This window comes from Chitinophaga qingshengii, assembly GCF_014529935.1.
In the GTDB taxonomy this organism is placed as follows: Bacteria; Bacteroidota; Bacteroidia; order Chitinophagales; family Chitinophagaceae; genus Chitinophaga; species Chitinophaga qingshengii.
The window spans coordinates 346,029-403,506 of the sequence record NZ_JACVFC010000003.1 but is presented as its reverse complement, the minus strand read 5'-3'; the positions used below and the strand labels follow the sequence as shown (position 1 = coordinate 403,506).

Genomic DNA, 57,478 nt, shown 5'->3' with positions numbered 1-57,478 from the left:
GGACTGGAAACCTGGAAATTCAACGGTATTCCAAACAACCCGGAAGCATGGCAGTACCGCGTAGCGAAGAACAAAGCCATTGATATTATCCGTAGAAAAAAGCACCAGCACCATATTGACTTTTCCAGTGTTGAATCACTCCCTATTGAGCCTGCTACTCTCGATCAGTACTGGCAGGAAGAAAGTATACAGGATGATTTCCTGGGGATGATGTTTGCCTGTTGTCACCCGGATATTTCTCCCGAAAACCAGGTCACCTTTATCCTCAAATCCTTGTGTGGTTTCAGTACCCGGGAAGTAGCCCGTGCCTTCCTCACTTCCGAAGACACTATTTCCAAAAGAATATACCGCACCAAAGAATTTTTCAGGGCGCATCATATCCGGCCGCAGATTCCGCCGCCAGCGCAACTTCCTATCCGGCTGGACGCCGTGCTCAACAGTCTTTATCTTTTATTCAACGAAGGTTACAGCGCTACGCAGCACGAACAACTGATACGGCAGGACATCATCGACCAGGCCATGTACCTGTGCCAGTCGCTGCTCAACCACGAACATACCCGGCAGCCGCGCACAGCGGCACTCATGGCATTGTTCTGTTTTCATGCCGCACGTATTCACAGCAGGTTGCACCGGGATGGTACCATTATTCCGCTATCGCAGCAGGACCGCCAACAGTGGAACACCGCCATGATAGCCGTGGGCAATAACTGGCTCAACAAAGCCGCTGACGGCGCCAGTTTCTCGTCCTTTCACCTGGAGGCCGCCATTGCCTATGAACATTGCATAGCCCCTTCCTATGCGGCCACCAACTGGAAAAGGATACTTGCTTACTACAACGCCCTGCTGCAACTCACCAAAGATCCGGTGATACTGCTCAACCGCAGCGTGGCGCTGCTGGAATATGCCGGCCCGCCGGCGGCATTGCAATCGTTACAGGTGCTGGAGAACCACCGGCAGCTCAACCGCTACTACCTCTACCATGCCGTAGTCGGGGAAATCTACAAACGGATGGGGCAAAAAGATAAGGCAGTAGCCTGTTTTGAGCAGGCCCGGCAGCTTACCACCGCACAGCAGGAACAGGCATTCCTCAGCGCTAAAATCGCCGATACCTGATCCAGGTCACCGTCAGCAGCCGCCAATTCGTTAACTTGCCATATGACGTTGACGGAAGCTATGATCACGGCATGCCGCCGCTATTGTAAGACACATTACACCCGGTGGATAAGTCGCTACACGAAAGAGCGTACCGGCGCCGGTTATCCCGTATACGCCTATACGGAACAGGATTACAATTTATTTCCCCGCTACCAGCTGCTGGCCGCCATTTTGGGAGAAGTAGAAAAACAGGTAGGCCAACCGTTTTCCTCCCTGGATGCCTGCCGGGATACGCTTATACAAATTGGCCGCACTGCCCAGTCCCTGTTCACCGCTATCGATCACCCGGTCGCCATCGCCGCTATGCAAGAGGAAAGAACACAATTCATACAATACCTGCAAAGCCTGACGCCGGAAATATTGATGCAGGTGGTGCCGCTGCCTTATCGCAGACGGCTAAACGAAGAAGAAAGCCGGAGGGTCCGGCAGCAGTTACAAACACGTTGGCATTACGACGGCGGTTATTGGGACCCTATCACGAACAGCAGTCCCTGGAACACCTTATTCATTGCACAATCTGCATTAACAGAAACAGACCGCCACGCTATCTGTGACTATATCTGTCAACACGCAACGCCCCATCTTTTTGAGATCACGGAAGAAAATATTGATGCGGAGATTAGCTGCAAAGAAGTGGATACACTGTGTTATGAAACCGTGTATTGCGATGAGCACTATAACTGGTTGTTATACGGTTCGCACGAATCTACGCTCACCTTTGCGGGAGACCAGCTGCTGGCGTTTGTGCGCCGGTTATTTACAGGAAGAGAAGCATTATTAAACCAATGGCCCTAACCATTTGGTTATTTTTTTATTTTGATATTTTTTTATTGAGAGGATACCCTTCCAATAAAAAAATATCAAAATAAAAAAATATCAAAATTAATTCAGTCCGCCGGGTTGTTGCCGCAGGCTTTTAGCGATAGCCAGTTCGGTCGCATAACCGCTGGCCATAGCTGCCGGGAGTTGTATGCCTTTGGGCGCCGGCCAGGGCAACTTAGCCATCGGCCAGTTACAGTTCTGTACGAACTGCTCGTAAGCTACCGTTCTTTCGTTGGACACTTCATAGGCATTGCTCCAGAAAGCGTTACCCAGGCGGTAGTTATGATTAAAGTCTTCGAAGTTGTCAAATAATTCAAACACATAACTGGCCGCCTGCAGCATATCTTTCCAGGCTTCGTCTGCCGTGATATGTCCGGCCATATAGGCATCACGGGCGATCACGATTACGCGCCAGCATTCATATCCCCAGATCAGTTTAGGCGGGCGTCCGTTGGGCCGGTGTTCAAGGCAGGATAACACATAAGATTCCGGTAAACCGGTTAGTGCCGCCAGGCGCTGACTGACCGCATTGTCTCCATTTTGCACGGACAGCACCGTAGCGAAAGATTCCGCATGATATCCTTTCGTCAGCAGTTGCTGAATGACTTTCCGGTAGTTTTCCGGCGTGAGAATGCCCCAGCTCTGGTCCAGTCCTTTTTTATAGACGTTGGCATCCATCAGTCTCAGCGAATGATATTTTCCGGTGCCCTGAAAAGCCGCCAGTGGGTAATATTCCAGCGTTTCGTTCCAGAAACCGGACTGGTAGATGTCTACCAGGTGCAGGCGCAGCGCCTGTCTTTTATCTTCGCTTAGCCAGGTAGCGCCGCTGGTCTGATAATAGCGGCGTTGTTCACGGATAGGCAAGCGGCAGATGTATCGTGCCAGCAGAGCAAAAATACCCAGCAATGCCACGAAACCGAGTACCAGGTTCCACTGTGCAGCAGTAGGCGCCGTTTGTTCACGCAGCAATTTTTGGATCAATACCACCAGGAAAAAAACACCGATGAGTGCAAAGGAGGCGGTAAGAACGGCGAGGCCGTACGCCAGTGGCAGGGAGTGCTTAAATTTTTCAAAATATTTCCATTTGGCACGAACGGGAAAATTCAGCTCATTCGGGTGATTCTGTAACAACGGGTTCATTATATACGACTATTTCAAGCTACGAAAGTACAACAACTTTTAGGCATTTAAATACGGCGCTATCGTCCCTGGTTAAATTCCTTTCATTGCCATGAGAACCCGCAAGGCCCTCTCCAACGCACCTGGCGGGTAGACAGCCCCCAAATAAAAAGCCGCTTTCCTGTAAGAAAACGGCTTTTTGTGCAACTAATAAATAAGCTATCAATGCATCGGCGTGTCACCCACAGGAGCAGCACCTTTGATTACACTGGCCAATTCAGGGTTCTCTCTTTTTTCACGGGTCAGCACTTTGTATGTGATGATAACGCTCAGCATCATGCATACCGCTCCGATAAGGAAGTGCATGCCCGGGAAATAAACCGGTGCTTTGGCGGAGGTGAAGTATGCAAAGGTGCCATTCATAATCAGCGGTCCTACTACGGTGGTAAGGCTCATCAGACTGGTGAGGGCTCCTTGCAGTTCCCCTTGCTGGTTAGGTGGTACATGACCGGAAATCACAGACTGCAGGGAGGGTCCGCAGATACCGCCCAGGCAGTAAGGAATCAGGAAGGCGAACATCATCCAACCCTGTGTAGCGAAGGCAAAAAGTGCCAGGCCGAGGGCGTAAAGCGATAAGCCCAGGTAGATGCTTTTTTCATTCCCGATTTTTGGGTTGATAACCCTGGTTAACCCGGCCTGTACGCCGCCTACCAGTACGCCCACCACGGCGAGGGAAATACCCACCATTTTCTCGCTCCAGCCGAAACGGTAAATGGTAAAGAAGTTCCAGTTACCATTTACGGCCTGGCTACCCAGATAAATCAGGAAAAAGCTCAGTGCCAATCCGCCGATTTCAGGGTGACGGGTCAGGAATTTCAGGGAGCCGAATGGGTTGGCCCGTTTCCAGTCAAACGGCCGCCGGTTGTCTTTGCTCAGCGATTCAGGGAGCAGGAAATAACCGTACAGGCAGTTCAGCAGGCAGAGCACTGCTGCGGCATAAAACGGCGCCCGGATACCCCAGGTGGCCAACAGGCCGCCCAGCGCAGGACCCAGCACGAAACCGAGACCAAAGGCAGCACCAATCAAACCGAAATTCTTGGCCTTGCTGGTTTCGTCCGTGCTCACATCTGCGATGTAAGCAGTGGCGGTGGTAAAGCTGGCGCCGGTAATACCGGCAATCACACGTCCCACAAACAACCAGCCATAAGCCGGCGCCAGGGCCAGGATGATATAGTCGATACCGAAGCCCAGCAGGGAAAGCAACAGCACCGGCCGTCGGCCAAAACGGTCGCTCAGATTGCCCACTACCGGAGCAAATAAAAACTGTGTAATGGCAAAAACAGATAATAACAACGCGCCGTAGGTACTGGCTTCATTGACAGGGATGTGCTTCAGCTGGGCAATCAGATCAGCCATCACCGGAATGATCAGCCCCCAACCCATCACATCAATCAATAAAGTGATAAAAATAAAGCTGATGGCAGCTTTTTTGGAAGTGGTATGCATAGTAGTAGTCAATTGCTAAATCAGGACGTTTTCAAAAAAAACGGGGAACAAAAATACATAGTGGATACGGAAAAAGACGATACATTAACTCATTCCGCGGTTTGATGTGTTATGCTTTTTTCATGGCTTCTTTTGTTTAATCAGGTTGTTAAAGGTACAACCATTCCCCTTGCCCGAAAGCAGATTCCGGCTAAAATACCCGCACCTGCCGGTAAAAACCCTTATTTAGCCGGTGAAAACTGCTGACAGTGTTTTATCAGCCTGTTAGCCGTTGTAACATACAAACTTTAACAATTCAATGATTAATCATTAATGACTAATCATTAAATTTGATAAAAATTGACAGACTATGAAACGTTTTGAGAACAAAGTAGTGCTGATCACCGGTGGCAACTCCGGCATCGGCAAGGCATCCGCCATACTGGCGGCCCGTGAAGGCGCTAACGTCATGATTGCCGACCTGCGGCTCAATCAACAAACACTGGACGAAATACAACAGGAAGGCACGCAGGCAGCCTTCGTACAATGTGATGTATCCAAAGCGGAAGACATGGAAAAAGCAGTAACTGCTACGGTGGAGAAATTTGGTCGACTCGATGTGGCACTTAACAACGCCGGTATCGTAGACGCCTCCCCCATCCATGAGAAAAGTATCGAAGAATGGCTGAAAGTCACCAGCGTAAACCTGAATGGTGTTTTCTACGGTATGAAATATGAAATTGCACAAATGCGCAAACAAGGCGCCGGCGGCGCTATCGTTAACATCGGCTCTATCATGAGCCAGGTGGGCGAAATCGGCATCGCGGCATATGCCGCTTCCAAACACGGCCTCGTAGGAATGACTAAAGTAGCCGCCTTGGAAAACGGCACGGCTAATATCCGCATCAACACCATCGGACCCGGCTATATCGAAACACCGCTCCTGATGGACAATGCATCTTCAGAAAGCCGCACCTACATGGAAGCTAAACACGCCATGAAACGCCTCGGCAAACCGGAAGAAATAGCAAAAGCATTCCTCTTCCTCGCCTCCGACGACGCCAGCTTCTGCACCGGCGCCTACCTGCCGGTAGATGGCGGATATCTCTGCCAATAAACAACTTTTTGTAGTTTTAGGCTATGAAAAACATGGAAATACCTGTCCGGAGAAAACTGGGACTCAACCTTCTCCGGACTTTCAACTGGTCGTACGACCAGTCACAGCTGTTTTTTGCCAACTATGAGCTGACTTCCCAGCAATACAACGTGCTCAAAATACTCCACAACGCTGCGCATCCCCTCTCTACCTCTGAAATACTGGAACAGATGGAAGAAAAAAACGCCGGCGTATCCCGGCTGGTAGACAGGCTCGTACTTAAAGGTTTCGTGCATAAAAAAGCCCATACGGAAGATAAACGCCTGGTGGCGATCAGCATCACCGCAACAGGACTGGAACGCGTGAAAAAAGTAGACCGCAACCTCGATAAGCTGGACAACGTATATGCCGCACTCTCCGATCAGGAAGTAACACAACTGAATAAACTCCTGGAAAAAATACGCACTACCGCACCATAGGCCGGCCGGCGCTGCAAATACGGTTACCATCCACCAGCACCCGCGGCGCTACCGCATCAGAATGCGGGTCAATGGTCACGGTCTGACCCGGAACATCCATCACCCGTACTTCTTTACAGTTACCACTCCAGTCCAGGGTAAAAAACACCTGCTTTCCATCTGCCGACCAGCTGGGGTACCACTCCTTCACGTCGCTGCTGGTCAGCTGCCTGATACCGCTGCCGTCCATATTCATCGCCCAGATATGGTAGTTGCTGGTAAATAGTACCGCAGCGCCGTCAGGACTCACGTCCAGCTGGCCGGGTACATCGGGGAACTGGTTGACCGCCGCCAAACGGGAAGCACTGCTTAACTGCTGATTGCTCAGGTAAAAACCTCCGGGTGCGGTCAGGATCATCCGGCCGTCCGGTAGCCAGGCATAGTCTGACACATCTTCAAAACCAGCCACCTGCTGCCCGTTACGGGTAAATACAGCCATAAACTTCCGGGGATACGTACTGGCTGGCTGCCAGATAACAGCGATCTTACTTTTGTCCGGCGAAAAACGCGGAATACCATTCACATACTGGCGTACCTGGAAGGAACCGGTCACCTGCCCGCTGGTATTGTATAATTTAAACGTCACCTGGTCGGAGGACAGGCTTTCTTCATAAGCCACAATTTCACTGCCGTCCCGGCTTACGTCGAACCGCTCCTGGTGCGACATGCTGCCGATGTCAATCAATCGTTGCTGCTGTCCGCCGCGCAGATCCAGCTTCATAAAACCGGTGAAAGATGCGTAATAAAGCGTCCCCTGGGCTTTTCCTCCGGCAGCGCCGCCGTTTTTGTCTTTGGAACAGGCCATTAGTGAAACCAGTACACACAGTCTGATCAATGAAAGAATGGTCGTTTTCATGATGGTAATATTTGAAGGGTTAACAGCCGAAAGGAGCTGCTTCACAAAGGTCTGCTACCAAACATCGCGGGGCAATTCACAGATGTACGGATTTTCATCTCCCTGATTTTATGGAATTCTTTCGCCGTATATCCACCCTCCCCGGTATATTTGTATTATTGCCCTCAATCTCCCGGTCATGAAAAACGTCCTACTTCCGGCGATACTGTTTTTATGGTTAACCAATCCTGTCTACAGCCAGGGCAGCGACAGTTCACTACGCAGCCGTACTGATACCGGTCGTACCAGCATTCTTTTACAACTGGCGGAAACCAGTTCCCGCGCGGGAGCCGGTGACAGCGCCCTGCACTATGCCAAAGAAGCGGTAACCGTCAGCCGGCGGAGCGGCAACCGCCTGTACCAGTCCAGGGCCAACGCCATGCAAGGCACTATTTTTATGCGTGCCAACCACCTGGATGATGCCATTCGTAGTTTTGAAACCGCCCGGCAACTTCTGGAAAATGATACCAGTCTACCTGCCCGAAAAGCCAGGGCCAAAGCCACCGGCAACCTTTCCGTCGCCCTGGGCAGAAAAGGGCTGCCCGACCGGGAACTATCCCTGCTCACTTCCCTGGTACCGGAGTTTGAAGCATTGCACGACTCCGCCGCCCTGGCGGTCTGCCTGCACAATATCTCCTCCAAACTGATCAACATCGGGCGTTACGAACAGGGCTACCGTTATATGTTGCGTAACATCGCCGTAGCGGAAAAAAGCAATGCCCCGGAAAATACCGCCGGCTCCTACATTGATATGACTTCCCTCCTGTACAAGATGGATAGCATTGCAGCCATGCCGGCCTATCTTCATAAGGCTCGGCAGCTGCTCGATCAGCTTCCCAACGCAAAACAATGGGGAACCTACTACATTTATGCAGCCATGCACGCCAGCGCCACCGGGCATTACAGCATGGCGGATTCATTGCTGGCACAGGCACGCCAGGTCATCGACAAGTTCAACGACCGGCCCAACCTGTTTAATTATTACACCGCCCTGTTACAACAACAGAAAACGCAACAACAATGGAAAGCCGCGCTGACTACCGCTGCTACGCTCAGGCATATGGGAGAAGAAGATCATCTGCCCTATTTTCAGCTCAGCGGACTAAAAGACATGGCCGAACTGGAAGACAAGCTGGGACATGCTGTGCAGGCCCTGACCCTGTATAAACAGTACCAGCCGCTGAAGGACAGTCTGCGCCAGCAGGAAATGGATCTGCGTATCAACGACCTGGAAATTCAACACCGCACCCTGGAACAGGAGAAAAAAATTCTGGCCTTGCAGGCTACGGGAGCGGCACAGGAAAAAACGCTGCAACAGGCCCGCAACAGGCAGCTGCTGCTCGGCAGCATGGCCGGCCTCGTGTTACTGGCTATCCTCTTTGTCATTTTTTATTATCGCAATAAAAGAAAAATCATCCGGCAGGAACTGGAGCAGATACGGCAACAGCAAAGGATTACGTCCTATAGCGCCATGCTGGAAGGACAGGAACAGGAAAGATTACGCCTCGCGCGGGACCTGCACGATGGACTGGGCGGCATGCTCACCGCCTTAAAAATTCAACTGGACCAGATCACTACCCGCCCATCGGCAGCAGCAGTGGCTACTTCAGCCAGGCGGCTGGAAACTGCCATTGCAGACCTGCGGCAGATTTCCAGGAACATGATGCCGGAAACCCTTTTACGTTATGGTCTCACCGAAGCGCTGCGCGACTTCTTTGAAACCGTGCGCCATTCCGGCTGCCAGGTCAGGTTTCATCAGGATGGACTGGAACACATCTCCCATCCTACTACCCAACTGATGATATACCGGATCATCCAGGAGTTGGCTACCAACGTGGTACGGCATGCACATGCAACGGAAATGCTGGTACAGCTGACATTGGAAAATGGACTCCTGCTGATGACAGTGGAAGACAACGGCGCCGGTTTCGATACCGCCGCAGGATACAACGGGGCAGGACTCACCAATGTACGGGCCCGCGTGGATTATCTCAATGGTAAAACAGAAATCATCTCCCGGAAAGGCGCCGGAACGGTGATCAACATAGAATGCAGACCATGATCGATATACTGATTGCAGACGACCATCCGCTGATTACGGAAGGATTACGTTCTTTCCTGCGCAGCAGGGAAGATTTTTGTATTGCCGGCACCGCCGCCAATGCAGCACAAACCATGACCATGATACAGGAAATACCCGCTACTGTACTGCTACTGGATGTAAACCTCCCGGATGGAAACGGCGTAGATTTATGCAGCCGTATCCGGAAAGCAGCGCCGGACCTGCGTATTCTCGGACTGAGCAACTACAGCGAAAGAAGTGTGATACTGCGCATGTTGAACAACGGCGCATCTGGTTACCTGCTGAAAAGCGCGCCCATGGAGGAACTGGAGAAAGCCATCCAGGTAGTGGCAGCAGGAGGTATCTACTTCGGCGAAGGCGTGCAACAGGTCATTACCGGGCTGGCAGCCGATGCTCTGACAGCCATCCCTCCCATTACCCGCCGCGAAAAAGAGGTGCTGCAATGGCTTGCACAGGGACTTTCATCGCCGCAGATCGGAGAAAAGATTTTTATCAGTGCAGTAACCGTAGACAGTCATCGCCGCAGCCTGATGCAGAAACTGAAAGTCAACAATACCGTATCCCTGCTCAACAAAGCCAGGGAATGGGGACTGATATAAGTCCCCTATTCTCTTTTACCGGTGAAATAGGCGTAGATAGACATCGCATGACCATGCCCCAGCTCATATTCCTCTTTGAGCCAGGCCACAATATCGCCCGCTTTTACACCAGCCTTTAATTTACCCTTTTCTACCAGCCCTTTCTTTTCGGCCAGTTTTTGAAGGTCCTCCGGTGATTTACCGGTTTTCTTCTGCACATTGTCCAGATAAGCTTGAAATGACATGCTCTAGTTATTTTGCGGGTAAGTGTAATTCAACATCCATTTAATACCGAATCTGTCTTCGCACATGCCAAACAGCGCTCCGAAGAAGGTTTTGTTTACAGGCGCCTCTACTTTGCCTCCGGCAGATAATACCTCGAACAACTGCTCCACTTCCTGTTCTGAATCCGCATTGATCACCAGGTGAATATTGTTACCCAAATGCAGCTGATGTTCCATCGATTCCAGGAAATCGGTAGCCATCAATATGTTGCCGCTTTTGGTCGTTAAGGCCATGTGCATGATTTTGTTTTGTTCATGGGCAGGCATCTTTTCGTTGCCAGGCAGGTCGCTAAAACGGGTACAGGCCGTAATTTCACCGCCAAATACGGATTTATAAAAATTCATGGCTTCTTCCGTATTGCCCATGAAATTAAAGTAGGTGGTAATTGCTTGCATGATTTTCTTTTTAGAATGATGTAAAGGTAATAACAACGGCCCTTTCATGTAAAGGGCGAATACGGCAACTTTAGGTGGGTAAATGCGTCATTTGTTCGTATTATCTTTGGGCATGGTCCGTATTTACATTCTCACCGTTCGCAACGCCCTGGTGGCGTCCATTGCAGATTGCCAGCATTTGTTCAGCATGGTTAATGATTTTCTGGCCGAAAAGGGCCAGGCGCCGGCATTTGAGATAAAGCTGGCAGGCATCACCCAAGAGGTACGTTACCAGAACGGCATGATCAACATCCGGCCGGACGTTCTACTACCAGACGTTACAGATGCTGATCTGATTATTATCCCCGCACTCACCGGCGATCTGAATACGGCGGTGATGCTGAACCGCGAATACACATTATGGGCGGCCGCCCAATACAAGGAAGGCGCTGAAGTAGCCAGTCTGGGCTCCGGCGTATTCCTGCTGGCCTTTTCGGGACTACTGAAAGGCCGGCAATGCACTACGCACTGGCATTGTGCCAATGAACTGAAATTTTATTACCCAGCCATTGAAGTGGTAGATGAACGGATGATCACCGATCAACAGGGACTATATTCCAGCGGAGGAGGTAATGCCTATTGGAACCTGCTGCTGCACCTGGTAGAAAAATATACCAGCAGGGAGATGGCCATTTATACAGCGAAATATTTTGCGGTGGACCTGGATAAAAACATTCAATCTCCCTTTATCGTTTTCCATGGGCTGAAAGACCATGATGATGAGACCATCAAAGAGGCACAAGGTTATATAGAAAAACAATTCAGGGAAAAATTAACAGTCGATGAACTGGCCCGCCGGTTTAATATGAGTCGCCGTACCTTTGAAAGACGTTTTAAAAAAGCGACCCGTCATACGGTGGCAGAGTACATGCAGCATGTAAAGATTGAAGGCGCTAAAACCCAACTGGAGATTGGCCGCCGCTCTATCCAGGAAGTGATGACCTACACCGGTTATACCGATACACAAACCTTCCGGGAAGTGTTCCGGCGTATTACCGGTATGACGCCGGTAGAGTATAGAAATAAATATTCCCGGCAATTACCGGACTAAAAAAAAGCTGTCCCTAAAAGGAACAGCTTCTCTCTATTTGAAGGCAAGTTAGGAAGATTAGTACAAAGTAAATTCTACTCTTCTGTTTTGCTGACGGCCTTCAGCAGTTTTGTTGTCTGCGATAGGCTGCGTAGAGCCGTAACCGGTAGCTTCGATACGGGAAGCGTTAGCGCCTTTGGATACCAGGTAAGATCTGATAGCTTCTGCGCGGGCTTTGGACAAACGCATGTTGGTAGCGGCAGAACCGGTATTGTCGGTATGACCGGCCAGTTTCAGGCTGAAGTTTTTCTCAACCAGCAGGTTGGCAACTTTATCGAGGCTGGAGAAGGAAGTAGGACGGATAGTAGATTTACCCAGGTCAAATTCCAGGTTGTCGATCGCGTCTTTTACTACTTTTCTATCTGCTTCAGTAACGATTACTTTTTCTTTTACTACCTGTACTGGTTTAGGCAGCGGGCAACCAGCACCGTCTACCGGTGTATTGGCAGGTGTGTTCGGGCATTTGTCCAGGTAATCCGGAACGCCGTCGCCGTCAGAATCTTTTTTCATATCAGCGATTTCACCTTTCAGCTCACTGATAGCAGACTGATTACGGGCATCGCTTTCAGCCAGTGAATTCTTCAGTGCAGCGTTTTTACTCCACAGATCTTCTGCCAGTACAGCAGCAGGATTTACAACTGCCAGCTGTGGTTTTCTTTTCTTGCCGAGGGCAAATTCAAGACCCAGTTTCGCAGTGGAGAATTTATCCTTGTTACCGCTATTAACACCGTCAAACACTTTACTGTCAACGAAGTTCACGTTGTAGGCCAGGTCGATGTTTACACCGGGAGCTACTACAAATTTAGCACCCACTCCTACCGGGATATACAGCTCGTGGTGAGTGGCTTTTCCACTTTTATTCATCACTGCAGTTTCAGTACCATCTGCTGCAGTCACTGTTGGCTTGAAGGCAATAGCACCCGCACCGGCAGACACGTAAGGAATCACATAGCTTTGTTTGTTGATCCAGTTGATAGATCCCAGGCTCAGTACACCACTCAGGGATGTTGACCATTCGATATCCGTTTTGAAAGACTTGATACCACCCGGTGTTGCTACACCGTTTATATCCGTCAACGTTTGCGCCGCTTTGGTAGCGCCTTTCACCTGTCCGCGCATGAAGTCTGCCTGCAGGCCAAAGTTGTGGAAGATTTGTTTTTTCACATACGCACCATATACAACACCAACATTCTTAAAGTCGAAATTATTGAAGTAATAAGGGCCACCAAACGGACCTAATGCTGCAGAACCACCGCCCCACGCACCAATAGACCAGGTGCGATAATCTTTTACGCCAGTAAAGGGAACAACTCGATTTGTTTTCAGGGTATCCTGGTTCTGTGCAAAAGCGGCAGTTCCAGTCAATGCGAGTACAGATGAAGTCACCATGAGAGACTTCCCAAGTTTGGTAAACATGTTCATAAAACCTTTGATTTGGGTTAAATTAAATTTCTATTCTATCTATAACATACTATCGTTGTGTCTATACTGTTATATTTGATAGAACTGGCTGGCTATTTGCAAAGCCTGTGCCAAAAGTTTTAACAAGGGTTTACCAAACTAACTCAAACGCTTTACTGTAGCGGGTTAAAAATTATTCTTCGGGAAAACTGATACCATAGTATAACTGTATCTGTTCCTTGTAAAGTGCGCCGGTATTGCGTAGCAGTGCGCGTTCCCACCAAAATTCCCCTACCCTGCCTTCCCTTGTCAGCGCGCGAAAATCCGTATCCGTTTCATACACGGCCTCAACAAAGGCTTTAAATTCAGGATAGATCGCCATTTCAGCGTTCGTTAATATTTTTTCTATTGTACTTCTGAACAAAACTCCCTGATCAAAATCAAAAACAGAACCAGTATAAACACCCTCGCAACCTTGCACGAAACTTTTCCAGTGATCCGCGATGGCCTCCGGTGTAACCTCTCCTGAATATTCCCAGCCGGTTTGTTGCCATATCTTTTTAAACTGATGGAGATAAATATCGTTCATACGTTGCATTTAGTATTTTTATCAGGTAAAGGTACATGAATAAACGACAACAGAAAGCCCTTTACATCCGTGGATGTAAAGGGCTTTTAATTCATTTCAGGCAAAAAACTTATTTAAGGTTTACCAGGCTTTTCACCACCTTACCTTTTTCATCCAGCACGTTAATAACCGGGTTACCTTGTTTGTCTACCAGGATTTTGATCCTTGGTTTTTCATCCGGGCCGTTAATCACAAGACCGGCATTGCCGTCTTCCGTAGTAAGTGCGATCCTGGAAATATTCATGCCCGGTTTGCCACTGGTATCTTTATCGTTGATCAAAAGACCAGCGGTGTAGGTATTGGAAGTTTTTCCATCTTTTACGATCATACCTAAAGCATCAGCATTACTGTAGTCGAAGGCCAATGCCCGTATATTAGCTTCCTTCATATCCGTAATGGCTAATCCGCCGCATTCGTCGCCTTTTTCATCCAGAAACAACAGGCCAGCCGGGCTGATGGCACGTTTGTAGGTTTTTCCGTTGATGACAGGCGGCGGCATTTTGTCTTTGTTGGAGATGATCAGCACGGGCTTGCCCTTCTCATCGACAATGTTGATTTTTTTAACATCAATTTCCTCGAACGATTCTTTCATGTTTTTAAATGCCATGAGCATCATGGCGAGTGCGACGGTAGTAATGCTGGAATAAACCAGCAGAAACTTACTGGAAACACGAGATTTCATAACTTGTAAACTTTGTGAGATAATGGTGAACTGAAATTCAGAATATTGGCATTAATAACGTACGGGCATATACGAACCTACATCTTTTTGGGGTATAAAACAAAAAAGGCCTGTGCAATGCACAGGCCTTTTAATGCTTCTTTTATGTTCAGGCTTCCGTGGTACAGGAAGTCATTTCTTTTTTGTTGGGCATGGGTTGCAGACCGAGATTTTGCAGCATCTGCATATCTTCCGATACACCGGGATTAGGCGTTACCAGCAAGGTTTGCCTTTCTCCGGTGAAGATAGAATTGGCGCCCGCCATAAAACACCAGGCTTGTTCAGATTCTGTCATTTCAATACGGCCGGCTGTCAAACGCACGGTGGATGCCGGCATCACAATTCTGGCGGTAGCAATCATACGAACCATATCCCAGGCATCTACTTTCGGATTGTTTTCCAGTGGGGTACCTTTTACCCGAGCCAGTGCATTGATAGGCACAGACTCCGGATGTTTGGGCATGGTAGCCAGTGTCAGCAACATAGACATGCGGTCGCGGTGGGTTTCACCCAGACCGATGATACCGCCGGAGCACACGGTGATACCCGCTTTACGGACGTTATTGATGGTATTGATACGGTTGTCGAAATTGCGGGTGGAGATAATCTCTTTATAGTATTGTTCTGATGTATCGAGGTTGTGGTTATAGGCATGTAAACCGGCTTCCTGCAAGCGTATGGCCTGTTCTTCCGTGAGCATGCCCAGGGTGCAGCACACTTCCAGTCCTAGGTCGTTGACGCCTTTCACCATGTCAATTACACGATCAAAGTCGCGGTTGTCTCTTACTTCTCTCCAGGCGGCCGCCATACAGAAACGGGTAGAGCCGTTATCTTTCGCTTTCTGTGCGTGCGCAATCACCGTTTCGGTGGGTAACAGGGCCTGTACTTTGATATCGGTATGATACCGGGCTGCTTGTCCGCAGTAGGAACAATCTTCCGGGCATCCGCCTGTTTTGATGGATAAAAGGGTACACACCTGTACTTCCCGGGGAGAGTGGTACTGACGGTGAATGGTAGCTGCCTGAAAAACCAGGTCCAGTACCGGCTGGTCGTAGATGGCCTGGATCTCTTCCAGTGTCCAGTTGTTTCTGATAGCTGTTGATGTCATGCTTCCTGATTAAATTTAAGTACGTTATAGTAAGTGTCTTTATGCGGCGTATTGTGCCAGTTCCTGCCCGATGGCTGCCAGCCAGGTATCGAACAGTTGTTGTTCCAGTGTTTGAACATGTTGGGCATGTGTTTCCCAATCAGGGGCAAAACCTTTCAGTTGGTTGATCATTTCTTCCAGGTGCCCTTCTTCTTCCAGGATAATGGAGCGTACCATTACCTTGCTGCCGGCTTTGTCCAGCTCCGACTGGTATACCGGATACAGCGCGTCTGCCCGTACTTCAATGGCATAGGTCACAAAGAGGTAGGCCGCATATTTAAGCTGACTGCCTTCGAGTCCAAAAGTATTTTTCAGGTAGCGGCAGGTCTGTGTATCCAGCTGGTGCAGGTAATGCCGTGTGTGGTGCGGCGCCAGCAGTTCGTGCAGCTGGTAGGTTTTACAGGTATCTGCGCTTACTTTCGCAATTTGTTTTTTCAGGTAATAGGCGTGGCGATGTTCTTCCGCCGCGTGTTTCAACTGTATAAAATCCACCAGGGAAGGGTGTTCACAGGCAGATATCTTCCTGGCGCCGGCATTCTCCATGAAAGAGAGCGTGTTAAGCCATTTGGCATGCAGGTCGTTGTGCCCGACGATATGTTGTAGTAATGCTTGCATATGTCATTGGTTTCCGGTCAAAAGTAACCGCTTACCGGATGATTCAACTGGGCCAGTTTTCACATAAAAGCTAGTCCGGCTAACCGGACACTCTGGCAAACAAGACTCACAGTCCGCTTCAACATCTGCTTAAAACTATATATCACCTATATAAATATTATAAAAATATTACTATAACTTATTCAGGGAGAAATAAAATAACTTGCCGGACCATTTCAATAAAATAATTTCAAATAAATGAGTAGTCCGGTTCCGTTTAAAAGTTTTGTACAGATAGATCGCCAGTCGGCCACCGCTATTTACCTGCAGATCGCCCATCAGCTAATCAATGCTATCCAGCGGGGCTACCTGGTAACCGGCACCAAACTACCCGGCACCCGGCAATTCAGCGAATTACTGGAGGTGAACCGGAACACCATCGTGGCCGTATACGAAGAACTGGATGCGCAGGGATGGATCGAAACCCGGCCTAATAAAGGCACCTTTATTATCGGGAAAATAGACGGCCGCCCGCAGAAAATACGGACCGCTCCTGATACCCTGCTGGCGCCATATCCGAAAGAGACCGGCTTCTCTTTCCGCAAATCCAGTCTGCTCGATAACCCGTTTGAACACTCCTCCTGCGATTATGTGTTTAACGACGGCACGCCCGATATCCGCCTCACCCAGGTAAGCCACTTGTCCAGCCTGTATAGCGGGCATCTGAAACGTAAAAGCAACCATCGCCGGCTGGGCTACTATAACCAGGATGGCAGCGAGTTTTTCAAAAAACACCTGTCCAATTACCTGAACCAGTCCCGCGGACTGCATATATCCAAAGACAATATTCTCATCACCCGCAGTACTGAGATGAGTGTATACATCACCTCCGAAATTCTGCTGTCCCCTGGAGATACTGTACTGGTAGGGTCGCTGAGCTACTTCTCCGTCAATATGATTTTCCAGAAATCAGGCGCCCGCATCCTGTCTGTCCCCATAGACGATGAAGGCATTGATGTAGACGCGGTACGCCGTATCTGTGAACGGCAGCGTATCCGTATGCTGTATATCACACCACATCACCACTACCCCACTACCGTTACCCTTAGCGCCGAGCGTCGTATAGCCCTGCTGCACCTGGCATCGGAATTTGGGTTTATTATCCTCGAAGATGATTACGACTACGATTTCCATTATGACAACAGCCCGGTACTCCCGCTCGCCAGCGCCGATACCAACGGCATGGTCGTGTATACCGGCGCCTTCGGCAAATCCCTGGCACCCGGCTTCCGTACCGGCTTTATCATTGCACCCGAAAACCTGATGGTGGAAATGCGCAAACACCTCGGTATCATCGACCGGCAGGGCGATGTACTCATGGAACAGGTACTCGGCGAAATGATTGAATCCGGAGAAATTCACCGGTATCTGAAAAAATCGTTGAAAGTATACCGCGAACGCCGCGATCATATAGTAGACGTGATGCACCAGGAACTACAGGATTTTATCGACCTGCGTAAACCCGCCGGTGGCCTGGCGGTATGGACCCGCTGGAAACAACCCATCAACCTGATGCAGCTGGGGAAAGCCTGCGCACGCAACAACCTGTTTATTCCTAAAACATTGTTGTATCAGCATAAAGCGCTGACCGCTATGCGGCTGGGGTTTGGACATTTTACACAGGAAGAGGCGGCGGAGAGTGTAAGGATATTGAAACAGGGAGTACTGGAGGTCATGGGCAAACGTTGACGGATATACGTTATGTTATATCCATTTTTTTAATAGAGAAAAGACGGCAATAATACTCTCCGGCATTCCATGTTGCCAACAATATATCATCAGGAAAATAACGATCAAAATCAATAAAGCCCATCGAAGCCACAGATCCCATAAGGCATACCTGGCCACGTCTTTCGGCGCTCCGTCAAAACTCCGGCGCCCCGACCGGTAGCTGCTTTTCCGTTGCCGTCTTACAGAACCCGGCTCATTTGGAATATTGTCTTCCATAATCACTGCTTTTTAGTGTGATGATGTTTCGTCTAAATACTCGTCCCATAGTTCTGCAATGCTTTGTCCTTTACTTGTGATAAAGAAAACAGGTCCACGCACAAAATCATTATTATGCCCCAGTTCTTTCAACAGCAGCCGCGCCAGACCACTCATGGAATAACGGCCACTTTGCCATTTCAACTCTCCTTTTGACAACGTAATTTCATATTTAGGATATTGATTCCCCCGGTAATCCCGGAAAATCAGCTTCTCACCTTCCTTTAATTTACCAGAACGGATCAATTGAGGGAGATTAGTTTTTTTCTTTTTAGACTTTTCAGTCAGATAATCAGGATTAGTTTCCGCTATCATTAGCCCTTCCCCTTTCTCATCGCTACCAGTTAATCCCAGTAATCGTTTTAACGTATCGCATGGTGTCTCTACATATGCTATCGCATTTACCTGAAGGTACCGATAAAGTTCCTGATCAATTTGTATACTTACCATATCAATAATTTTCACCAAAGTTAATTATTATTCCAATAAGAATAACAATTCTTCATTAATTAGTGTAATTATTTTCAAAGACGACAAATAAAATATTGATAATCAATAACTCTAACATTATAATTAGAGTGATAAATATAAAGAAGCGTGGGTTTTAAAACCACAGTCATAAGCTACCACGAGAATATTAACCGGCAGCCCATTATCCAGCGGCACAAAGGACACGGTATTCATTTATATACTGACAGAAAGATTTGTGCGCGTAAGCATTGAGCGTTTCAGAGACGTGATATTTATTGACCTGCACTGCCGTCTAAAAACAGGGCGGGGTTTTGCCAAAGCCTATTTTCAGTTACCACTTTATTTTTTTATATTTAAGTATCAATCAGATACTTATGTCACGCATCATTCCCATCTTCCGCGTTTTCGATTATATAAAAGCCATACAATTCTACATTGACTGGCTGGAGTTTGAAATTCTCTGGGAACATAAGCCCGAGGGCGCGCCGATATACATGCGCATTGCCAAAGGCGATATACACCTGGACCTTTCAGAGCATCATGGCGATGGTACACCCGGCTCCCGGATCAGCATCACGGAGTTTAAAGGGTTGAAGGCGTTTCACAACAGGCTGGGCGAGAAGGGGTATAAATATATGAATCCGGGCCTGGAACGGGCAGATTGGGACCCGGAAGTATTATTAATGACTGTCATCGACCCGTTCCAGAACACGATTATTTTTGAAGAATCGGCCAGTTAAACGATCTCTTTTCCAAATGGTGCAAAAGTAAGGCTCATCAGCTTGAAGTGCTGCCGTCCCCAGGGCGCGCCGATAATAGTGATCGTCAGCAGAATGCCGAAGAAAAAATGGCAGATGGCCACCCACAGGCCGCCGGTAAATATCCAAATGATGTTGAACAAAGTAGCCAGGCAGCCCGTAGAACCCACACCATCCCGTATCTCCCTCCCAAAGGGCATGAGCGTAAACAGGCCTATTTTCAGGCACTGTATGCCGAAAGGGATACCGATAATGGTGAGACAAAAAAGCACCCCTGATACCAGATAGCCCATCGCGGCGGCAAAGCCGCCGAAAATCAGCCAGATAATATTTCCGATTAAATTCATATCTGTAATATTACAGAAAAGTAAATACTTTTTACTGCAGTCGCACCGCTACCTGTTTACGATGGCGATAATGTGCAATCAGGACCTCTATGAGCGGTACCGCCAGGATCAGCAGGAAGGTATAGAGAATGCCCCGCTGCAGCCCTTTCAGGAACTGGTCTACCTGGATAACAGCGATATTTACGAACAGGTTACCATTCAGCAGTGTGCCCAGCTCTGTGCGCAGCAGCTCATTACTGGCGCCTTCCGTTAGCTTCAACTTATCATGCAACAGGTTATAGACAGCCTTACGCATGATGGCGGCCACACTTTTACTTTTGGTCATGTTCAGCGCCGCGGATGCCAGCTTGCCGGCCACGCCCCGGGTAGACACCTGTTGCTCCAGCGTACGGCCGTATACGTTATAGATCGCTTCAGCGGCAACATTCATCACCTCATCGGGCGATTTGCCGGAGAGCGCGTTATTGCCTCCCAGCAAGCTATCCACGGCTTTCAGCGCCTGCTCATTAAAAAGGGTAGGCACATGTTTGGCATATACATCCGTGTGCGCTTTGATATCCTTACGCAGACTATGGAAGAAGCCCCACTTCATGCCAAAGAAGCCTGCCAGCAGTGGCAAGGCCACAAAATAGGCGTAAGCCAGCATTTTCAGTAATTTGTTGGAACGGGGCACCAGGATGTATTTACGTAACAACAATACAAGTATCAGGGCTACGGCAAAAGCTGTCAGTCCGCTGATAATGGCGCCGGTAACAAATTTCCAGGGGTTGGTAAACTCGCTTGCGAGTTGGTAGTAGGTAACAATGGTTTGCATATAGGTAAACAGTGAATATAGGTAATATAGTCGCCGCCGGGCGACTATGTTGGTGAAAAATACTTATTTGGAGGATGGTTTGGTTAAATGCGGCAGTAATGCTTTACGCCATATGGCGTAGCCTTTGGCGTTCATGTGCAGCATATCTGCAAGAAACAGCTCTGGCCGGGGTTGTCCCTGTTTATCAAGCATCAGCGGAAATACGTCGATGAAATGGGTATTGGGTTCCTTAGCCAGGAATGCCTTGATCAGCGCATTCGCTTCCGCGGCTGTTTTCATATACTGTACCCGGGAAGGGCTTGGCTTCAGGGAAATGTATTCGATCGGCACCCTGGGCAACTGTGCACGGACCAGGCTATACAACTGCTGGAAACGGCTAAATACCGTATCGGCGGAGGCGCCTTCCGGCAGGTCGTTTTCGCCGACATAAATCACCACCTGGCGGGGTTGATAATCGAAGATAAGTTCCTTTGCAAAATGAATAATATCCGTGGTAACAGCACCACCCACCCCCCTGTTCATTGCCACATAACTGGCGAAAGTACGTTCCAGATCGTCCCATTTACGGATAGAAGAACTACCCACAAAAACGATGGGGTTAGCCGGAGGCGCAAACATTTTGTCGTACTTCTTAATGGTCTGCACATCGTCCTGATAGCGAACTTTCTCCTGTGCCAGCAGACTATTGGCTGATATCAGCAGGGTTAATAAAAAAGGAAAAAACAACTTCTTCATCTGCACAAAATAAGGAAGAATTATGAATCAGGAAACCCTGACGCATAATTCTTCCGCTGACTTATTGTTTGGTGACCACTTTAGTATAGACTTTCCCGTTATGGGTGAGTTTGACGATATAAGCGCCGGCAGGCAGATTTTTGGTATCCAGTGCCGTGCGGTGATTACCTGGCTGCAACTGGCTGTTGAGTAACAGCCCTACCCTTTTCTGTTGCGTATCAAACACCTCCAGCATAGTGTTGCCGGCCTCTTTCACGTCCAGGTCGATATAGGCGATCTGGGGAAAGGGATTGGGAAATACCTGGAAAGAAACGCCTGCATGCGCGTCGGTGGCGGTCGTCACCGGCGGGGTTTCAGCAGTAGCCAGCATGGGGCTGCCGCAGGTAGCGCTGCCTTCCGCAATACAGAAATCGGCGAAACGAACGGCCTCGTCGCGGATGCCCGTAGCCAGTTTGCGGTAGATGCCCCATTTCGGCCGGCAGAACGTTGTCCCATCGCGCCACATATCGATGTTGTTATTGCTGTAGTTTAGCAAGGTAGTGCCGTCACTGACTTTTTTGATGATCACCTTATAGGAACCGGTGGTAGAGAAGGTAATTTTTTCTTCTACCTCCACCCAGGCGCCCTTAAAATCTGATAATGGCGCACTGGCCTTTTCGCCGCCACCGGAGCCGCCGCTACCCGGTGTATAGATCACCTGTAACTTTTGCGGAGAGCCGGCACGGGGTGTTAGGGTGATCAGCGGCGCACCGTCGTCTCCGTCCCCGGCTTTGATCTGGTGCAGGTGGCAGAAACTGGTCGTAGGAATGAAGCCCGCATCTATCTTAAATTTCCAACGATAAGTAACCGTTTCCCCATAGGTAGCTTTTACGTTTGCCGGCGAAGGACCAAAGGTCTTGATTTCATTACGTTGCCGGTCGGTGTTGGGACCACAACGGTCATTGTCGGGTGTGGCATGCAGGAAAAATACGAAGACGTTTTTGTTCAGGTCTGCGTCAAATTCCTCCGTAATATGGCGTCCAAACGAAGGATGGGCGCAATCCGGCACTTCGCCGGTTGTGCCGCTGCCTAATACGCTTTCAATCAGTTCATACGTGTTACCGGGGCCGTTGGCAGATAGGGTAACCTGGGCATGACCAGCCGCGCTGCACAGGGCGCCGGCCATTGTCAGGAAAGCGGGTTTCCAAAATTGATGCAAAGGTTTGCGGATAACTAACTTCATAAGTGATACGTGTTTTGAGGGTTTTGGATTCAGATTCTTGGTTTGAAAACTGCAATCGATTTCATTGCATATATAATTTAATACTTTTATTTGACATGAGGTGTTTTTGGGAGAAAAATGTTGGGATTGGGGGATATATGTCGTAACGCGTCCAGGAACCCAGGGCTGGGCTAAGATGTTATTCAGGAGCCATTTGATGGCATTGCGTCTAACATATATTTATGTCGTCAAAATGTGAACGCATCTAAAAACTGAACTTAGTTAAAGAAAATGTTTCCTTAAACTAAGCAAAGGGTTTCTTTAAAATACTTGAAAAAGCTCTTAGCCCCAGGTTTTCCGGGGGTCGTGTGGATTTACGGGCTTACCAAACGCACCGTCTTCCCGGTGCGGGCAGATTCTTTCGCCGCTTCGAGGATACGCAGCACCAGCACATTATTGGCCAATGCGTATACTCCATAGGGCGGCACCGTTTCTTTTCCCTGTATGACGGCTGCCAGGTAGCGGAACGGATCTTCGTAAACCGGTATATCCATGGCTGTTATATGCCTGGCAGTTGCAGGCGCCGATTCTCTGTTACGCAGCAACAGGGTATTTTTATCGGCCGCCATGATATAACCTTTGTCACCGTACACTTCCATGTCTTTACGGCTGAAAGGCCAGTTCCAGGAGGCCTGGATAATACATTGGGCATTGGGGTAGTCAACGATAATGGTGGCATCGTCGTCTACTTTGGGGTACCGGTCTGGTTTATAATGCCGGGTGACCGCAGTAACGGCAAGGGGCATACGGTTTTTCATCAGCCGGGTCATGAGGTTGGCGCCGTAGCAGCCGAAGTCCATGAGCGCACCGCCGCCATTGAGGACAGGATCTGTTAGCCAGGACAGGAACGCGGGACTGCAGCCTATTTCCTGTGGTCCCTGATGTCCGTCATGGATCACCACTTTACGAATCTGACAGGTAAAGCTGCTGTCTTCCACCAGCTGGAATGTTTTGGCTACCGTAGGATACCAGCTGGTTTCGTAGTTGGTCAGCAGATGAATACCAAAGCGCCGGGCCAGCGAATCCATGACCAGCGCATCCGGTAAATTGGCAGCCAGCGGTTTTTCTACCATCACATGAATCCCCCGGGGCGCACAGGCTTCCACCACCTCGCGGTGACTATATACCGATCCGAAAGCGAGTACCGCCTGCGGCTTAACCGCATCCAGCATCTGACCCAGGTCGTGGTACAGCTGTCGCCGTGGGAAATGATACTGTCGCGCTACCTTGCCGGCCAGCGCGGTATCCTTTTCGTATATTCCTACCAGTTGTATATCGTTTTTATTGGCACGGCCCAGTATCCAGCCGGAATGGCCGTGCGATACACCGGCCACGGCTACACGCAGCGCCTGCGCCGAAGCGCAGGCCTGTACCAATACCAATAGCAGCAGAAGGTTAATTCGTTTCATTACATGGTAAATACTTTGCCGCCCACCATTACTTCCTGGGTAGCTTCGTCAAAAGTAGCTTTCATCCCCGTGCGATAAGCAGCATTGCCCATGATCAGCGCAATGGAATGGGAGTACGCCGCTTCAATAGGTGCATTGGGCTGCTTACGGTCCCGCACACTGGTCATCCAGTTACGGACGTGCGCGCTGGTGAGTGCATCGCCGCCGGTGTTGGCGCTGGTCTCCACTTTTTCCTGGCTCTTCAGCGACATCTCCTGCAGCAGGTTAGCGTGCATGCCCATCTCGCTGGCTTCCCTTTCCGTCAGGCCGCCGGTGCTGCTGATTTTGTTGGTGGACATATCGATGGTGCCGCCATTGGAATAATAAATTTCTTTCGTACCCCCGGCGGAGTTATGAAAGCGGCTGCTATACATCACCTGGAAACCTTTATCCGGGTTGTCAGCCGGACCGTAGTCAAATACCGCTGTCAGCGTATCAGGATTTTTACGGCCATCATGCCACATATAGATGCCCCCGTTGGCTACCGCGCTACGCGGGTGTTTCAGACCGCTGAACCAATGCACCGTATCAATCTGGTGTGTCATCCACTGGCCGAAGATACCGGAAGAATAAGGCCAGAACAGGCGATACTCCAGGTACTTGCGCGGGTCCCAGGTATCATTGGGGCGGCCGGCCAGGAAACGTTTCCAGTCCGTATCCGATTCCCGGATACTTTTCACGAGATCTGGCCGGCGCCAGCGTCCCGGCTGGTTGACGTTCCAGGTCATTTCCACCATGGTAATGTCGCCGAACTTGCCGTCCTGTATGAATTTGGCTGCGGTGTGGTAACTGGTGCCGCTGCGGCGCTGGGTGCCTACCTGCATGATCCTGCCAGAGTCCTTCACCGCCTTCAGCGCCCTGCGGGCGTCTTCCATGGTTTCTGCAAACGGTTTCTCACTGTATACGTCGCATTTGTTTTTCACCGCTTCAATAGTATGATAGGCATGCTGAAAATCGGCGGAGGCAATAAATACCGCGTCCAGGTTTTTAATCCGGTACAGTTCATCATTATTGACGCAGGCCTGCACTTTATGTCCTGTTTTATCTTCCAGGAAAGCCTTGCCTTCCTCGCGGCGGCGGTTCCAGATATCAGATACCGCAATGAGATCGAAGTTCAGTTCCTTATTGTGACTGAAGAAAGAAGGTAGCAGCGCCTGCCGGGCACGATCGGAAAAACCTACCAGTCCAACGTTCACACGGTCGTTAGCCCCCATGATACGGGCATAACTGCTGGCCGGCATACCCATAGCCGTAATCGTTAGTCCCGCTCCTGCCATCAGGGATTGCTGCAAAAATTCCCGCCTTGTTTTTTTAGTGGTTGTCATTGTACAATAATTTATTTTTTTCCGGAGATGAGATATACTTCTTTGATTTGTTTTTCCAGGTACGCAATGGCGGACGCATATTCCGCAGCCGGGTCTGTCCATTTACACTCCATCATAATCCGGCCCTGGTAACCGATATTATGCAGCGCCGCCAGGTAAGGACGGAAGTCCTGTTGCTCCACTCCCGGAGCAGAACGTTTTTCCCGCTCCGCAATATGACAATGCACCAATATCTCTTTCGCCTGTTCAATATTGGCAGCTGGTTCATTTTCGCGGAGCATATGATAGATGTCGGCCGTCAGCCGGAAATTAGGATGGTTGATCGTCTTCACGATGCGGGCGCCTTCCGCTACCGTGTTTACAAAGTTGGTTTCAGTAGTATTCAAATTTTCCATGGCAATCAGGCAGTTATGTTTTTTCGCTATATCTGCCATCTGGCGGGCCAACCGGATAAAACGCGCTTCCGCAGCCGCTCTGTCCGTTCCGTCGGGGATCTTTCTCGCTTCGCCGCTACCGAGCACAATCAACCGGATGCCAGCTTTTTCAGCACGTTGCATCACGGTATCTACGTAACCCAGCACCCAGGTTTCATTCACCTCCGGGCCCATTAATTTCAGGTAACCGGGTATAAAAACGTTGCAGCTTGTTACCCTGCAGCGGGTACGTTTGAGTTTAGCTACATTCGCGTTGAAGGTCTCTTCATTCACGGCAGGCGATAACATTCGTTTCACCGTTTCCTCCAGGTATTGGAACCCGGCGGCATGAGCGAGACTGTCGTTGTCAAGGGAAGCAGCAATGCCAATCACTGGCTGGTTTTTATCATTCCCGGCAGTCGACTGCCTGTTCGATTGTGCATTCGATTGCATAAAACCAGGAAATACCAGGAGAAATAAACCGATCAGCGTGTTTTTCATAATTGTGGAATACCCCGGGAATAGGAGGCGATGGAAAAAATAATCATTATCCGGGAGAAATCAAAGTCCGGGGAGATTTTTGTGATGGTAGAAGTTAAGTCCTTCCAATATGATATGTTGCTCAAACATAGCTGCCACCAGCATTATCTGTCTTGTATCTTTGCATTAAACAAGACTTTTTTTCGTAAATTCGTTTAATGAAAAGAAAACAGGCAATTCACTTGGATTTTGAGATTGATAAGCTTACAAATTCAATTCAAAATGTTATTACGGAAGATAGCTTTCCTACTGATGTATTGCCTGTTACTAAGGAAGATCTAAAGACAATAACCAAAAAGAACGGATGGCAATTTGATTGGAAGAACGAATTCAAACAACCTGCTCGAGAAATATACAAATTAACAATCGTAAATAATATTACGATCATTCAAGGGTTGGTTAGTTTGGAAGTAAAAAGTGATCATATTTACATGCATTTGATAGAAAGTGCACCGTTTAACAAAGGAAAAACCAAAGTTTATGCAGGTGTTCCTGGAAATCTTGTTGCCTTCGTTTGTCGTGTAGCATTTAGAAGGGGCTTTGAAGGGACTGTTTCCTTTCTGTCAAAGACACAATTAATTGAGCATTATATTGAAAGTTTGGATGCTGTTCATATCGGAGGTCAACGTATGATTATCGAAACTAAAGCTGCATTAAAACTGATTGATAAGTATTTTAAAAACTAAAAAAATGAAACATCGTAAGGTAGAATTAGATGTTGACTTTATTGGTGGGTTGGGGCCCTTAACAAAAGATGATGAAAAAGCAATCAGCGATTTTATCAAGGCCAGAAAACATTCAAAAGAGAAACGTCCGTCTTCTACATCAGCTAAAAAGGACCATAAAGTCACTGCAGGAAAGCGCTAAGGGGTAATTGCCCACTTTTGCCTGACATTCCGAAGATAAATAATACTCCCAATAGAAAACATCAAAGCCGCATAAGTCATCGGATTTACGCGGCTTTGCTTTTATTAATTCGGGACACACTCTTTCCCACATCAGTACATAGCCCAACGACAAAACTCAATCATTAGAAAAGACAGTTCCCTCCTGATCACGACTTCAGCAACTCCAGCAATGGCTCTACCTGGCGGCGGTAATCATGTTGCAGGTCCTCATGCAGTCCTACAATTGCCTTGACAATCTTTTTCAGCTGTGCCGCATAAAGGTTATGCAATACGGTACTGTTATGCCGCAGGAGTCCGGACTCCACCAGCTGTTCGCAGAAATAAATCAGCAGCTCTACCTCTGCCGGTTTGGAACCTATATAGCGGATATGTTTGTTAGCCAGCCGCAAAATTTTACGCAAACGTTTTTTGGCGTTATGCAGATTACTGCCTGTCATCTCTTCAAACCCATTGTCCATCTCTGTTTTCACGGCATTGATGTAACCTTGCTCATCATCAGCTTCAAACAACAGGTAAGTGAGCAGTTCTTTATTTTCTTTTTTATACTTGGCCAGCCGCAGGCATAATGCCGCCAATTGCGCCGGAGGCACGGCAGCCAGCTCTTTCTTCAATTCGGTAATAGAGGCTGTTTTCATCTTTATGGTTCATTCCGGTCGCAAAATACAATTAAATAGCATGGTACAACATGCATGTCTGCACCACATGGTATAATTAGTTAAATTGCACTTCTTCGGGAACCCCATTACTTCACTTCTAAACAGCCTCAGACTATGAAAACACTGTACGTGTTGGCTACCGCTATTGGTTGCCTGTTAACAGCGAACATTGCCGCTGCCCAAATGGATTCCGCCGCTCACAAAGCCTGGATGACCTACATGACACCTGGCCCTGAACACCAGCAAATGGCCCAAACGGAAGGTGACTGGACCACCGACATGACTTTCTGGAAAGGTCCCGGCGCCCAGCCGGAGAAAGCGACCGGCAGCTGCACCAACAAAATGATCATGGGTGGCCGCTACCAGGAAAGCCGCTTTACGTCCAACATGATGGACATGCCCTTTGAAGGCCTCGGTACCACTGCCTATGATAACGCCAGGAAAATGTATCTCAATACCTGGATCGACAACATGGGCACCGGTATGATGATGATGGAAGGCAAGTGGGACCCGGTTATCAATGGTATCGTTTACCATGGAAAATCCTGGGACCCTGTCACTCAAAAAATGATGGACCTGCGCCAGGTCATTAAATTCAAAGATGCGAACAACTACAACCTGGAAATGTACCGCATGCACAATGGTAAAGAATTTAAGGAGATGGAAATTGCCTTCAAACGTAAATAAGTCGCCTTAATAACCGATGTGCTTTAGTGCCGCTTGTCCCAGTCGCTCCGCCAACTGGGACAGGTACAGGCTCTGCGGTTGCACCGGCTTTCCATGGGAACTATATATCCCTTCCGGTACCAGCGGCCCCTGCTCAAATGGCATGGGCCGTTGTTGTTTTTCGCCCGTGCTGCCAATCACCCAGTTGGCTGCGCCCGGCGGACGCTGGTTCAGGAAAGAACGCGCCTGGCAATTCCAGGCTACCGCCCAACCTATAGCCCAGCCATGTCCCGATCCCATCTCTCCCCTGTTCATAAAATCGATGCCGCCGTCGGGCACCGTGCAGTTGTCTGCCAGCAATCCTGTAGCCCAGCGTTGATGCGGTTGTATCCAGCCTTTACCGTTGAAAGTGCAGTGCAGCAATACAATAGGGCCGGTTACTTTAGCGCCGGTAGCCAGGAAAAAAACGTTGTCGCCTGTAATGGAACAACGATCAAACAGCAGTTGGGTACCGCTGCCGTTAAGATCCGCCGGTTTAGCAGCGCCGATAGTGGACAGTTCATGAAAGATACTCACTGCCTGCAAGGTGATTCGTTTACCCGTTACGTTTATACTGTTCACCGTGTTGTATATGCTGATATCCCGTGCCCAGGCATCTGTAACACCGCTCATAGAAAAAGCCTGGTGATGCCTTTCATTGATGGTACCTGACTGTCCGGGGGAGACAATGCGCAGCTGTTCGATACCACACTGCCGGATAGTGCCGGCAGTGGTGATTTTATTGACCGTCACCCCGCCCGGTTTCGTATAGGCGGCATCGTAAGCATCCGGCAGTGGTACGTCAAGCGTTATGGAATGCCCGCTGATGGTGGTAATAACGCGCTCTGTTGTTATATCACCGGTTATCCAGGTTTGTTTTTTACCATCCCGCACCAGGCTGTCCATGCCCATGAAGCGTACCCATTCCGGGGTAACGGGCCGGGTTATACGAATGGTATCGCCGGGGTTAAAACCGGTAGCGTCTGTCACGGTGAAGGACAGGGAGCCTGCAGGCACATAGGAGCTGCTTATTACTGTGCCTGGCCCTGCCGTCCTGGTAATGGATTCGCCTCTAACGGTAACGCCCATATGCGGTTTACCGGATAACTGCAGAATACTGCCGTTTTCACCACTACCACTACCGCGCAGTACTACACCGCCGGCACGAATGACTAATGGCTCGCTGCAAACGTAAGCACCCGGCGCCAGCAGTACCGCTCCCCTGAAACCGTTGACCAGCGGCAGTGCGGCCACCTGGTCCAACGCCGCCTGGATAGCAGCGGTATTATCGCCCGGCAGGGGCTGTAACCGCACCTGCACGGGTACCTCCGGCAGGGCCACTCCCCCGCCTCCATAACCGGCATAGGAGAAGTCCATGATGCGATCGCCCCGCTCCAGGGTGCGATACGACAGTTTACCCATGGCATCCAGGGATACCCAGGGCGCTTCCCCGCATTCCTGAGCTTGGGAAATGGAAATATTGAACAGCAGTAGCAAGGCCAGACAACAGGAAAAACGCGACAGATAATGCATAGCGGTGGTATCAGGTATGGATATAGTCCCTAAAACTAATATTTAATCTCCCTAAAACAAATACCTGTATCTCAAACACATTATTAGCAAAACGAATATAAACAAAACCGGTACGGATATTAAATCAGCTGCAATCGCATAGCAGCCGGCGGTTATCTTTGGGCGTCCGCTATTTATCCGCCATTGAACTGAAGTCCATATGAAAATCAGCAACTCTGCCTCTAAAAGTGCGGAACAGATCTTTTCAGAAATAGAGCGACGTTTTCCCGGCGCCCGGTTATGTAAACCATGGGGGGGTATGCCCATTATTATGGTAGACCATCAGGGTTTCCGGTTTCTGTTACGTTACAAAAAAGACCATCTGCGGCTGGATTTCCTTCCGCCTGTCCGATGGTTGGCAACAGGTGTGCTGACGGGCTTCATGGTATGTACAGCGGTCATGAGCATATTTTATCGGCAGCTGACGATCAACATCAGCGGTATCGTTCCGGTAATAGCAGGATTCCTGCTGATCCGGGCACTGTTCAAATTCACCCGCAGGGAAACATTTGAGCAGTTTCAAAGCGAAATAAACGTGCTGATAAATACCCGTAGTCTCAACATTGTTCAGTCATAGAGAGTTTGTTTCTCCGGGAGACCCTATTCTGTTTTAAGCTGTTTGGTCGGCCTTTTATTCTTTGTTGAGATACCCTTGCAGGTATTACCCCCCGGGTAATACCTGATTTTTTTGCTACTTTTAACATCATGAGTCATAACCCATATCCGAATACATGATCCGCACCCTGATTATAGACGATGAACCAGCCATCCGAAAAGACCTGGAATGGCTGATGAAACGCTACCCCGATTTTGTTGTGCTGGGCAGCTGTGGCAGTGTTGCAGAGGCCAGGATCATCATCCCCAATACGGAACCCGAGCTACTGCTGCTGGATATTGAACTCGCCGACGGCACCGGATTTGACCTCCTGGAGGAATTTCCCGACAGAAATTTTCGGATCGTCTTCATCACCGCTTATAATGAACATGCCATTAAAGCCATCAAATTCGGGGCTTTCGATTACCTGCTGAAACCGGTGGATGAAGAAGAACTGACCATCACCCTGAAACGGTTATTGTCGGAGAATAACGTCAACACCCGTACGCAAATGGATATCACCAGCAGCCACCTGCAACCCAAAAAAACGGGGCTGCAGAACCGTATCGTGCTCCGCTCCTCCCAATACCTGCAGGTAGTGCCTTTTGAAGAAATCCTGTATTGCCAGAGCGACGGTAGTTATACCACCTTCCATCTGTCCGACAAAAGGAAGGTGATGGTGTCCCGGCCTATCAAAGAATATGAAGAGCTGCTACCCGAAAGCTGGTTTATCCGCATACATCAATCGTATATCGTTAATCATCATTTCATAGACCGTTTTCTGAAAGATGGCATGCTGATTCTGAAAGACGGCTCGGAGATCCCTGTTTCCGCACGTAAACGGGAGTATGTCCGTCAATTCCTGATGGGTGATCATTAAATAACGTACATGCATATCCGTTTATCTGCTGCTTTACTGATCATGTGTTTATGTGGTGGTCTCTTTGGGTGCCAGTCGGGCCCCCAGGCCCCCTCCGGATCAGACACCATTACTACCGTTTCCCCGGTGGTGACGGAATTGCAGCACCTGATAGATTCCAGCGCCCGCTGGGACGGACCGGAAGCCAGTACCCGGCTGGAACAGCTGAAAAACAGCGCCCTGCATGCCGGCCCCCTGGCCAGCGGCTATTACTACTACCTGGAAGGATTACACCATTGGTATGCCGACAGTAACCAGGCTGCCCTCAACAGCTTCGCACAGATGCTGCCCGGCAAACTGTCCGATACCAGTCAGTTTGCCGATCTGATGATCCTCCAGCAACTGGGACAGCTACAGGTAAGGCTGGCCAGCAAAATAGATGACAGTACTTTCACCCGCCTGTTTAACCTGATTGCCCTGGCAGAACAATACCAGTATTCCGGAAGCTGGCGGGTATACGACCTGGCGGCAGAAATATACTTCCGTTTTGGTGACAACGACAAAGCGGAGACCTACGCCTCCATGGCCCGCGATTCCTACCCCTACCCCGACGATTATTTCCGGCTCTCGCTTTTTATGGAAGAGCGCTCCCGTATTTTTGAACGCCGCCATCAGTTTAAAGAAGCACTCCTGTACCAGGACAGCGCCCTGCAATATGCATCGCGGCAACCCGATACCATCCGGCTGGCCAGCGTATACAGCGCTTTGGGCGTGCTCTACGAAAAAACGGGCCGGCAGCAACCAGGGCATGCACTGATGGAAAAAGCTTTCCGTATCAAAGAAAGGCACCATAAAGTCAGCTTCCAGGAATATGTCAACTACGGACAGCTGTTCCAGGAAAAAAAGGATTACACCACTGCCCTGCAATACCTGGGCAACGCCCTGGAAAAGGCCCGGCAAGCCCATAACAGTGGCAACCTGAGTACCGCTTACCATGCCATCTACCAGGTATATTACGAAAAAGGCGATTACAAAACCGCCATCCATTACCTGGATTCCGCCGCCAATATGGCACTGACCGAACAGGAGGAAAGGCAGCTCCGGAAAATCGTGGAAATACAGGCGCTGAATGAACTCAAAGCACAGCAACAGAAAACACTGGGACTGAGCCGGCAGTATAACAACCAGGCTACCATTGTCCGGCAGCAACAGGTGATACTGCTGATTGTCGGCATCCTGGTGATACTGGGACTGCTGATTACTTTCCTGCTCATACGGCAGCGTAAACTGGTGAACCAGAAAATGAGCATTGAGCTGGAACAGCGCCTGCTGCGCAGCCAGATGGAACCACATTTTATTTTTAATACCCTGTCGGTATTGCAGAGTTTTATCCGCCGTGACGAAAAAGAAAAGTCCGTTAAATATCTTAACAAGTTCGCCCGTCTGTTGCGTCTCAACCTCGAAAACTCCCGCCACAACCTGGTGAGGATACAACAGGAAACCGAAGCGCTGGAAAACTATCTCAGTTTGCAGGCAGTCCGGTTCGATAACCTCTTCGCCTATACGATAAACGACATCCCTTCCGAAGAAAGCAGCGGGGTTTGTATTCCGCCCATGCTGCTACAGCCTTTCGTGGAAAACGCCATCCAGCATGGTATGCGTAACATTGCCCATCGCGGGCATATAGCCATTACGCTGCAGCTGCAGGGCGACCTGTTACACTGTGTCATAGAAGACAACGGTCAGGGCCTGCAACCTGCCAGGAACAAGGAAAAAGATTCCCTGTCCAGCACTATTACCCAGGAACGGCTGAAGATACTGAGCATACAAACCGGGAAACTCGCATCGCTGACCATCACCGACAAAGCCAGCGAAGGACGTACAGGCGTTCGCGTTACCCTTATTATTCCGACCCAACGTTGTTAAACAATGGTGTCAAAAACCAGTCCCGCAGGGCCATTTCTGCCATAGAAACTTTTAAAAAAAGACTATTTTTGACGAGTGTGAACCAAATGCCGGTTTCACCGCTTATCTTATTATGCGTAATCCCTAAGACAAACATCTACCCATGGGCAACAGGACTTATTTAACCATCAGGACCGCGCCTGCGCAACGCGAAGTATTGTTTGAAGGCAATAACAGCCTTGCCTGTTTCTGGTTGTTGTTATTGAACCGCAAAGACATAGAGCAGGTAAGGCCGGCTTTCCTGAGTTTATATGCCGCCGGTGCAGACGATGCCGATGACGTCATGGAAGATACCTATGTAGATACCGATATCCGGATCCCGCTGACCGAAGCATTGAACAATGCGGCAGCGCACCGGTCCTACGTAGAACGCGTGTATCCGGCATTGCTCCCGTTGTATGATGACTGGCGGGCTTACCTGGCCACTATTCCTTCTCATGATAAGATGTTGTACATAGACCTGGAAGAATTCAGTAGTTTTTTTTCCGATGCCAACCAGTTCATAGATGAGCTGCTGGACTTTTATAACCATGTGTCACAGCACAAAGCGTATTTTAAACCTGCCATATCCGATACCACCGGCTGGGAAGCCGTTGGCCGGAAAACGTTCTACGATTATTCCGGCAGTTACCGGAATACACCGGAAATTGTAGCCTATGAGAAAGGCACCCACCCTACCCGGCCATTATCCCTTGGTTACAAGATACTGCTGGGCTGCTGGGTGGTTTTCAGTCTCGCGTTGCTGGCCGGTAGTTTTTATATTCTTGGTCATTTTCACTCCGTGTGGGCGCAGGCCGGAATGGCCGTTGTGTTACTGCTGCCTGTTTTGACCGTTGCAGTGGTGGGTCTGGGTTATATCTATAACAAAGGCACGGCGGCATAAAGCCGTAAGTCGTACCTTGCAGCCCGATAATATATAAGACCATGCAATTACCGCTTTACCAGATAGATGCCTTCACCGATCATATTTTCGGGGGGAACCCCGCTTGTGTGATGCCATTGACCGAATGGCTGCCGGACGAAGTGATGTTACAGATAGCCCGTGAGAATGCAGTCGCCGAGACCGCCTTTTTTATGCCCCAGGGAGATGGATTTGCCTTACGCTGGTTTACCCCCGAGATAGAAATGGACCTTTGCGGCCATGCCACGCTGGCTACCGCCCATGCCATCCGCACCCTGCATGCCTATAGCAGCAGCTCCCTGCAGTTTTATTCCCGCAGTGGTTTGTTGACCGTAGATTTTGAAGAAGACCGTTACACGTTGACCTTTCCCGCCCGCAAGCCCCTGCCGGCCGCGCTGCCAACCGCCATACAGGAATCGCTGGACCGTATGCCCGTAGCCGTATTACAGGCGCGTGACTATGTACTGGTATATGAAACGGAGGCGGATGTACGGAATATACAGATCAACCGGCAGTTGCTGGACCGTATCAATCTTGATCCGGGCGGGGTGGTGATTACTGCCCCCGGGGAGGATTGTGATTTTGTATCCCGTTATTTTACGCCCCAGGCATCTATTTTTGAAGATCCCGTGACGGGCTCCGCACATTGTTCCCTGATTCCTTATTGGAGTGAGCGGCTGCAGCAAACTACCTTACTCGCCAGGCAGCTGTCCGATCGTGGCGGAACCTTGTATTGCACCCATGAGGGTGACACCGTGAAGATGGCCGGTTATGCACGGACCTATTTCACCGGTATCTGTCAGCTACCGGCGTAAGCTTGGAAAGCAGGTAAAGGATTTTAACCGGCAGTTGCATCAACTGATTACCGCCACTACAGCGTTGTAACACTTCGGTATTTCCCCTTTGGATGGTGTAAAACACCCCCTTTAAAAATAGTGAAGCAGTCTTTATGACTGCTTTTTTATTGCCCCACTGTAAAATAAAAATTTGGTTTTCAGTTTATTACAATAACATATTGTATTTTTACATCAGATTATTCTGGCAGGCAGCTGCATTTCACAGGCACCATTTGTTAATCTTTAAATATGTTGAAATATTTATCATTTATATAAACGGTTTTTGTTAAATTTAGCTCAATAGAGGATGGAAGATTAGATTATCAGCTCCAGTCCACGCCGCCCAGGCTAACCATTACAGACATCTCGAGAGTAACCTCACCATGAAAAATTTGCAATCCAGATGAAAGCTATCACTGTATTTCCCAGATCGCTCACTCATTTAGGCACGAGTAATTTTAACGAAAAAGAACTGAATTTCAGGGTCATCAAGATCAATATTGTTGCATGGATCCTGATTATACTCGGTACGGGTTTCGGTATGACATACTGGTATTATTCCCGCTACCCGGGTATCCTGGTGGCGACATTGCTTGGTTCCGTATTGTTTGGCGGGGTGTTGTATCTGAATAAAAAGCGGAAGTATCAGGCTGCCGGCGTTACATTACAGAGCACCATCAACTTATCGACGTTGTATTTCGGCAGTATTTTGTCGGCCGCCGTGGACCCGATCTGGCTGGCGCTTTTCCTGCTGATATCCTGTCTTTCCTTTGTGAAGGTAGGACGTGCGCAGATCTGGTGCCTGGGCGTATCCGCTGCTACCCTGCTTTTCCTGGAGATCAACCGGGCCTTGCATATTTTCCCACCCATGCCTTTCAGTCCGGAAATGCTGAACCTCATCTATTATTGCACGGCTTTTACGGTACTAACGTTAACGTCTATATCACTGGTGACCCTGGTTCACTACAATGCCAAGTTATTTCACACCATCAATTTGCGTAACCAGCAGTTGACCGCACTGAATAAAGAATTGCATGCCAGTAACACAAGATTGGAACATCAGGTAAAAGAAAGAACGGCGAACCTGGAGAAAGCGGTGACCGCTAAAAACATCTATGTACGGGAGCTCACCCATGAGTTAAGAACCCCGCTGAATGCAATTTATAGCATTGCACAACTGAAATTGTTGTCTAACCGGGACAAGGCCCAGGCCGATAAAAAAGTGGATGAAGACCTGTTCATTGCCTGCCGTAACCTGCAAACACTGATTAATAATACACAGGATAAATGCAAGCTGGATACCGGCAATGTGGATGAAGTCAAAAAAGAGTCTGTGTTGTTGTATAGCTGGATTACCAATATTGTCAACATCTACCAGTATTTTGCCAATGAAAAAAGAGTAAAAATAGAGCTGGAAGTACAGGATTCTTTTCCGACAGCTATTGTGGAGGACAGTATCAAACTGACAAAAATCGTCAACAATATCCTCGTTAACGCCATCAAATTCACCCGTAATCATACTTCCATCTTCCTGCGTATTTACCGGGACGATACCCACTGGTACATTGCCGTGAGGGACCAGGGCAATGGCATTTCTCCGGACAGGATTGCCACCCTGTTTAAGGAGTTTACCCGTACCACCATCAATTTTGCGGAGGGCAGTGGCCTGGGCCTTAACATTACCCACCACCTGGTGCGTATATTGGGCGGTACCATACAGGTGCGCAGCGAAATAGACGAAGGAACTGAATTCGTAGTATCGCTCCCGTTAGTACCCTTTACCGGTGAAATTAAATCAGCCACTATTGAATTACGGGAAAACAACCTGATCTCCTTTGAAGGGAAAAAAATACTCGTGGTGGAAGACGACATCATGACCCAACGTTATTTGTCGCTCCTGCTGAGCAAACGCGGCTTTTCCATTATGCATGCCGACAATGGCCAGGAAGCGCTTCTCAAGGCGCATAATCATCCGGATGCCATTATCCTGGATATGAGCCTGCCGGGCAAGTCTGGCAAAGATGTGCTGATGGAACTGAAGTCCAATCCTGCTTTAAGGCATATCCCGGTGATTGCCGCGTCTGCAGATACTGATGAAACCAATATTGAAGAAATTATGCTGGAAGGGGCCAGCGCGTACATGATTAAGCCCATCGATTTCCATATCCTGATTGATGTGCTGGTCAAAAATCTTCTTACAGGAACACTCGTTAGAAATTAGTTTTTAGCAGATATCAACCGTTTGTTTTTTTAATCGCGCTTACCGGCGCGACAGGTACCTTTTTGTTTATCACCGATTGTCACATTCTTATGCATCAAACCGAAACTACCGCCAAGATTGTCATTCCCAGGCTTTATTGCCCCTTTCCAACCAGGCTGAGTCCCTACGTGGAACTGGTAGCGGCCGACACCTTTGCATTCCTGCACAAGTATCAATTGCTGAACAATGCAGATGAAGAACGTTATTTTGCCCGGTACAAAATGGCCTGGATGACCTGCCGTACCATGCCGGAAGCGGGCCTTGAACTGCTGTGTTGCATTGATAACCTTTACAGCTGGCTGTTTGTACTGGATGAACAGCTGGACCATGTAACGCCGTCTACCGCCTATATTCGGGAAGAGAATTATTTACAACAGCTGATAGACGGCTTTGCCCATGTACTGAAGTACAAGGTATCTCCTATTGACAACAAATTTTTTCATGCATTGGCCGACATCTGTGTAAGGCTGGACGCCCTGAGCAGGCCCAGCTGGCAATCGCAGTTCCAGATCAGTGTACAGGCCACTTTTGAAGCCGCCATCTGGGAAGCCAAAAACAACAAAAACAGGGAGCGGCACCCAACGGTAGCCCAGTACATGCACATGCGGCTGTTCTTTTCCGCCGCCAATATCGGGACCGATATCAATGAACTGGCTACAGGCATCTGGTTACCGATGTATGTGCTGCAACATCCGTCCATGGTGCATCTTACCGCCCTGGCGAGAAGAGTGGTATGCTGGGCCAACGACCTGTTCTCCCTCCGCAAGGAACTGGAACACGGCGATGAACACAACCTGGTGATGATGCTCAAATACCACCACAACACTACCCTTGAAGAGGCAGTGTTGATGGCGGCATCTATTCATGATGATGAAATGAAAGAATTAGTATCCTGCAGAGCGGCGTTACCGGATTTTGGAGAAGAACTGAATAAGCGGATACATGTGTATGTAGACGGACTGGAAACAATGGTTGCCGGGTTCTTCTACTGGAGCATTACGGATACCCCTCGCTATAACCCTTACTGATATACGCCCACGGCTGAAAACGTGACCGGTAATCCCGTAAAGCCTGTAATAATTGTACTCGGCGTCATCTCAATCTTCGCACCCTCTTTAATCCGGATTTTCCTGATACGGGAAAACACTACCTTCAACGCAATCTCCGTTTCCATCTTTGCCAGCGGCACACCGAAACAATAGTGGATACCATGTCCGAAACTCAGGCTGTCTGCGTGATTCGGGCGACGGAAATCAAATTTATCCGGTTCAGGAAATACTTCAGGATCATGATTGGCGCCAATGAGCCAGATATTCAGGTAGTCGCCTTTTTTAATTTGCTGACCACGCAGTTCCAGATCATGTTTAGCCACACGGGTCATGGATTTGGCAGAAGGTAATACCCGCAGTACTTCGTTGATAATATTGTCAAAATCTTCCGGATGTTCGATGTAGTGGTCCAGTACTTCCGGATGGTGACAGAAAGTATAAGCGATATTACCCAGCAGAGACGAAGTGGTTTCAAAACCGGCGAGGAACATGCCCACTACCGTTCCCAGCAGATCGTCGTTATTCAAACGTTCACCGTTTACTTCCGATGCCAGCAGGTGGGAAATCAGGTCATCTTTCGGTTCTATCCTGCGCATCTCGATCATCTTGTCGAGATAGTTGGCAATTTGTTGTTGCGCAGCGAAGGAAGCCTGCATTTCTTCCATGGTTTTTACGTTGGTCACAATAGTGGTTACCCAGCTGTGCACCTGCGCATGATCTTCCGCCGGAATACCCAGCAGCTGGGCGATCACACGGTTAGGCAAGGCAATGGCGAAGTCATGGATAAAATCCATCTCTCCTTTTTCCAGTAACGGATCAATGATCTCTTCACATTGTTGCCTGATCCAGTCCGCATGTTTGGAGATCACTGAGGGCACAAACACTTTCGCCACCAGCGAGCGGAGTTTTTTATGGTCCGGCGGATCGCTCTGGTTAAGGTTTCTACCCATAATGTTCTGTCCCAGGTTAGGGATAAAAAGATTGGAAAAGGAGTTGTAATCGCCCAGCACCTGTTTAGCTTCCTTGTGCGAAAAGATTTGCCATGCTCCTTTAACGCCATAATAAAAAACGAATTCCGGATCGTAGATAACCGGGTTTTCTGTTCTCATTTTTGCGAACCAGGGAATTGAATTAGGAGAGATCATAAGTGATAACGGTTTGTGCGGTCATCCCACGGAATGACCGCTGGTACTTGAATAACGGTGATAAAAGAAAAAAAACGGTGATAAACAGATTATCGCTACAATAAACAAAATACAATGAGTATTACCGTTTATCCCTTGCCGATAGTACTGTTAACCGAGCGTTAATCACACCCGTTTTACGAGTAAGCCCTGTTAACAACATGTTATTCCGTTTTACCGTTGATCGTAATTGACAAAACGCGACAGGATAATGCATTAATTTCAGGATATTGTTTTACTACCACCACAGCATTTATGGCATCGAGAATAACCAGAAAAAAAGTAGCCCTACCCGCTGCATTGAAAAACCTGTTGCATGATCTTTTACAGGAAGCCACCCAATTACAGTCCACCGATATCCAGCTGGCGGCCGACAAAACAGCGGCAGCCTGGGCGCTGGTACCGGAACCCAGGTTCAACACCAACTGTACACTGATGGTACTCAACGATCATGTGCAACGTTTGCTGGAGGCCGGCCGCATACATGAAGCCAGCAATATCGCCGGTCTCTGGGTGGCTGAAACAGAATCCCGTCCAAGACCTGTTTATGAAATGAGGGCATACATCCTGTTTGCCGCTTCGCTGATGCATTTACAGAAACCGGCAGAAGCTAAAATCATCCTGCGTATGATTTATAAATACGGCGCCAAACGGGCGGATTTCAAAGGGTTACCGGTACTTTACTGGGACCTCTTTTGTAATCCGAGAGTGAGTGATGAAGTGGTGATGGAACGTTTCCGGGAGGAAGTCGTTGCGCCGGCAGCGGCACTCCCAACGCAGGAACCGTTTGAACTGCATCCGCAGATCGTTGACCGGATACAACAACAGATTGATTTGGGACACCGGGCTTTTGCCGAAGGCAACTACGAAAAGGCGGTCGTCGCTTGGACCAGGGCATTGAAGAAAATCCCTTCCCCTAAATCCGGCTTCGGACAAAGCCTCGCTTTAAATGCTTCCATTGGAGATGCTTATTTCAAATTGCGGGATTACCGGCAGGCGCGGGTTTATCTGGAGGCTGCGAAAGCCAATACCGCAGAGAACGGGAATACCAATGCCTTTGTATTGATGCGGTTGGGTGAAGTGATGCTGGAGCTTGACGAACGTCCTGCTGCCCGTGAATATATGATACAAGCCTATAGCATCGGGGGCGAACAACTTTTTGAGGCCGAAGAAACGGAATACCGGAATTTTCTGGCGTCGTGTATGAAAATGGCGCAGGGGTAATATCAGGGCAATTTGTATCCCCACACACCAGGTGGCGGGGATACAAATTTTCCTTATGCCGGGAAGGTATCCGCTCTCTCTGCCCATAGAGATTCCGGATATGTTTCCCGCAGCTCCCGCCAGTAAGGCACCAGCGCCTCAAACGATTTACCACCGGCGAAGAAGGCCATTACACCCTGCCAATACAATACCTCCTGGTGCTGTGCCGGGTGTTTTGTTTCAGCTGCCAGGGTAGCCAACAGTATGCCCGCAGCTGCCGGTTTGCCCCGGCGCATTTCTAACAGGGCCCTGCCGATGGTCAGTTCAGCCAGGAACTGGTGTGGAGGCAGGTAGCCCGTTGCTTCGCGGAGAATGGTACCATCCGGTGCATACATAAAAAACGCCGGTGTCCATACCAGGGAATGCGGCAGGTATTTGGTGGTGAATGCTTTGGTGACCTCCTTCACATTTAATTTCACCAATACGTAGTGATCTTCCAGGTATTCACGTACCTGTTCCGCTTCGTAGGTAACGGTATCCATCTTATGACAGCCCTTGCAGTTATCGGCCCAGATGTCGATCAGCAAAGGCCGCTGTGTTGTCTTTGCCAGTTCAAATGCCGCTTCTGCCTGCTGACCGGTAAAATATTTGATTGCTGTTTCCATAAACGGTTAAATTTTATAAGCCAAAGGTAACACGTGGCTTAACATGAGAAAAATGAATACTTTTCCTATTTTTGATGAAAATTACTCATGATTACCACAAACGATCTTCAGCTGGTAACGCATATAATAGCGGAAGGAAGTCTCACCCGGGCGGCCGATAAAATGTACCTTACCCAATCGGCGTTGAGCCATCAGTTAAAAGACCTGGAGAAAAGAGCGGGTTTGCCATTATTTGAGCGGGTCAACAAAAAACTGTTGCTGACGCCTGCCGGCAGGCGTATCATGGAAAGCGCCAATAGTATACTGCCGCAGCTGAATCGTTTGCAGGAAGATATACAGGCTTATCGCAAAGGCAAACTGCAAACGTTGCGTATCAGCACGGAATGTTACACCTGTTATCATTGGCTGCCCCGTGTGATTACGGAATTAAAGCGCCGTTACCACGAAGTAGAGATTAGTATTGTAGCCGCTGCCACACAAAAACCACTGACTTACCTGTTGAACGGTGAACTGGATATGGCTATTATCAGCGACAGCGTGGCCCCGCCCGCGGTGCATACCTATACCTTATTTTCCGATGAAGTGGTGGTGGTGCTTCCCCGTCATCATCCTTTTGCGGGGAAGAAAAAATCGCTTACGGCTGAAGACTTTACTACAGAGCATTTGCTGACTTACGATGTAGCAGAAGAAGCCGGCAATTATCATATGATGAAGGAGTTTTTCCGGGAATTCCAACCGGCGGCCATTACGCGGCTGCAACTGACCGAAGCCATTATAGAAATGATACAGGCCGGTATGGGGGTAGGTATATTTGCTACCTGGGCCATTGCCCCGTATTTAAAAAACCGGGACCTGGTGACGTTGCCGCTACAGTCGCCCTTACGGAAGCGTACCTGGAAAGCCGCGTGCCTGGACCGGCAAAATCCGCTCATACGGCAGTTCGCAGAACATGTTCGCCGCCATTTCAAGCCAGGCGATCAGAAACCGGTCAAATAATGTATTTTAGATTTAAAAAGATGCGCTATCTATCCTTCCTGCTGATGGGGCTCTTTGCCGTTAACTCCCTGCAGGCCCAATCTGAAGCCGACGCCGTGAAACAGGCAATAGACAAACTGTTTACCGCCATGCATGACAGCGACAGCACCGCCGTACGGGCATGTTTTTCTCCCACCGCCGTTTTCCAGACCATCGATGAGCATAAAGGCGTAGCTACCATCAAAAATGTGTCGGTAGAACGGTTTGCTTCCATCGTCGGTAATATGCCTAAAGGAGAGGCCGATGAACGTATCAGTTATGGCGCTATCCAGATAGATGACCGCCTGGCTTCCGCCTGGACACCCTATCGCTTTTACCATCAGGGTAAGTTCCATCATTGCGGCGTGAATTCCTTTCAGCTGGTTAAGCTGGGCAGGGAATGGAAGATCCAGTATATTATTGATACCCGCCGCAAGGATAAATGTGTAGAAGATAATCCTGTACAGTAGTAAAAAAATCCATTCATCCACAAAGGTTACCGGCAATAAATATTTATGTAAGTAGTTACTTATATCCCTGTACAAGGGATCATAATAATCCTATTTTTGCCCTAAAACCCCCAAATGAAAAGGACATCTTTACTTACCTTTATCTTGTTTATTTACGTTACCACTTACCTAAATAAGGCGTTCAGCCAAGCCGGCAATACCTTTTACAGTATTAAGGGAACTTTCACCACGGCAGATAATACACCTGCTTCCGATGTAGTGGTACAACTGTTACACGCAGCAGATAAGAAGCTGGTCAAACTGGAATACACCGACGCCAAAGGCAACTTCAGCTTTGACCATTTGCCGGCAGGTCAATACCTGTTAGCCACACAAAGCATGGCTTATACTTCCTGGCTATCCGCCGCTATCACGATGAACCAGGATATACGGCTGGGTACCCTCCGGCTGCAACCCACCACTACTACCCTTCGGGAAGCCACTGTAACGGCCGCCAAACCGTTTGTGCAGCAACAGTACGATAAAACCACGCTCAACGTGGCGGGCTCCATTTCCGCCGCCGGCAGCACCGCCCTGGAAGTGCTTGAAAAAGCGCCCGGCATCACTATAGACCAGAACGATAATATTGCCATGCGTGGCAGACAAGGCGTACTGGTGATGATGGATGGTAAACTGGTACCCATGTCCGGACAGGAACTGGCTAATTTATTACGGAATCTCTCTGCCAATCAAATTGAAAAGATAGACCTGATCACCAACCCCTCTGCTAAATACGATGCTGCCGGCAATGCGGGTATCATAGACATACGATTGCGTAAGGGTACCCAAAGCGGTACCAGCGGCAACGTGTCGCTCAGTTATGGTCAGGGTGTATACCCCAAAATAAACCCCGCTTTTAGCTTCAACAGTAAAATGAAGCAGATCAACGTATTTGGTTCCTATAACTACAACTACCGCCAGTTTATGAACGACCTGAAAATTGAGCGGCAGTTTTATGACGGATCAGACCATTACACCGGCGGCAACAACTACGACAACTATTTCCGGATGGGCTACGGCACCCACAATGCCCGTCTGGGTGCAGATTACAACCTCACACAAAATATTACCGTAGGCGTAGTAGCCAATGGCATTTTTACCAAAGGCAATATCAGTTCCAACAGCAACGCCCATTCTTTTGATGCAGCACAACAGCCGTCCGGTTCCTTCACCACCCGTGGCGACAATCATCCTCAAAGAAATAATGGAAGCATCAACCTGAATTATAAACACAAACTCGATACCAGCGGCAGAGAACTGGCGATAGACCTGGACTACGCCCGGTTTGACAACAATGAACTGCAAAACTACCGGACGGCCTACTTCACCCTGCAACAGCAACCCGCCAAAGCAGACTACGTGTTGTTCGGAGATCTCCGCGGCAACCTCAACATCAAATCCGTTAAAGCGGATTATACACAGCCCTTAAAAACCCTGGGGGGCAAACTGGATGCCGGTATCAAAAGCAGCTGGGTAAAAGCAGACAACGATGTACAGTTCTTTGACCGCAGCAGTGGCACCGATATACTGGACGCAGGCAAAAGCAATCGTTTTGTATATGACGAAAACATCAATGCAGCCTACCTGAATGCCTCCGGAAAATGGTCCCGCTTAAGCTTACAACTGGGATTACGTATGGAAAACACTATTGCCAAAGGGTTACAGGTGACCAATAAAGAAAGTTTTGACCGTAACTATACGCAGTTCTTTCCCAGCGGCTATGTAGGTTATATGTTCAACCAGACACATGACCTGGGTATTAGTGTCAGCCGCCGGATCAACCGCCCCTCCTACCGGGACCTGAACCCTTTCAAGGTATTCCTGGACCCGTTGACCTATGCTACCGGTAACCCCTATCTGAAACCGGAGATCACAAATTCATTTGAACTGACACATACCTTTAAAGAGAAATACATTACCAAAATAGGGTACAGTACTACGACTGATAATATCCTGATCGTTTTGTCGCCCGATGCAGCGCCCAACAGTGTGATCCAAACCGGTCATAACCTGGCGCGGTATAATTATTACAGTCTTAGTTTCAGTGTACCCTTCACCGTGGGTAAATGGCTAAACAGTACCAACGAAGCGCAGGCCTACTATGGTGAGTACAAAGGCGACCTGGCCAATACACAGCTGAATGCCAGCAGGGTTTCGTTTAACCTTAACAGTATTAACAACATCACACTGAACCCCGTGACGACGATGGAGTTGACCGCTACGTATAACAGCCGCTCCTACTATGGTTTCCTGGATGTGCAGGGTTTCTGGTTTATGAGTGTGGGTGCGCAGCGGCAGCTCTGGCAGCGGAAAGCGTCCATAAAACTCAACCTGTCCGATGTGTTCTTTACCAATAACACCCATGCCGTTACCCGATTGACCGGTTACGGCGAAACCTTTTTCCAGCGTAGGGATAGCCGGGTACTCACTTTGACTTTCAACTATAAATTCGGCGGTAACACCTCCGGCGGCGGTAATAAAAAGACTGGCGGCGCAGAAGATGAAAAACGCAGGGCCGGATAAATTTTGGTAAATTGGCCTTATGAATCTAGTGAACGAACTGGAAGAACTGGCGTTGGCCACGCGCCTCAAAAGGCTCAGCGAACGTCTTTCCCAGGATATCAGCAGGATATATAAAGAGTCGGGGCTTGAGTTTGAAGCGCGGTGGTTCCTGATACTGGAACTGCTTATGCGGCAAAAGCAGCTGAGCGTGACGGAGATCTCCGAATCCCTGCAGCTTACGCATCCTGCCGTGGTGCAGTTTGTAGACCAGCTGCAAACGCAGGGGCTTATCAAAACATCGCCCGACAGCCGGGATAAACGCCGCCGCCTGATCTCCCTGTCGCCTGCCGGCAAACAGATGCACCGGAAGATCAGTCCTATACTGGAAGTGATCCGGGAAGAGAACCGGAAATGGCTGGAAGAGGCAAGCGCCAGTTTACTCACGGTCATGGGCGAACTGGAACGTTCACTGGATGAAAAAAGTATGTACAAACGGGTGAAGATCAGTTTGCTGGAGCAGTCTGAATAATCATCCTGGTTATAAAAAAGTGTGATGCCCGGTTGCTGTTACGCAACCGGGCATTTTTATGTCCCTTTTGTTAATCTCTTAAAATTATGATGTTGTAAACAGAAGTTAAATTATCAAAACGGATATTGCCGGAATCAAATTGAGGATAAATGGATCAGGATTTTGTATTTGAGTTCAGCGAACGTTTTGACAACCTTTTTTTGCAATCAGTATATGAAAATGACATCCTGTATGCACAGCAAATGTTTGAAGAAGTATATATGATGCTTACTTCCTTCTTGGCCAGAACCCAGCTCTCCTTTGAAGAACTAAACTGGGAGGAGTGTGCACACCGACTACACCAGCTCAAAGGCCACCTGGGTTATATCGGGCAAACGAAACTTAGAGAGTGCGTGGAACAATTACGTAAACAACTGTTGGAAGACACTGTAAATGCGTCTGCCGTAATTATCATCTACTTACAAATTCAACTTTCCTTACTGTCCCTCATGCCTTCCATCCATGCAGAGATCAACAGGATGGAACTTTACCTGGACACTCATTCCCCACACGTCATATGGAATTTTTAAACCCACTTCTCGAAGGTCTGAAGACCATTTTCACCAACGTTTATCAAGCCCGCAGCCAACGGAAAGCCATCCGGCTGCAGGAAGATTGTCACCGCGGCCGTGATATCTTTCATTTCAATACAAAAATGAATACGAAGGAGGTGGTGCAGCTAAACAAGGCCATCAAACAGTATAATATGGTGATTCAATATACAAAAGATAGGTTGCGAACATTAATTCATAAGCTTCAAGGCACCGAAGACAGACATGAAATAATACTACAGCTGTCCCAGTTGGATGACAATCTGGCCACGACTTACTCCAGGCTATGTTATCATTTTTATAGTACACGGTTTAGCGGTCATGCGCACACCATCAAAACCGATCTGCTGAATATTATCCGTGCTTTAGAGAAGCCATCATTTGACGCCGACTTACAGCTGGAAGCCATCCGTCTGGTATCTGTTCACCAGGAGCAGCTCTGTACCGGCATACGAAATCTCATCCGGCAGATGCAAACATCTCCTGAACAATCTTATTCATAATATGCGGGTACTTTGTTTTTATCCGGGTGCATCCCCCAATAAATATATCTACAGCCTTCAGTCCTTCTATCCGCAAACAATACTGGCTGATAACTATGAGCTTCTTCAACAAATATTGAAGGACTGTTTATTCGATGTTGTTCTTATCAGCTGTAATACCCGTTCCTTACAGCAGATATCCCGGGCCAAACGAGTGATAACCACGATCAGGAAAACTTGTCCTTCCTGTCTTATCATGATTCACCACTACCCTTCCGGTCCCTGGTCTCAATTATTTACACAGATTCCTTTTTCTTCATGTGATTTTTCTTTCGACAATTACCTGGAGGCGGCCCTTCTACCATCACTAGCCAGCACCTTAGCTGTCCGGCGAAAACACCAATTACCGGATCAACCACTTATGCCGTTAAAAGGGATCATTGCCATGGACCCTATGTCAGGAAAGATACTGGCACGTCATCTCATCAGAAAAGGATTACAAATACTCACTACCGAAGTAACTGAAAATTTTGAAGCATTGTTCCGGGGGCACTTTCCCGATTTCGTCGTATTACATTGTCATAATAGCAGAGGAGATTTCGACGTTGTAAAACGGGCTACCCATATTATCCGCCGCCTGCATCCGGGGTGTATTCTATATGTAACCTGTTCCAGTGACACATTGGACTATTATACCATACGGTACCGCTTCCAGGATTATTATTATGACGATTTGCTCAGCTCTCCGCTACAATGCGGGGAACTGCTGGCTAAACTCATGCATCACCTTTCCCGCCGTTACCACCTCTCTCCCACCCAATCATAAAAAAAGCCCCCATGCATTGCATGAGGGCCACAAGGTTCCAGTGAAAATCCGGGCTGTTATTTAGCGCCAGTCACGTTGATGTGTTTGATGGCCGAGCTATCTCTTATTTCCTCACTGGCTACTTTGATAATGGTATCATTCAGGGCGAGGTCGCCGAATATTTCTGTTTTATCGTCTGCTTTACGGCCTGTTTTCACCGGTACCCATACCGCTTTACCGTTCACCACCTTGATCACATATACCCCCTGGGTAGAGTTGAGCACCGCTTTGGAAGGCACCACAAAAGCGCCGGTGTGGTTACCGGTGAGCGGGATGGCTACTTCAGCCACCATACCGGGCAGCAGCTGCTTGTTGTCATTGTTTACATCCATTTCGATGCTCTGGGAACGCAGTCTCTCGTCGAGGGCGCCGGACAAGCGGCTTACCTTGGCGGTAAAGGTTTGGTTGAGCATGGATTTAGTGGTGAACTGCACTTCGCTGCTATTGTTCAGGTAACTGTTATAGGCTTCCGGAATGCTCACCACCAGACGCAGTTTTTTCTGTTCCTGCAGGGTGAAGATAGGCAGGTCGGAGCCTTTACCGGCCGGACCTACATAGGCGCCGGCACTTACATTTCTACGGCTGATCACCCCACTGAAAGGCGCCCGTATTTCCAGGTAGTTACGGGTATCTCCCACTTCGCGGTAAGAAGCTTTGGCAGCATCCAGCTGGGCCAGGTCCGACTTCTGTTTGGCATAAGCGATATCGAGATCGTTCTGGGATACCGTACCGGGTGTTTTGCTGGTTTCCAGCAGGCGATCGTAGGTAGCTTTACTGGACAGGTAAATAGCTTCCTGCGATTTCAGGCGGGATTCCGCACCGGACAACTGGGAATTGAGTTCCGGCGCTTCCATGGTCACCAGCAGCTGGCCTGCTTTCACTTCGCTGCCCACGTCCACATACAACTTTTTAACGAAGCTGCTCACTTTAGCGTATAGGTCTACCCGTTGAAACGCCACCAATTCACCGGGAATTTTTATAGAAGTTGACAGTTGCCCCTGCTCCAGGGTAAAAGCTTCCAGGGCTGGCGCTGCTGCGCCTTCCTTGTGCTCTTTATCGTCCTTAGCTTCTGAGGAGCTACAGCTCTGCAGGGCCATGGCAGACACCCCAACTGATAAAAATATAAGGGCAAATTTTGATGCTGGTTTCATAAAATGATATTTATTTCCTGTGATTCTCATGGTATTTTTTATCTGACTGCTTTTTCCGGTTTATCCTTTCAGGGGAATATAATGTACACTCTCTTCATCTTCCGGATCGAGCGAAACGCTTTGTGTTGTTGCTTTTCCTTGTCCCCATCCAAATGCCAGCGGCAAAATGAACAAGGCGGCGAAAGTAGATGCGATCAAGCCGCCTACTACAGCACGGCCGAGCGGTGCGGACTGGTCACCGGCTTCACCCAGGCCACTGGCCATCGGGATCATACCCACCACCATGGCGAGGGCAGTCATAGCGATCGGCCGCATACGCAGCGCCGCCGCTTCTTTCGCAGACACCAGCGCGTTGCCGTTCGTTTTCCTGATCTCTTCCGCATTGGTGATCAACAATACCGCGTTGGAGATAGACACCCCCACGGACATGATCATACCCATATAAGATTGCAGGTTCAGCGTAGAGCCGGTCATCATCAGCAGTGACAGAGAACCCAGCAATACTGCCGGCACCGTAGCCAATACAATCGCCGATACCTTAAACGACTGAAAATTGGCTGCCAGCATCAGGAAAATCACGACTACCGCTACCAGCAGACCACTCTGCAAACTACCCAACGTATCCGTAAGCGTACTGCTGAGACCTATCAGGTCTACATTCAGACCGCGGGGCAGCTCACCCAGGGAGTTAACCGCTTTCTGCACCTCGGCGGAAGCCGCGCCCAGATCTTTGTTATTCAGGTTAGCCGTTACCGTTAACATGGGCATAGCGCCGAGGTTGTCATTTTCCCCATAGGTGCTTTCGGGGGTAATGGTAGCCACATCGCTGAGGATAGGCCTGGATGAATTCTTCAGCAAAGGTATTTCACCGATGTCATTTTGGGAAGTAAGTTTATTTTCCGGGATCTGCACTTGCACGTTGTAGCTGATACCCGCTTTTTCATCTACCCAGATATTTTTTTCCGTCAAACGGGAAGAAGAAGTACTGGCAATCAGGGAACGGGAGATATCACCAACGTCAACACCCAGCTGTGCCGCTCTTACCCTGTCGATATTGATATTCAGCGCCGGATAGTTAACAGACTGCCCCAGTTGCACATCCCGCAGGTAAGGAATTTCCTTGAGCTTGTCAATCATCTTCAGCGCATATTCCAGGTTCTGTTTTTTATTTCTACCGGAGAAACGCACTTCAATCGGTGTAGGCGAGCCCTGGCTAAGGATTTTATCGGTCAGTTCGATAGGTTCGAAAGACAATTTCATCACCGGATCGATCTGTTTCACGCGATCGCGGATTTTATCTTTCAGCTGGTCGAGGTTCACATGATAGTCTTCTTTCAGGGCCACCTGCAATACGGATTCCTGCGGACCGGCCATCCAGAGGAAGATAGGCGCCGTAGAGAACAGCTGCGGGTGCGTACCGACGAAGGCAGAGGTAATGGACACGTTTTCTTTACCAACAATATCATTGACCGCATTAATGACCTCGATGGTCTTTTTCTCTGTTTGTTCAATACGGGTACCGTCCGGCTGGCGGAGCCTTACCTGAAACTGACCACTATTCACTTTCGGCAATACATCGCGGCCGATGAAGTTCATTTGCAAAGCCACCACCACGCAGGTAAGCAACAGATAAGCCGCCACAATTACTTTGCGGTAAGGCATCATACGGTCTATAAAGCGGAGATAACGGTTGCGGATTTTTTCGAAGCGGCTGATTTTACCGTCGCGATTACTGTCTTCCCGCTCTACCAGCGCTTTTTTCTGGTCCCAGGTATTACCTTCACCACCAGCGTTCAAACCTGCCAGTTCAAATTCTTCCGCATCGGTCATCACACTGCCATCCTTTTTATGGTGATGTTTTGACTTCATGATCCAGTTAGCCATTACCGGCACGAAAGTCTGCGCCAGGAAATAAGACACGACCATGCTGAATCCGATCGCCAGTGCCAGCGGCAGGAACAGGGAACCCGGGATGCCGCCCATTGTAAAGGCCGGCGCAAACACTGCGAGGATACAAAACAGGATGAGCAGTTTAGGGAAAGCGATCTCCTTACAGGCATCCCAGATAGCCAGTGGCTTAGGTTTGCCCAGATCGAGGTGCTGGTGTATATTTTCAATCGTCACCGTACTTTCATCCACCAGAATACCAATGGCCAGTGCCAGACCGCTCAGGGTCATGATATTGATCGTTTGACCGAACAGGCTGAGGAACAGGATACCGGAGATAATAGAGGTAGGGATGGTAAGGATGACGATCAGCGCTCCGCGGGCATCGCCAAGGAACAGCAACACCATCAGGCCGGTAAGGATAGCGCCGATCACACCCTCAGACAACAGGCTTTTAACAGAATTGATCACATAGGTGGACTGGTCAAATTCGTAGCTTAGTTTTACGTCTTCCGGCAGCTGGGCCTGTATTCTGGGCAGTGCTTTTTTCAGGTTCTGCACCACTTCCCAGGTGGAGGCATCGGCCGCTTTAGCGATGCTCACATATACGGAGCGTTTGCCGTTGATCAGCGCATAGCTGGTGCTCACGTCCGCCGCATCTTCCACAGTAGCCACATCGCGGAGATAGAGGTTTTGCACCCCGCTCTTGAACAGGGGAATATCTTCAAAATCCTTGATGGCTTTAACCGTGGTATTGGCAGGGGTGAGATAGTTTTTATCCCCGATACGTACGTTACCGGAGGGAGCTGTCTGGTTGTTGAGCCGCAGGGCTTCCACCAGCTGATCGGGCGTCATGTTATGAGAGCGCAGCAGTTCAGGATCTGCCTTTATCACCACGGTACGCATGTTACCGCCGAAGGGGGTAGAACCTACCAGGCCGGGGATAGAGGTAAAAGACGAACGTACATATACGTTGGCCAGGTCCAGCAGTTCGTTGTTGCTGCGTTTATCGCTGCTTAACACCAACTGTCCTACCGGTAAGGTAGAGGCGTCGAAACGGATGATAAAGGGCGGGTTGGACCCGGGTGGAAAGATAGCCTGGATACGATTGGAGAAAGCGCTCACTTCCGCGGCCGCCTGTGCCATGTTGGTACCGGGATAGAAGTTGATTTTGATCAGTGTCAGCCCCTGGATGTTTTTCGTTTCCACACTTTTCACCCCGTTCACGAACAGGAGGATATTAATGTATTGTTTACCGAAAAAAGATTCCATCTGGGTGGCGGTATACCCACCAAATGGATGTGAAAGATAGATCACCGGCATATCCAGCTTCGGGAAAATATCAATTTTGATCGTGGTGACCGCTTTGATACCGAAGAAAAATAAGCCGGCAACTAACACCAGTATGGTGATAGGTTTACGAAGTGCGAAACGAATAAGGTTCATACTATCTGTTTAATGTCATTTGTGCTGGGTGATGCCGTCGCCGGCTTCACCTATATCCATTCGTTAAAGTTCTTTTGCAAACATGTTGAAGTCGCCGGAAGCGGATGCTTTGAGCAACAGCGCCTGCCATACATTGCTGTAGGCGATGTCGCGGTCAGTTTCCGCCCTGATGAGCACATACAGCGCCTGGGTAACGTCTACCAGGTTGGTGAGGCCGTTGCGGTACAGGACCGACTTCTGCAGATATGCATCCGAAGCGGCTTTCACCTGTGACGGTACTTCGTGGTAGTTGTCCAGCGCATTGGCGATCCGGGTATCGGACAGTGTCAGTTGTGCCCGCAGCTGTTGATCGGCCAGGTCATATTCTGCTTGCAGGCCGGTGCTGATTTGTTGCTGTGCTTTCACTTGCCGGGAGATGCGCAGCGGTTGCGTAAGGTTCCAGGTCACGCCTACCCCGATCAGGTAATTGGTACGGGTAGGTTTTACGCCGTCCCAGTAAGCATGCGTATAGGCGTTGAGGTTTTGTGCGCCATAGGTGGCGTCGAAACCTGAGCCTCTTGTTTGCAGTACGCCTACCAGCGAGAAAGCAGGGTACATCAGTGTGCGGAAGTATTTGGACTGCTCCGTGCTCAGCGCGATACGGCTTTTATACCATTGCAGCAACGGGTGATTTTCGAGCGTGGTGGTATCGTTGAGCATTGCCGGCACGCGGGATACGAAAAACGTATCGAGTGAAAAGCGGGCCGGTGGCACGCCCATCAGCTGCGCCAGCAGGTTGGCCTGTGTTTGTTCGAAGTCGATGGACTTGGTGAGCGCGATTTTAGCGCTGGATACCTCTGCGTTAGCCTGGGAGGAGTCCACGCCGGCGCTCAGTCCATTTTTAACGCGGGTCACCACCACCTGGCGGAAAGTGTCTGCCCTGTTGAGATTTTTCTGGTAGGACAATGTCAGCTTTTGTGCTGCCACCAGGTTTAAATAAGCAGCTGCCACCTTTACTTCGTGCTGAAAGATTTCCTGTTGCCAGTCTTTGTTATCTCTGGTGGCAACTGCTTGTGCTGTTTTTATTTTTTCCTTGGCGCGGCCGAAAGCGAAGAAGTCCCAATTGATGTTAGTAAGGTACAGTCCGCCGAAGGCAGCGTTCCAGTTCTGTTCCGGCAGCGGGGCGCCGGAGGAGGCCGCAGCCAGGCCACCGAAGCCGTATAACGGGCCGTTCTGGCCGTTGATGGTGCCATAGTCCTGCTGAACGGAGACGTTCAGGTTGGGCAGATAATCTCTTTTAGCCTGGTCTACGCTGGTTTTGGATGCTGCTGCGTAGCTGGATTTAGCCTTGATGGTACCGTAATTATTAACAGCCGTTTGAATAGCGTCTTTCAATGTAAGTACCTGCTGGGCTTTCACGGGAGCAGTATGAATTCCAATCAGCAAAAAGAGGATCAGCCAGTATTTATTTCCAATCATGTAGGGAGAATTTTGCAGCATGGTATAAACTAAAGTTGTGAATCCGGATACAAAAAGACTCCATCATTTTGAAGTAATTTTGAAGTAGCGCTATTTTCTTCTTTCCAGCTCAAAATAAAAATGGACAAGACTAAAAGCCTTGCCCATTGATTATTTCAGCAATACAGCCCGCTATATTCCTTATACCGGCACTGCTTCCATTGTTTCAAATTTATCTTGTTCCGCTTCATTGATGACACTATCCGGACAAAAATCCACTTGCAGGATATGCAGCGGCGCCTTGTACTTATAGGAGACTTTAAAGTCGCACACCTCGCAGATTTGTTTCACGATAGACAGTCCCAGGCCAACGCTGTCGCTGCATTGGTTGCTTTTACGGAAACGCTCAAACAGCTCTTCCGTCGGGGTTTCCGGCGGGAGGCCTGTATTTTTGATGATCAGTTTCTGTTGTTTCAGGATAACGTGTACCATCCCATCCTGCACGTTGTGACGGATGGCGTTGCCCAATAAATTGTTCATGAGCATATCTGCCAATACCGGGTGAATTTTGAGCAGAATGTTTTTGTCCAGCTCCCGTTTCACCTCGATATTTTTCATCTCGAGGCGGTCCTCATACGCCGCCAGCACGTCTTTGGCGACCCTGCAGAATTTGATATGTTCCGTTACTGCAAATTCATTGTTCTCCATTTTAGACAACAGGATCAGCGAGCGGTTGATCTTCGATAATTTTTCGATGGCGTGATGCATATCACCGATGAGGGAGGCCTGGCATTCGTCGATATTGGATTCGCTGAGCAGTTCCAGTTTGCCGCGCAGCACCGCCAGCGGCGTTTGCAGCTCATGCGAGGCATTTTCACTGAACTGTTTAACGGCAGTATATTCTTCCACGGCCTTATCGGTCATCTTCTTCAGGAAGGTGTTCAGTTCTTTAAATTCTTCCGTATTGGTCTGCGGAAAAGTGATCTTTTTCTTCAGGTCAAAGCTGTGGATTTTTTTCATCGTCAGCCGTAGCGTATGCAGGATGCGTTGTGACAGGAACCGGGCGGATACCGCCACACAAATGATGATGAGCACCAGTTTCCAGGCTACGGTATCGAGGATGGCGTTGAGTATCTGGCGGGAAGCCGGGACATAGCTGGAGGTGGTGACCTCATAAGGTTTGCCGGCGATGGTCAGGAAAGAGCTGACGGTCAGGCGGCTTTCCAGGCTTTTATGGTTACCATCGGGGTCTGCTTCTTTCTGTACGCGGAAACTATCCGCCGGCAGCGCCGATAACAAGGTGAAGGTGGTAAAAGATGCGTCCCTGGGGATATTAACGGAGGTGCCGTTGGTCATACGGCCGGCGGCTTTCCTGTTGACCGCTTTCAGGCGGGCAATCTCCACATCATCAATCTTCTTCTCAATATTATTCAGGCAGATATAGGAAGTGATGGGGGTGGTTACCACAATCACACCAATGAACCACAATGTAAATTTATCAACCAGTTTCATACTTTGGATGCATTAAATTTATAACCCAGGCCATACACCGTATCGATATAGTCTGCCCCGTTTGCCGCGCTGATTTTCTTCCGTAAGTTTTTTATATGCTGATATACAAAATCAAAATTAGCTAAATTATCCGTATAGTCGCCCCAGAGGTGGGTAGCGATGGACTGCCGGGAGAGGACACGGTTTTTGTTGACCACCAGGTATAGCAACAGGTCGAACTCCTTACGGGTGATATCCAGTAATATGCCGTTGATAGCCGCTTCCAGGGTATCCGTGTTGAGCGTGATCTCATTAAAGGTGATGATATTGCTGCCCGACAGTTTTTTACGCCGGTAAATGGCCCGGATGCGGGCATGCAGCTCCGGCAGGTGGAAAGGTTTGGTGATGTAGTCGTCCCCTCCTACTTCCAGGCCGCGTATTTTATCATCCATCGCGTCTTTGGCCGAAATAATCAGCACGCCGCTCTGAATGCCCTGTTCCTTCATGAATTTCAACAGCTCTAACCCGTTACCATCGGGCAACATAATATCGAGCAATACACAGTCATATGAATACAGTAACAATTTCTCCTGCGCTTCATCAAAACTATAAGCCAGTTCACATATATAACCTTCCCGCACCAGGAATTCATGAATACTGCTGGCGATTTCTTTACTATCTTCTACTACTAACACTTTCATATAAAGGCTAATGTATTGTTGAATTTTGAAGCAACTTTGAACCGGAACTGTGATGGGCATGATTACCGCTGATTTCGCTGATTCGCGAAGCTTGCTCCGGGCATTGCTCTTTATTTTGATAATTAATTAATAACACATATTATTCATATACATACAAATCACTGTCAGCCTACAAAATTAAATCAAAATTTACAGGCACAAAAAAGCCGGGCAGGCAAAACAGCCTGTCCGGCGAAATGATAATAACGATCAAACATGTTCAATGTCAAAACAAAAACAGCGGCAAAAAGCCATCAACATACCATCCCTCTCCGCGAATCAGCGAAATCAGCGGTAATCATGTCTGTCACAGTTACGGTTTGTACACTGATTCCGTCTCCACAGACATACCTGGGGTCAGTGAATAGCTTCCTCCTGTAGGTCCGTTCCAGACAATTTTGAAACTTTGGGTCTTGCTGTTGTTAGCGCCTTTGACTTTTAACAGGATGGAAGCCACGGGCACATTTGTTTCAACGACGTACGTCGTTTTTTCGGCGGTGAACTGATCATCTTTGATGGTAATCGAGTCTTCATTGGGTCTTACTGTTCCATCGACTTTCCAGATTGTTTTATCATCCGGTTTATCGAAGGCTTTACCTATAAAGGTGAAGGCAGCGGTGTGGTCTTTTTTTACAAAGCCGGTCACCGAAACGGTTATTTTGGTGCTCAACCCTTTTTTGGCCGGCGGCGGAGGGTCCGGATCTGGTTGGGGGTCATCATGTTTACTACAGGACATGAGCAGGGCTACAGCTGATAACACCATAGCATAGCCCTTCACACGCCTTTTTAAAAGGGTGTACGTCATAATAGAGGTTTTAGGTTTAGATAATAAAAAAGTTGGTGGCGAGGCTCTGTGGAGATCTGCTACATGGATCTTTGTGCTGACAAATACAGTGTTAGATATGGCTGAGACCTATATTTTTATTTCCGTTTAACCCATCATATATTGATCCTATCGATACGGTTTGGCAGGATATAGATTTCATGATGCAAAGAACGGGAGAATTTTATTTAAATTGTTGTCTTGTGATAGTTTTCCTTACGTTCACCCAAAAATTTAACATTGATGGAAAACTATACCATCATTTTAGTGATCATGGCCATCATGATCGGCGCCTCGGGGATGGCGGAAAAAATAAAATTACCGGTACCGGTATTACTGCTGGCAGTAGGCATTACCGTAGGTTTTCTGCCCGCGATGCCGGCCATGGAACTGAATCCCGAAATCATTATGCTGCTGTTTTTGCCTCCTTTATTGTATGATGCCG

General features: G+C 48.8%; 57 protein-coding genes (2 of these 57 only partly in view). 28 read left to right on the top strand and 29 right to left on the bottom strand.

Translation table 11 applies throughout. The features are described 5' to 3' along the window. Positions 1 to 1,113: the 3' portion of an RNA polymerase sigma factor gene (locus tag ICL07_RS21395; RefSeq protein WP_188090085.1), read on the top strand. It extends 144 nt beyond the left edge of the window; only the last 1,113 of its 1,257 coding nucleotides appear in the window; the start codon falls outside the window, past its left edge; the stop codon is at positions 1,111 to 1,113. 42 nt (positions 1,114 to 1,155) lie between these two features. Then, entirely contained in the window at positions 1,156 to 1,950 is a 795-nt protein-coding gene (locus ICL07_RS21390) for a hypothetical protein (RefSeq protein ID WP_188090084.1), read from the top strand. Positions 1,951 to 2,037: 87 nt separating this feature from the next. Here ICL07_RS21390 and ICL07_RS21385 read toward each other — a convergent pair whose 3' ends face one another. Continuing rightward, positions 2,038 to 3,117, bottom strand: a complete 1,080-nt coding sequence (locus ICL07_RS21385) for a DUF1266 domain-containing protein (protein WP_188090083.1) — start codon at positions 3,115 to 3,117, stop codon at positions 2,038 to 2,040. A gap of 201 nt (positions 3,118 to 3,318) precedes the next feature. After that, the gene (locus ICL07_RS21380; protein WP_188090082.1) at positions 3,319 to 4,602 is read right to left on the bottom strand and encodes a TCR/Tet family MFS transporter; all 1,284 of its coding nucleotides are present in this window, start codon (positions 4,600 to 4,602) and stop codon (positions 3,319 to 3,321) included. A 349-nt stretch (positions 4,603 to 4,951) separates the two neighbouring features. On the opposite strand from ICL07_RS21380, the gene ICL07_RS21375 reads away from it, so the two are divergent. Together ICL07_RS21375 and ICL07_RS21370 are read left to right on the top strand one after the other, a co-directional pair. Then, the gene (locus tag ICL07_RS21375) at positions 4,952 to 5,698 is read left to right on the top strand and encodes an SDR family NAD(P)-dependent oxidoreductase (RefSeq protein ID WP_188090081.1); all 747 of its coding nucleotides are present in this window, start codon (positions 4,952 to 4,954) and stop codon (positions 5,696 to 5,698) included. Positions 5,699 to 5,730: 32 nt separating this feature from the next. Next, positions 5,731 to 6,156, top strand: coding sequence for a MarR family winged helix-turn-helix transcriptional regulator (locus tag ICL07_RS21370; RefSeq protein ID WP_188090080.1), 426 nt, complete (start codon positions 5,731 to 5,733; stop codon positions 6,154 to 6,156). Here ICL07_RS21370 and ICL07_RS21365 read toward each other — a convergent pair. Beyond that, complete coding sequence (locus ICL07_RS21365; protein WP_188090079.1) at positions 6,143 to 7,051, bottom strand: TolB family protein; 909 nt, start codon at positions 7,049 to 7,051, stop codon at positions 6,143 to 6,145. The two genes, ICL07_RS21370 and ICL07_RS21365, sit on opposite strands and share 14 nt — an antisense overlap. Before the next feature lie 178 nt (positions 7,052 to 7,229). Between ICL07_RS21365 and ICL07_RS21360 the strand changes: the two genes are divergently transcribed. After that, complete coding sequence (locus ICL07_RS21360) at positions 7,230 to 9,152, top strand: sensor histidine kinase (protein WP_188090078.1); 1,923 nt, start codon at positions 7,230 to 7,232, stop codon at positions 9,150 to 9,152. Next, positions 9,149 to 9,772 (top strand): response regulator, encoded by a 624-nt coding sequence (locus ICL07_RS21355; protein WP_188090077.1) that lies wholly within the window; start codon positions 9,149 to 9,151, stop codon positions 9,770 to 9,772. Before ICL07_RS21360 ends, ICL07_RS21355 begins: the two co-directional genes overlap by 4 nt. A 5-nt stretch (positions 9,773 to 9,777) precedes the next feature. On the opposite strand, the gene ICL07_RS21350 is transcribed toward ICL07_RS21355, so the two are convergent. Together ICL07_RS21350 and ICL07_RS21345 are read right to left on the bottom strand one after the other, a co-directional pair. Beyond that, positions 9,778 to 9,996: a DUF4287 domain-containing protein gene (locus tag ICL07_RS21350; protein WP_188090076.1), complete on the bottom strand. Its 219-nt coding sequence runs from the start codon at positions 9,994 to 9,996 to the stop codon at positions 9,778 to 9,780. 3 nt (positions 9,997 to 9,999) lie between these two features. Then, on the bottom strand, positions 10,000 to 10,431 hold the full coding sequence (locus ICL07_RS21345) for a VOC family protein (RefSeq protein WP_188090075.1): 432 nt from the start codon (positions 10,429 to 10,431) through the stop codon (positions 10,000 to 10,002). Positions 10,432 to 10,513: 82 nt separating this feature from the next. Between ICL07_RS21345 and ICL07_RS21340 the strand changes: the two genes are divergently transcribed. Next, positions 10,514 to 11,521: a GlxA family transcriptional regulator gene (locus ICL07_RS21340; RefSeq protein WP_246485129.1), complete on the top strand. Its 1,008-nt coding sequence runs from the start codon at positions 10,514 to 10,516 to the stop codon at positions 11,519 to 11,521. Between the two features lie 57 nt (positions 11,522 to 11,578). Here ICL07_RS21340 and ICL07_RS21335 read toward each other — a convergent pair whose 3' ends face one another. From ICL07_RS21335 to ICL07_RS21315, 5 genes are all read right to left on the bottom strand, one after another. Further along, positions 11,579 to 12,982: an OmpA family protein gene (locus tag ICL07_RS21335; protein WP_223152055.1), complete on the bottom strand. Its 1,404-nt coding sequence runs from the start codon at positions 12,980 to 12,982 to the stop codon at positions 11,579 to 11,581. A 172-nt stretch (positions 12,983 to 13,154) separates the two neighbouring features. Continuing rightward, positions 13,155 to 13,550 carry a hypothetical protein gene (locus ICL07_RS21330; RefSeq protein ID WP_188090073.1) on the bottom strand — a complete coding sequence of 132 codons (396 nt, stop codon included), beginning with the start codon at positions 13,548 to 13,550 and terminating at the stop codon, positions 13,155 to 13,157. A gap of 109 nt (positions 13,551 to 13,659) precedes the next feature. Continuing rightward, the gene (locus ICL07_RS21325) at positions 13,660 to 14,271 is read right to left on the bottom strand and encodes a hypothetical protein (protein WP_188090072.1); all 612 of its coding nucleotides are present in this window, start codon (positions 14,269 to 14,271) and stop codon (positions 13,660 to 13,662) included. Between the two features lie 148 nt (positions 14,272 to 14,419). Further along, positions 14,420 to 15,418, bottom strand: coding sequence for a biotin synthase BioB (bioB, locus tag ICL07_RS21320; protein WP_188090071.1), 999 nt, complete (start codon positions 15,416 to 15,418; stop codon positions 14,420 to 14,422). 39 nt (positions 15,419 to 15,457) lie between these two features. Further along, the gene (locus ICL07_RS21315; RefSeq protein ID WP_188090070.1) at positions 15,458 to 16,072 is read right to left on the bottom strand and encodes a hypothetical protein; all 615 of its coding nucleotides are present in this window, start codon (positions 16,070 to 16,072) and stop codon (positions 15,458 to 15,460) included. Between the two features lie 237 nt (positions 16,073 to 16,309). Between ICL07_RS21315 and ICL07_RS21310 the strand changes: the two genes are divergently transcribed. Beyond that, positions 16,310 to 17,800 (top strand): aminotransferase-like domain-containing protein, encoded by a 1,491-nt coding sequence (locus ICL07_RS21310; RefSeq protein ID WP_188090069.1) that lies wholly within the window; start codon positions 16,310 to 16,312, stop codon positions 17,798 to 17,800. Positions 17,801 to 17,815: 15 nt separating this feature from the next. On the opposite strand, the gene ICL07_RS21305 is transcribed toward ICL07_RS21310, so the two are convergent. Further along, positions 17,816 to 18,058 carry a hypothetical protein gene (locus ICL07_RS21305; RefSeq protein ID WP_188090068.1) on the bottom strand — a complete coding sequence of 81 codons (243 nt, stop codon included), beginning with the start codon at positions 18,056 to 18,058 and terminating at the stop codon, positions 17,816 to 17,818. Positions 18,059 to 18,070: 12 nt separating this feature from the next. After that, entirely contained in the window at positions 18,071 to 18,547 is a 477-nt protein-coding gene (locus ICL07_RS21300; protein ID WP_188090067.1) for a hypothetical protein, read from the bottom strand. Between the two features lie 332 nt (positions 18,548 to 18,879). Between ICL07_RS21300 and ICL07_RS21295 the strand changes: the two genes are divergently transcribed. Beyond that, positions 18,880 to 19,308 carry a glyoxalase superfamily protein gene (locus ICL07_RS21295; protein ID WP_281389647.1) on the top strand — a complete coding sequence of 143 codons (429 nt, stop codon included), beginning with the start codon at positions 18,880 to 18,882 and terminating at the stop codon, positions 19,306 to 19,308. Here the strand turns inward: ICL07_RS21295 and ICL07_RS21290 are convergent. The 7 genes from ICL07_RS21290 to ICL07_RS21260 form a co-directional block, all read right to left on the bottom strand. Next, positions 19,305 to 19,673: a YccF domain-containing protein gene (locus ICL07_RS21290; protein ID WP_188090065.1), complete on the bottom strand. Its 369-nt coding sequence runs from the start codon at positions 19,671 to 19,673 to the stop codon at positions 19,305 to 19,307. The two genes, ICL07_RS21295 and ICL07_RS21290, sit on opposite strands and share 4 nt — an antisense overlap. A 31-nt stretch (positions 19,674 to 19,704) precedes the next feature. Next, positions 19,705 to 20,487, bottom strand: a complete 783-nt coding sequence (locus ICL07_RS21285; RefSeq protein ID WP_188090064.1) for a hypothetical protein — start codon at positions 20,485 to 20,487, stop codon at positions 19,705 to 19,707. 63 nt (positions 20,488 to 20,550) lie between these two features. Continuing rightward, a complete protein-coding gene (locus tag ICL07_RS21280) occupies positions 20,551 to 21,222 on the bottom strand; it encodes an SGNH/GDSL hydrolase family protein (protein WP_188090063.1) in 672 nt (223 codons plus the stop codon). Between the two features lie 61 nt (positions 21,223 to 21,283). Continuing rightward, positions 21,284 to 22,444 (bottom strand): T9SS type A sorting domain-containing protein, encoded by a 1,161-nt coding sequence (locus ICL07_RS21275; protein WP_188090062.1) that lies wholly within the window; start codon positions 22,442 to 22,444, stop codon positions 21,284 to 21,286. A 353-nt stretch (positions 22,445 to 22,797) separates the two neighbouring features. Continuing rightward, positions 22,798 to 23,892: a Gfo/Idh/MocA family protein gene (locus ICL07_RS21270; protein ID WP_188090061.1), complete on the bottom strand. Its 1,095-nt coding sequence runs from the start codon at positions 23,890 to 23,892 to the stop codon at positions 22,798 to 22,800. Then, the gene (locus tag ICL07_RS21265) at positions 23,892 to 25,256 is read right to left on the bottom strand and encodes a Gfo/Idh/MocA family protein (protein ID WP_188090060.1); all 1,365 of its coding nucleotides are present in this window, start codon (positions 25,254 to 25,256) and stop codon (positions 23,892 to 23,894) included. The genes ICL07_RS21270 and ICL07_RS21265 overlap by 1 nt, the downstream gene beginning before the upstream one ends. A gap of 11 nt (positions 25,257 to 25,267) precedes the next feature. Beyond that, entirely contained in the window at positions 25,268 to 26,170 is a 903-nt protein-coding gene (locus ICL07_RS21260) for a sugar phosphate isomerase/epimerase family protein (RefSeq protein WP_188090059.1), read from the bottom strand. 197 nt (positions 26,171 to 26,367) lie between these two features. Between ICL07_RS21260 and ICL07_RS21255 the strand changes: the two genes are divergently transcribed. Together ICL07_RS21255 and ICL07_RS21250 are read left to right on the top strand one after the other, a co-directional pair. Continuing rightward, positions 26,368 to 26,895, top strand: a complete 528-nt coding sequence (locus ICL07_RS21255) for a hypothetical protein (RefSeq protein ID WP_188090058.1) — start codon at positions 26,368 to 26,370, stop codon at positions 26,893 to 26,895. 4 nt (positions 26,896 to 26,899) lie between these two features. After that, the gene (locus ICL07_RS21250) at positions 26,900 to 27,076 is read left to right on the top strand and encodes a hypothetical protein (RefSeq protein WP_223152053.1); all 177 of its coding nucleotides are present in this window, start codon (positions 26,900 to 26,902) and stop codon (positions 27,074 to 27,076) included. A 187-nt stretch (positions 27,077 to 27,263) separates the two neighbouring features. On the opposite strand, the gene ICL07_RS21245 is transcribed toward ICL07_RS21250, so the two are convergent. After that, positions 27,264 to 27,752: a hypothetical protein gene (locus ICL07_RS21245; protein ID WP_188090056.1), complete on the bottom strand. Its 489-nt coding sequence runs from the start codon at positions 27,750 to 27,752 to the stop codon at positions 27,264 to 27,266. Between the two features lie 135 nt (positions 27,753 to 27,887). Here ICL07_RS21245 and ICL07_RS21240 point away from each other — a divergent pair, with 135 nt between their 5' ends. Further along, positions 27,888 to 28,460 (top strand): DUF1579 domain-containing protein, encoded by a 573-nt coding sequence (locus tag ICL07_RS21240; RefSeq protein ID WP_188090055.1) that lies wholly within the window; start codon positions 27,888 to 27,890, stop codon positions 28,458 to 28,460. A 6-nt stretch (positions 28,461 to 28,466) separates the two neighbouring features. Here ICL07_RS21240 and ICL07_RS21235 read toward each other — a convergent pair whose 3' ends face one another. Continuing rightward, on the bottom strand, positions 28,467 to 30,011 hold the full coding sequence (locus ICL07_RS21235) for a hypothetical protein (protein ID WP_188090054.1): 1,545 nt from the start codon (positions 30,009 to 30,011) through the stop codon (positions 28,467 to 28,469). Between the two features lie 199 nt (positions 30,012 to 30,210). Here ICL07_RS21235 and ICL07_RS21230 point away from each other — a divergent pair, with 199 nt between their 5' ends. The 7 genes from ICL07_RS21230 to ICL07_RS21200 all read left to right on the top strand — a co-directional run bounded on the left by ICL07_RS21230 (position 30,211) and on the right by ICL07_RS21200 (position 38,494). Continuing rightward, positions 30,211 to 30,627, top strand: a complete 417-nt coding sequence (locus ICL07_RS21230) for a hypothetical protein (protein ID WP_188090053.1) — start codon at positions 30,211 to 30,213, stop codon at positions 30,625 to 30,627. Between the two features lie 154 nt (positions 30,628 to 30,781). Continuing rightward, a complete protein-coding gene (locus tag ICL07_RS21225; protein WP_188090052.1) occupies positions 30,782 to 31,525 on the top strand; it encodes a LytR/AlgR family response regulator transcription factor in 744 nt (247 codons plus the stop codon). Between the two features lie 9 nt (positions 31,526 to 31,534). After that, positions 31,535 to 33,430 carry a tetratricopeptide repeat-containing sensor histidine kinase gene (locus ICL07_RS21220; RefSeq protein ID WP_188090051.1) on the top strand — a complete coding sequence of 632 codons (1,896 nt, stop codon included), beginning with the start codon at positions 31,535 to 31,537 and terminating at the stop codon, positions 33,428 to 33,430. Between the two features lie 142 nt (positions 33,431 to 33,572). Next, entirely contained in the window at positions 33,573 to 34,352 is a 780-nt protein-coding gene (locus ICL07_RS21215) for a hypothetical protein (RefSeq protein ID WP_188090050.1), read from the top strand. Positions 34,353 to 34,393: 41 nt separating this feature from the next. Next, the gene (locus ICL07_RS21210; RefSeq protein WP_188090049.1) at positions 34,394 to 35,185 is read left to right on the top strand and encodes a PhzF family phenazine biosynthesis protein; all 792 of its coding nucleotides are present in this window, start codon (positions 34,394 to 34,396) and stop codon (positions 35,183 to 35,185) included. Positions 35,186 to 35,609: 424 nt separating this feature from the next. Then, positions 35,610 to 37,427 (top strand): hybrid sensor histidine kinase/response regulator, encoded by a 1,818-nt coding sequence (locus ICL07_RS21205; RefSeq protein WP_188090048.1) that lies wholly within the window; start codon positions 35,610 to 35,612, stop codon positions 37,425 to 37,427. A gap of 89 nt (positions 37,428 to 37,516) precedes the next feature. Continuing rightward, entirely contained in the window at positions 37,517 to 38,494 is a 978-nt protein-coding gene (locus ICL07_RS21200) for a terpene synthase family protein (protein ID WP_188090047.1), read from the top strand. Here the strand turns inward: ICL07_RS21200 and ICL07_RS21195 are convergent. Beyond that, positions 38,488 to 39,624, bottom strand: a complete 1,137-nt coding sequence (locus ICL07_RS21195) for a cytochrome P450 (RefSeq protein WP_188090046.1) — start codon at positions 39,622 to 39,624, stop codon at positions 38,488 to 38,490. The two genes, ICL07_RS21200 and ICL07_RS21195, sit on opposite strands and share 7 nt — an antisense overlap. A 330-nt stretch (positions 39,625 to 39,954) precedes the next feature. Between ICL07_RS21195 and ICL07_RS21190 the strand changes: the two genes are divergently transcribed. Further along, positions 39,955 to 40,923, top strand: coding sequence for a tetratricopeptide repeat protein (locus ICL07_RS21190; protein ID WP_188090045.1), 969 nt, complete (start codon positions 39,955 to 39,957; stop codon positions 40,921 to 40,923). A gap of 53 nt (positions 40,924 to 40,976) precedes the next feature. Here ICL07_RS21190 and ICL07_RS21185 read toward each other — a convergent pair whose 3' ends face one another. Further along, complete coding sequence (locus ICL07_RS21185) at positions 40,977 to 41,567, bottom strand: thioredoxin family protein (RefSeq protein ID WP_188090044.1); 591 nt, start codon at positions 41,565 to 41,567, stop codon at positions 40,977 to 40,979. An 87-nt stretch (positions 41,568 to 41,654) separates the two neighbouring features. On the opposite strand from ICL07_RS21185, the gene ICL07_RS21180 reads away from it, so the two are divergent. The 7 genes from ICL07_RS21180 to ICL07_RS21150 all read left to right on the top strand — a co-directional run bounded on the left by ICL07_RS21180 (position 41,655) and on the right by ICL07_RS21150 (position 48,019). Then, positions 41,655 to 42,563: a LysR family transcriptional regulator gene (locus ICL07_RS21180; protein ID WP_188090043.1), complete on the top strand. Its 909-nt coding sequence runs from the start codon at positions 41,655 to 41,657 to the stop codon at positions 42,561 to 42,563. Between the two features lie 20 nt (positions 42,564 to 42,583). Then, positions 42,584 to 43,051, top strand: a complete 468-nt coding sequence (locus ICL07_RS21175) for a nuclear transport factor 2 family protein (protein WP_188090042.1) — start codon at positions 42,584 to 42,586, stop codon at positions 43,049 to 43,051. Positions 43,052 to 43,165: 114 nt separating this feature from the next. After that, positions 43,166 to 45,613: a TonB-dependent receptor domain-containing protein gene (locus ICL07_RS21170; protein WP_188090041.1), complete on the top strand. Its 2,448-nt coding sequence runs from the start codon at positions 43,166 to 43,168 to the stop codon at positions 45,611 to 45,613. 19 nt (positions 45,614 to 45,632) lie between these two features. Continuing rightward, the gene (locus tag ICL07_RS21165) at positions 45,633 to 46,121 is read left to right on the top strand and encodes a MarR family winged helix-turn-helix transcriptional regulator (protein WP_188090040.1); all 489 of its coding nucleotides are present in this window, start codon (positions 45,633 to 45,635) and stop codon (positions 46,119 to 46,121) included. A gap of 149 nt (positions 46,122 to 46,270) precedes the next feature. Then, entirely contained in the window at positions 46,271 to 46,690 is a 420-nt protein-coding gene (locus tag ICL07_RS21160) for an Hpt domain-containing protein (protein WP_188090039.1), read from the top strand. Further along, complete coding sequence (locus ICL07_RS21155; RefSeq protein ID WP_188090038.1) at positions 46,678 to 47,214, top strand: hypothetical protein; 537 nt, start codon at positions 46,678 to 46,680, stop codon at positions 47,212 to 47,214. Before ICL07_RS21160 ends, ICL07_RS21155 begins: the two co-directional genes overlap by 13 nt. Before the next feature lie 424 nt (positions 47,215 to 47,638). Next, positions 47,639 to 48,019, top strand: coding sequence for a hypothetical protein (locus ICL07_RS21150; protein ID WP_188090037.1), 381 nt, complete (start codon positions 47,639 to 47,641; stop codon positions 48,017 to 48,019). 56 nt (positions 48,020 to 48,075) lie between these two features. Here the strand turns inward: ICL07_RS21150 and ICL07_RS21145 are convergent, their stop codons facing one another. The 6 genes from ICL07_RS21145 to ICL07_RS21120 form a co-directional block, all read right to left on the bottom strand. Further along, positions 48,076 to 49,209, bottom strand: coding sequence for an efflux RND transporter periplasmic adaptor subunit (locus ICL07_RS21145; protein ID WP_246485128.1), 1,134 nt, complete (start codon positions 49,207 to 49,209; stop codon positions 48,076 to 48,078). Positions 49,210 to 49,269: 60 nt separating this feature from the next. Beyond that, a complete protein-coding gene (locus ICL07_RS21140; RefSeq protein ID WP_188090035.1) occupies positions 49,270 to 52,542 on the bottom strand; it encodes an efflux RND transporter permease subunit in 3,273 nt (1,090 codons plus the stop codon). Between the two features lie 63 nt (positions 52,543 to 52,605). Continuing rightward, a complete protein-coding gene (locus tag ICL07_RS21135) occupies positions 52,606 to 54,000 on the bottom strand; it encodes a TolC family protein (RefSeq protein WP_188090034.1) in 1,395 nt (464 codons plus the stop codon). A gap of 180 nt (positions 54,001 to 54,180) precedes the next feature. Next, the gene (locus ICL07_RS21130) at positions 54,181 to 55,491 is read right to left on the bottom strand and encodes a sensor histidine kinase (RefSeq protein WP_188090033.1); all 1,311 of its coding nucleotides are present in this window, start codon (positions 55,489 to 55,491) and stop codon (positions 54,181 to 54,183) included. Further along, positions 55,488 to 56,171, bottom strand: a complete 684-nt coding sequence (locus ICL07_RS21125) for a response regulator transcription factor (protein ID WP_188090032.1) — start codon at positions 56,169 to 56,171, stop codon at positions 55,488 to 55,490. The genes ICL07_RS21130 and ICL07_RS21125 overlap by 4 nt, the downstream gene beginning before the upstream one ends. Positions 56,172 to 56,523: 352 nt before the next feature. Continuing rightward, on the bottom strand, positions 56,524 to 57,015 hold the full coding sequence (locus tag ICL07_RS21120) for a hypothetical protein (RefSeq protein ID WP_188090031.1): 492 nt from the start codon (positions 57,013 to 57,015) through the stop codon (positions 56,524 to 56,526). 261 nt (positions 57,016 to 57,276) lie between these two features. Here ICL07_RS21120 and ICL07_RS21115 point away from each other — a divergent pair, with 261 nt between their 5' ends. Continuing rightward, a protein-coding gene (locus ICL07_RS21115) for a Na+/H+ antiporter (RefSeq protein ID WP_188090030.1) crosses the window boundary here: on the top strand, positions 57,277 to 57,478 show its 5' end (the start). 1,037 nt of this gene lie beyond the right edge of the window; only the first 202 of its 1,239 coding nucleotides appear in the window; the start codon lies at positions 57,277 to 57,279; its stop codon lies beyond the right edge, outside the window.

Coding starts and splice junctions, on each gene's coding strand:
- ICL07_RS21190 (WP_188090045.1), top strand. CDS start 39,955: ATGGCATCGAGAATAACCAGAAAAAAAGTAGCCCTACCCGCTGCATTG.
- ICL07_RS21340 (WP_246485129.1), top strand. CDS start 10,514: ATGCGTCATTTGTTCGTATTATCTTTGGGCATGGTCCGTATTTACATT.
- bioB (WP_188090071.1), bottom strand. CDS start 15,418: ATGACATCAACAGCTATCAGAAACAACTGGACACTGGAAGAGATCCAG.
- ICL07_RS21230 (WP_188090053.1), top strand. CDS start 30,211: ATGAAAATCAGCAACTCTGCCTCTAAAAGTGCGGAACAGATCTTTTCA.
- ICL07_RS21355 (WP_188090077.1), top strand. CDS start 9,149: ATGATCGATATACTGATTGCAGACGACCATCCGCTGATTACGGAAGGA.
- ICL07_RS21390 (WP_188090084.1), top strand. CDS start 1,156: ATGACGTTGACGGAAGCTATGATCACGGCATGCCGCCGCTATTGTAAG.
- ICL07_RS21185 (WP_188090044.1), bottom strand. CDS start 41,567: ATGGAAACAGCAATCAAATATTTTACCGGTCAGCAGGCAGAAGCGGCA.
- ICL07_RS21150 (WP_188090037.1), top strand. CDS start 47,639: ATGGACCCTATGTCAGGAAAGATACTGGCACGTCATCTCATCAGAAAA.
- ICL07_RS21380 (WP_188090082.1), bottom strand. CDS start 4,602: ATGCATACCACTTCCAAAAAAGCTGCCATCAGCTTTATTTTTATCACT.
- ICL07_RS21235 (WP_188090054.1), bottom strand. CDS start 30,011: ATGCATTATCTGTCGCGTTTTTCCTGTTGTCTGGCCTTGCTACTGCTG.
- ICL07_RS21130 (WP_188090033.1), bottom strand. CDS start 55,491: ATGAAACTGGTTGATAAATTTACATTGTGGTTCATTGGTGTGATTGTG.
- ICL07_RS21155 (WP_188090038.1), top strand. CDS start 46,678: ATGGAATTTTTAAACCCACTTCTCGAAGGTCTGAAGACCATTTTCACC.
- ICL07_RS21240 (WP_188090055.1), top strand. CDS start 27,888: ATGAAAACACTGTACGTGTTGGCTACCGCTATTGGTTGCCTGTTAACA.
- ICL07_RS21140 (WP_188090035.1), bottom strand. CDS start 52,542: ATGAACCTTATTCGTTTCGCACTTCGTAAACCTATCACCATACTGGTG.
- ICL07_RS21270 (WP_188090061.1), bottom strand. CDS start 23,892: ATGAAACGAATTAACCTTCTGCTGCTATTGGTATTGGTACAGGCCTGC.
- ICL07_RS21330 (WP_188090073.1), bottom strand. CDS start 13,550: ATGAACGATATTTATCTCCATCAGTTTAAAAAGATATGGCAACAAACC.
- ICL07_RS21220 (WP_188090051.1), top strand. CDS start 31,535: ATGCATATCCGTTTATCTGCTGCTTTACTGATCATGTGTTTATGTGGT.
- ICL07_RS21180 (WP_188090043.1), top strand. CDS start 41,655: ATGATTACCACAAACGATCTTCAGCTGGTAACGCATATAATAGCGGAA.
- ICL07_RS21255 (WP_188090058.1), top strand. CDS start 26,368: ATGAAAAGAAAACAGGCAATTCACTTGGATTTTGAGATTGATAAGCTT.
- ICL07_RS21260 (WP_188090059.1), bottom strand. CDS start 26,170: ATGAAAAACACGCTGATCGGTTTATTTCTCCTGGTATTTCCTGGTTTT.
- ICL07_RS21175 (WP_188090042.1), top strand. CDS start 42,584: ATGCGCTATCTATCCTTCCTGCTGATGGGGCTCTTTGCCGTTAACTCC.
- ICL07_RS21225 (WP_188090052.1), top strand. CDS start 30,782: ATGATCCGCACCCTGATTATAGACGATGAACCAGCCATCCGAAAAGAC.
- ICL07_RS21205 (WP_188090048.1), top strand. CDS start 35,610: ATGAAAGCTATCACTGTATTTCCCAGATCGCTCACTCATTTAGGCACG.
- ICL07_RS21165 (WP_188090040.1), top strand. CDS start 45,633: ATGAATCTAGTGAACGAACTGGAAGAACTGGCGTTGGCCACGCGCCTC.
- ICL07_RS21350 (WP_188090076.1), bottom strand. CDS start 9,996: ATGTCATTTCAAGCTTATCTGGACAATGTGCAGAAGAAAACCGGTAAA.
- ICL07_RS21325 (WP_188090072.1), bottom strand. CDS start 14,271: ATGAAATCTCGTGTTTCCAGTAAGTTTCTGCTGGTTTATTCCAGCATT.
- ICL07_RS21290 (WP_188090065.1), bottom strand. CDS start 19,673: ATGAATTTAATCGGAAATATTATCTGGCTGATTTTCGGCGGCTTTGCC.
- ICL07_RS21315 (WP_188090070.1), bottom strand. CDS start 16,072: ATGCAAGCATTACTACAACATATCGTCGGGCACAACGACCTGCATGCC.
- ICL07_RS21170 (WP_188090041.1), top strand. CDS start 43,166: ATGAAAAGGACATCTTTACTTACCTTTATCTTGTTTATTTACGTTACC.
- ICL07_RS21385 (WP_188090083.1), bottom strand. CDS start 3,117: ATGAACCCGTTGTTACAGAATCACCCGAATGAGCTGAATTTTCCCGTT.
- ICL07_RS21250 (WP_223152053.1), top strand. CDS start 26,900: ATGAAACATCGTAAGGTAGAATTAGATGTTGACTTTATTGGTGGGTTG.
- ICL07_RS21160 (WP_188090039.1), top strand. CDS start 46,271: ATGGATCAGGATTTTGTATTTGAGTTCAGCGAACGTTTTGACAACCTT.
- ICL07_RS21200 (WP_188090047.1), top strand. CDS start 37,517: ATGCATCAAACCGAAACTACCGCCAAGATTGTCATTCCCAGGCTTTAT.
- ICL07_RS21305 (WP_188090068.1), bottom strand. CDS start 18,058: ATGGAAGACAATATTCCAAATGAGCCGGGTTCTGTAAGACGGCAACGG.
- ICL07_RS21195 (WP_188090046.1), bottom strand. CDS start 39,624: ATGAGAACAGAAAACCCGGTTATCTACGATCCGGAATTCGTTTTTTAT.
- ICL07_RS21370 (WP_188090080.1), top strand. CDS start 5,731: ATGGAAATACCTGTCCGGAGAAAACTGGGACTCAACCTTCTCCGGACT.
- ICL07_RS21300 (WP_188090067.1), bottom strand. CDS start 18,547: ATGGTAAGTATACAAATTGATCAGGAACTTTATCGGTACCTTCAGGTA.
- ICL07_RS21360 (WP_188090078.1), top strand. CDS start 7,230: ATGAAAAACGTCCTACTTCCGGCGATACTGTTTTTATGGTTAACCAAT.
- ICL07_RS21145 (WP_246485128.1), bottom strand. CDS start 49,209: ATGAAACCAGCATCAAAATTTGCCCTTATATTTTTATCAGTTGGGGTG.
- ICL07_RS21375 (WP_188090081.1), top strand. CDS start 4,952: ATGAAACGTTTTGAGAACAAAGTAGTGCTGATCACCGGTGGCAACTCC.
- ICL07_RS21335 (WP_223152055.1), bottom strand. CDS start 12,982: ATGAACATGTTTACCAAACTTGGGAAGTCTCTCATGGTGACTTCATCT.
- ICL07_RS21310 (WP_188090069.1), top strand. CDS start 16,310: ATGAGTAGTCCGGTTCCGTTTAAAAGTTTTGTACAGATAGATCGCCAG.
- ICL07_RS21285 (WP_188090064.1), bottom strand. CDS start 20,487: ATGCAAACCATTGTTACCTACTACCAACTCGCAAGCGAGTTTACCAAC.
- ICL07_RS21215 (WP_188090050.1), top strand. CDS start 33,573: ATGGGCAACAGGACTTATTTAACCATCAGGACCGCGCCTGCGCAACGC.
- ICL07_RS21365 (WP_188090079.1), bottom strand. CDS start 7,051: ATGAAAACGACCATTCTTTCATTGATCAGACTGTGTGTACTGGTTTCA.
- ICL07_RS21125 (WP_188090032.1), bottom strand. CDS start 56,171: ATGAAAGTGTTAGTAGTAGAAGATAGTAAAGAAATCGCCAGCAGTATT.
- ICL07_RS21210 (WP_188090049.1), top strand. CDS start 34,394: ATGCAATTACCGCTTTACCAGATAGATGCCTTCACCGATCATATTTTC.
- ICL07_RS21265 (WP_188090060.1), bottom strand. CDS start 25,256: ATGACAACCACTAAAAAAACAAGGCGGGAATTTTTGCAGCAATCCCTG.
- ICL07_RS21275 (WP_188090062.1), bottom strand. CDS start 22,444: ATGAAGTTAGTTATCCGCAAACCTTTGCATCAATTTTGGAAACCCGCT.
- ICL07_RS21135 (WP_188090034.1), bottom strand. CDS start 54,000: ATGATTGGAAATAAATACTGGCTGATCCTCTTTTTGCTGATTGGAATT.
- ICL07_RS21345 (WP_188090075.1), bottom strand. CDS start 10,431: ATGCAAGCAATTACCACCTACTTTAATTTCATGGGCAATACGGAAGAA.
- ICL07_RS21120 (WP_188090031.1), bottom strand. CDS start 57,015: ATGACGTACACCCTTTTAAAAAGGCGTGTGAAGGGCTATGCTATGGTG.
- ICL07_RS21245 (WP_188090056.1), bottom strand. CDS start 27,752: ATGAAAACAGCCTCTATTACCGAATTGAAGAAAGAGCTGGCTGCCGTG.
- ICL07_RS21280 (WP_188090063.1), bottom strand. CDS start 21,222: ATGAAGAAGTTGTTTTTTCCTTTTTTATTAACCCTGCTGATATCAGCC.